The sequence below is a fragment of the Streptomyces sp. Ru62 genome, from assembly GCF_002920615.1.
GTDB lineage: Bacteria > Actinomycetota > Actinomycetes > Streptomycetales > Streptomycetaceae > Streptomyces.
Genome location: NZ_PQSU01000024.1, coordinates 111,499 through 167,537, shown reverse-complemented (window position 1 = coordinate 167,537; position 56,039 = coordinate 111,499). Strand labels below are relative to the sequence as shown.

53 protein-coding genes (1 of these 53 running past the window's edge) are annotated in these 56,039 nt (G+C 71.8%); 29 read left to right on the top strand and 24 right to left on the bottom strand.

Annotation, left to right across the window (positions count from 1 at the left end):
• Together C3492_RS29930 and C3492_RS29925 are read left to right on the top strand one after the other, a co-directional pair.
• Window positions 1-274, top strand: partial view of an HAD family phosphatase gene (locus C3492_RS29930; RefSeq protein ID WP_103815750.1) — the 3' portion only. The gene continues 416 nt to the left of window position 1, outside the view; the window shows 274 of its 690 coding nt (coding positions 417-690); its start codon lies off the left edge, out of view; it ends in the stop codon at window positions 272-274.
• A gap of 372 nt (window positions 275-646) precedes the next feature.
• A complete protein-coding gene (locus C3492_RS29925) occupies window positions 647-2,146 on the top strand; it encodes an MFS transporter (protein ID WP_103815749.1) in 1,500 nt (499 codons plus the stop codon).
• A gap of 5 nt (window positions 2,147-2,151) precedes the next feature.
• On the opposite strand, the gene C3492_RS29920 is transcribed toward C3492_RS29925, so the two are convergent.
• Window positions 2,152-2,967 (bottom strand): LysR family substrate-binding domain-containing protein, encoded by an 816-nt coding sequence (locus tag C3492_RS29920; protein ID WP_103815748.1) that lies wholly within the window; start codon window positions 2,965-2,967, stop codon window positions 2,152-2,154.
• 279 nt (window positions 2,968-3,246) lie between these two features.
• Here C3492_RS29920 and C3492_RS29910 point away from each other — a divergent pair, with 279 nt between their 5' ends.
• Both C3492_RS29910 and C3492_RS29905 read left to right on the top strand, forming a co-directional pair.
• Window positions 3,247-3,657 carry a DUF5997 family protein gene (locus C3492_RS29910; RefSeq protein WP_103815765.1) on the top strand — a complete coding sequence of 137 codons (411 nt, stop codon included), beginning with the start codon at window positions 3,247-3,249 and terminating at the stop codon, window positions 3,655-3,657.
• A gap of 272 nt (window positions 3,658-3,929) precedes the next feature.
• The gene (locus tag C3492_RS29905; RefSeq protein WP_103815747.1) at window positions 3,930-4,745 is read left to right on the top strand and encodes a LuxR C-terminal-related transcriptional regulator; all 816 of its coding nucleotides are present in this window, start codon (window positions 3,930-3,932) and stop codon (window positions 4,743-4,745) included.
• Between the two features lie 48 nt (window positions 4,746-4,793).
• Here C3492_RS29905 and C3492_RS29900 read toward each other — a convergent pair whose 3' ends face one another.
• The gene (locus tag C3492_RS29900) at window positions 4,794-5,216 is read right to left on the bottom strand and encodes a secondary thiamine-phosphate synthase enzyme YjbQ (protein WP_103815746.1); all 423 of its coding nucleotides are present in this window, start codon (window positions 5,214-5,216) and stop codon (window positions 4,794-4,796) included.
• A gap of 122 nt (window positions 5,217-5,338) precedes the next feature.
• Between C3492_RS29900 and C3492_RS46985 the strand changes: the two genes are divergently transcribed.
• The 5 genes from C3492_RS46985 (at window position 5,339) to C3492_RS29880 (ending at window position 9,385) form a co-directional block, all read left to right on the top strand.
• Entirely contained in the window at window positions 5,339-5,422 is an 84-nt protein-coding gene (locus C3492_RS46985; RefSeq protein ID WP_313884353.1) for a putative leader peptide, read from the top strand.
• A 165-nt stretch (window positions 5,423-5,587) separates the two neighbouring features.
• Entirely contained in the window at window positions 5,588-6,511 is a 924-nt protein-coding gene (locus C3492_RS29895; protein WP_103815745.1) for an ABC transporter permease, read from the top strand.
• On the top strand, window positions 6,484-7,221 hold the full coding sequence (locus tag C3492_RS29890) for an ABC transporter ATP-binding protein (protein WP_103815744.1): 738 nt from the start codon (window positions 6,484-6,486) through the stop codon (window positions 7,219-7,221). The genes C3492_RS29895 and C3492_RS29890 overlap by 28 nt, the downstream gene beginning before the upstream one ends.
• Window positions 7,222-7,252: 31 nt before the next feature.
• The gene (locus tag C3492_RS29885; protein WP_181140618.1) at window positions 7,253-8,266 is read left to right on the top strand and encodes an ABC transporter substrate-binding protein; all 1,014 of its coding nucleotides are present in this window, start codon (window positions 7,253-7,255) and stop codon (window positions 8,264-8,266) included.
• A 42-nt stretch (window positions 8,267-8,308) separates the two neighbouring features.
• Complete coding sequence (locus C3492_RS29880; protein ID WP_103815742.1) at window positions 8,309-9,385, top strand: NAD(P)-binding domain-containing protein; 1,077 nt, start codon at window positions 8,309-8,311, stop codon at window positions 9,383-9,385.
• A gap of 12 nt (window positions 9,386-9,397) precedes the next feature.
• Here C3492_RS29880 and mltG read toward each other — a convergent pair whose 3' ends face one another.
• A complete protein-coding gene (mltG, locus tag C3492_RS29875) occupies window positions 9,398-10,303 on the bottom strand; it encodes an endolytic transglycosylase MltG (RefSeq protein ID WP_181140617.1) in 906 nt (301 codons plus the stop codon).
• A gap of 62 nt (window positions 10,304-10,365) precedes the next feature.
• A complete protein-coding gene (locus C3492_RS29870; RefSeq protein WP_103815740.1) occupies window positions 10,366-12,171 on the bottom strand; it encodes an ABC transporter ATP-binding protein in 1,806 nt (601 codons plus the stop codon).
• Between the two features lie 114 nt (window positions 12,172-12,285).
• On the opposite strand from C3492_RS29870, the gene C3492_RS29865 reads away from it, so the two are divergent.
• Entirely contained in the window at window positions 12,286-12,735 is a 450-nt protein-coding gene (locus C3492_RS29865; protein WP_103815739.1) for a MarR family winged helix-turn-helix transcriptional regulator, read from the top strand.
• A gap of 91 nt (window positions 12,736-12,826) precedes the next feature.
• Here the strand turns inward: C3492_RS29865 and C3492_RS29860 are convergent, their stop codons facing one another.
• Window positions 12,827-14,437 (bottom strand): peptide-N4-asparagine amidase, encoded by a 1,611-nt coding sequence (locus C3492_RS29860; protein ID WP_181140616.1) that lies wholly within the window; start codon window positions 14,435-14,437, stop codon window positions 12,827-12,829.
• 148 nt (window positions 14,438-14,585) lie between these two features.
• Between C3492_RS29860 and C3492_RS29855 the strand changes: the two genes are divergently transcribed.
• The 6 genes from C3492_RS29855 to C3492_RS29830 all read left to right on the top strand — a co-directional run bounded on the left by C3492_RS29855 (window position 14,586) and on the right by C3492_RS29830 (window position 23,707).
• Entirely contained in the window at window positions 14,586-16,163 is a 1,578-nt protein-coding gene (locus C3492_RS29855) for a M1 family metallopeptidase (RefSeq protein ID WP_258055964.1), read from the top strand.
• Between the two features lie 260 nt (window positions 16,164-16,423).
• Window positions 16,424-18,388 carry an N-acetylmuramoyl-L-alanine amidase gene (locus tag C3492_RS29850; protein ID WP_103815737.1) on the top strand — a complete coding sequence of 655 codons (1,965 nt, stop codon included), beginning with the start codon at window positions 16,424-16,426 and terminating at the stop codon, window positions 18,386-18,388.
• Between the two features lie 465 nt (window positions 18,389-18,853).
• Entirely contained in the window at window positions 18,854-20,659 is a 1,806-nt protein-coding gene (locus C3492_RS29845; RefSeq protein ID WP_103815736.1) for an ABC transporter ATP-binding protein, read from the top strand.
• Window positions 20,656-22,437 (top strand): ABC transporter ATP-binding protein, encoded by a 1,782-nt coding sequence (locus C3492_RS29840; protein ID WP_103815735.1) that lies wholly within the window; start codon window positions 20,656-20,658, stop codon window positions 22,435-22,437. Before C3492_RS29845 ends, C3492_RS29840 begins: the two co-directional genes overlap by 4 nt.
• 493 nt (window positions 22,438-22,930) lie before the next feature.
• Entirely contained in the window at window positions 22,931-23,398 is a 468-nt protein-coding gene (locus C3492_RS29835; protein ID WP_103815734.1) for a DUF5709 domain-containing protein, read from the top strand.
• Between the two features lie 45 nt (window positions 23,399-23,443).
• Window positions 23,444-23,707 carry a type B 50S ribosomal protein L31 gene (locus tag C3492_RS29830; protein ID WP_014671210.1) on the top strand — a complete coding sequence of 88 codons (264 nt, stop codon included), beginning with the start codon at window positions 23,444-23,446 and terminating at the stop codon, window positions 23,705-23,707.
• 32 nt (window positions 23,708-23,739) lie between these two features.
• Here C3492_RS29830 and C3492_RS29825 read toward each other — a convergent pair whose 3' ends face one another.
• Window positions 23,740-24,534 (bottom strand): metal-dependent hydrolase, encoded by a 795-nt coding sequence (locus C3492_RS29825; protein ID WP_103815733.1) that lies wholly within the window; start codon window positions 24,532-24,534, stop codon window positions 23,740-23,742.
• A 145-nt stretch (window positions 24,535-24,679) separates the two neighbouring features.
• Here C3492_RS29825 and C3492_RS29820 point away from each other — a divergent pair, with 145 nt between their 5' ends.
• Both C3492_RS29820 and C3492_RS29815 read left to right on the top strand, forming a co-directional pair.
• A complete protein-coding gene (locus C3492_RS29820) occupies window positions 24,680-27,193 on the top strand; it encodes an RNA helicase (protein ID WP_181140615.1) in 2,514 nt (837 codons plus the stop codon).
• Window positions 27,194-27,233: 40 nt separating this feature from the next.
• Complete coding sequence (locus C3492_RS29815) at window positions 27,234-28,103, top strand: acyl-CoA thioesterase II (RefSeq protein ID WP_103815732.1); 870 nt, start codon at window positions 27,234-27,236, stop codon at window positions 28,101-28,103.
• 82 nt (window positions 28,104-28,185) lie between these two features.
• Here the strand turns inward: C3492_RS29815 and C3492_RS29810 are convergent, their stop codons facing one another.
• The 3 genes from C3492_RS29810 to C3492_RS44815 all read right to left on the bottom strand — a co-directional run bounded on the left by C3492_RS29810 (window position 28,186) and on the right by C3492_RS44815 (window position 30,505).
• Window positions 28,186-28,965, bottom strand: coding sequence for an alpha/beta fold hydrolase (locus tag C3492_RS29810; protein ID WP_374938388.1), 780 nt, complete (start codon window positions 28,963-28,965; stop codon window positions 28,186-28,188).
• Window positions 28,966-29,480: 515 nt separating this feature from the next.
• Window positions 29,481-30,230 carry an SAVMC3_10250 family protein gene (locus C3492_RS29805; protein ID WP_103815730.1) on the bottom strand — a complete coding sequence of 250 codons (750 nt, stop codon included), beginning with the start codon at window positions 30,228-30,230 and terminating at the stop codon, window positions 29,481-29,483.
• Window positions 30,231-30,361: 131 nt separating this feature from the next.
• Window positions 30,362-30,505 carry a hypothetical protein gene (locus C3492_RS44815; RefSeq protein WP_181140614.1) on the bottom strand — a complete coding sequence of 48 codons (144 nt, stop codon included), beginning with the start codon at window positions 30,503-30,505 and terminating at the stop codon, window positions 30,362-30,364.
• Between the two features lie 352 nt (window positions 30,506-30,857).
• On the opposite strand from C3492_RS44815, the gene C3492_RS29795 reads away from it, so the two are divergent.
• From C3492_RS29795 to C3492_RS29775, 5 genes are read left to right on the top strand one after another with little or no spacing between them, the layout of a single operon-like run.
• Window positions 30,858-32,225, top strand: a complete 1,368-nt coding sequence (locus C3492_RS29795) for a TrpB-like pyridoxal phosphate-dependent enzyme (protein WP_103815729.1) — start codon at window positions 30,858-30,860, stop codon at window positions 32,223-32,225.
• A 9-nt stretch (window positions 32,226-32,234) separates the two neighbouring features.
• Entirely contained in the window at window positions 32,235-34,037 is a 1,803-nt protein-coding gene (locus tag C3492_RS29790; RefSeq protein ID WP_103815728.1) for a gamma-glutamyltransferase family protein, read from the top strand.
• Window positions 34,038-34,061: 24 nt separating this feature from the next.
• Entirely contained in the window at window positions 34,062-34,562 is a 501-nt protein-coding gene (locus C3492_RS29785) for a VOC family protein (RefSeq protein WP_258055962.1), read from the top strand.
• Complete coding sequence (locus C3492_RS29780) at window positions 34,559-35,572, top strand: L-tyrosine 3-hydroxylase (RefSeq protein ID WP_103815726.1); 1,014 nt, start codon at window positions 34,559-34,561, stop codon at window positions 35,570-35,572. Before C3492_RS29785 ends, C3492_RS29780 begins: the two co-directional genes overlap by 4 nt.
• Window positions 35,562-36,749, top strand: coding sequence for an FAD-binding oxidoreductase (locus C3492_RS29775; protein WP_103815725.1), 1,188 nt, complete (start codon window positions 35,562-35,564; stop codon window positions 36,747-36,749). The genes C3492_RS29780 and C3492_RS29775 overlap by 11 nt, the downstream gene beginning before the upstream one ends.
• 122 nt (window positions 36,750-36,871) lie before the next feature.
• Here the strand turns inward: C3492_RS29775 and C3492_RS29770 are convergent, their stop codons facing one another.
• The 4 genes from C3492_RS29770 to C3492_RS29755 are packed head-to-tail and all read right to left on the bottom strand — an operon-like array spanning window position 36,872 to window position 40,751.
• Entirely contained in the window at window positions 36,872-37,357 is a 486-nt protein-coding gene (locus C3492_RS29770; RefSeq protein WP_103815724.1) for an aminoacyl-tRNA deacylase, read from the bottom strand.
• A 1-nt stretch (window position 37,358) separates the two neighbouring features.
• Window positions 37,359-37,928, bottom strand: a complete 570-nt coding sequence (locus C3492_RS29765; RefSeq protein ID WP_258055961.1) for a flavin reductase family protein — start codon at window positions 37,926-37,928, stop codon at window positions 37,359-37,361.
• Window position 37,929: 1 nt separating this feature from the next.
• Window positions 37,930-39,204, bottom strand: a complete 1,275-nt coding sequence (locus tag C3492_RS29760) for a cation:proton antiporter (RefSeq protein WP_258055960.1) — start codon at window positions 39,202-39,204, stop codon at window positions 37,930-37,932.
• The gene (locus C3492_RS29755) at window positions 39,204-40,751 is read right to left on the bottom strand and encodes a tryptophan halogenase family protein (RefSeq protein WP_103815723.1); all 1,548 of its coding nucleotides are present in this window, start codon (window positions 40,749-40,751) and stop codon (window positions 39,204-39,206) included. The genes C3492_RS29760 and C3492_RS29755 overlap by 1 nt, the downstream gene beginning before the upstream one ends.
• Before the next feature lie 225 nt (window positions 40,752-40,976).
• Here C3492_RS29755 and C3492_RS46140 point away from each other — a divergent pair, with 225 nt between their 5' ends.
• Window positions 40,977-41,699 carry a response regulator transcription factor gene (locus C3492_RS46140; RefSeq protein ID WP_258055959.1) on the top strand — a complete coding sequence of 241 codons (723 nt, stop codon included), beginning with the start codon at window positions 40,977-40,979 and terminating at the stop codon, window positions 41,697-41,699.
• Between the two features lie 159 nt (window positions 41,700-41,858).
• Here C3492_RS46140 and C3492_RS29745 read toward each other — a convergent pair whose 3' ends face one another.
• From C3492_RS29745 to C3492_RS29730, 3 genes are all read right to left on the bottom strand, one after another.
• Window positions 41,859-42,494 carry a LysE family translocator gene (locus C3492_RS29745; RefSeq protein ID WP_374938386.1) on the bottom strand — a complete coding sequence of 212 codons (636 nt, stop codon included), beginning with the start codon at window positions 42,492-42,494 and terminating at the stop codon, window positions 41,859-41,861.
• A 1,020-nt stretch (window positions 42,495-43,514) separates the two neighbouring features.
• Window positions 43,515-44,846 (bottom strand): DUF6397 family protein, encoded by a 1,332-nt coding sequence (locus C3492_RS46980; protein ID WP_219822102.1) that lies wholly within the window; start codon window positions 44,844-44,846, stop codon window positions 43,515-43,517.
• A 125-nt stretch (window positions 44,847-44,971) separates the two neighbouring features.
• Entirely contained in the window at window positions 44,972-45,385 is a 414-nt protein-coding gene (locus tag C3492_RS29730) for a roadblock/LC7 domain-containing protein (RefSeq protein ID WP_103815719.1), read from the bottom strand.
• Window positions 45,386-45,476: 91 nt separating this feature from the next.
• On the opposite strand from C3492_RS29730, the gene C3492_RS29725 reads away from it, so the two are divergent.
• Window positions 45,477-45,905, top strand: a complete 429-nt coding sequence (locus C3492_RS29725; protein WP_103815718.1) for a PPOX class F420-dependent oxidoreductase — start codon at window positions 45,477-45,479, stop codon at window positions 45,903-45,905.
• 9 nt (window positions 45,906-45,914) lie between these two features.
• Here C3492_RS29725 and C3492_RS29720 read toward each other — a convergent pair whose 3' ends face one another.
• The 5 genes from C3492_RS29720 to C3492_RS29700 all read right to left on the bottom strand — a co-directional run bounded on the left by C3492_RS29720 (window position 45,915) and on the right by C3492_RS29700 (window position 51,054).
• Entirely contained in the window at window positions 45,915-46,517 is a 603-nt protein-coding gene (locus C3492_RS29720; protein ID WP_103815717.1) for an ATP/GTP-binding protein, read from the bottom strand.
• A 230-nt stretch (window positions 46,518-46,747) separates the two neighbouring features.
• Window positions 46,748-47,161 carry a DUF742 domain-containing protein gene (locus C3492_RS29715; protein WP_103815716.1) on the bottom strand — a complete coding sequence of 138 codons (414 nt, stop codon included), beginning with the start codon at window positions 47,159-47,161 and terminating at the stop codon, window positions 46,748-46,750.
• 19 nt (window positions 47,162-47,180) lie between these two features.
• On the bottom strand, window positions 47,181-47,618 hold the full coding sequence (locus tag C3492_RS29710; RefSeq protein ID WP_103815715.1) for a roadblock/LC7 domain-containing protein: 438 nt from the start codon (window positions 47,616-47,618) through the stop codon (window positions 47,181-47,183).
• Entirely contained in the window at window positions 47,615-50,233 is a 2,619-nt protein-coding gene (locus tag C3492_RS29705; RefSeq protein ID WP_181140612.1) for a nitrate- and nitrite sensing domain-containing protein, read from the bottom strand. The genes C3492_RS29710 and C3492_RS29705 overlap by 4 nt, the downstream gene beginning before the upstream one ends.
• A gap of 47 nt (window positions 50,234-50,280) precedes the next feature.
• Window positions 50,281-51,054, bottom strand: a complete 774-nt coding sequence (locus C3492_RS29700) for an MHYT domain-containing protein (protein WP_103815713.1) — start codon at window positions 51,052-51,054, stop codon at window positions 50,281-50,283.
• A 152-nt stretch (window positions 51,055-51,206) separates the two neighbouring features.
• Between C3492_RS29700 and C3492_RS29695 the strand changes: the two genes are divergently transcribed.
• Window positions 51,207-51,806 carry a class I SAM-dependent methyltransferase gene (locus C3492_RS29695; RefSeq protein ID WP_103815760.1) on the top strand — a complete coding sequence of 200 codons (600 nt, stop codon included), beginning with the start codon at window positions 51,207-51,209 and terminating at the stop codon, window positions 51,804-51,806.
• A gap of 61 nt (window positions 51,807-51,867) precedes the next feature.
• On the opposite strand, the gene C3492_RS29690 is transcribed toward C3492_RS29695, so the two are convergent.
• Complete coding sequence (locus C3492_RS29690; RefSeq protein ID WP_103815712.1) at window positions 51,868-52,623, bottom strand: alpha/beta fold hydrolase; 756 nt, start codon at window positions 52,621-52,623, stop codon at window positions 51,868-51,870.
• Window positions 52,624-52,727: 104 nt separating this feature from the next.
• Here C3492_RS29690 and C3492_RS29685 point away from each other — a divergent pair, with 104 nt between their 5' ends.
• Entirely contained in the window at window positions 52,728-53,261 is a 534-nt protein-coding gene (locus C3492_RS29685) for a PadR family transcriptional regulator (RefSeq protein ID WP_103815711.1), read from the top strand.
• On the opposite strand, the gene C3492_RS29680 is transcribed toward C3492_RS29685, so the two are convergent.
• Window positions 53,238-54,143, bottom strand: a complete 906-nt coding sequence (locus tag C3492_RS29680; protein ID WP_103815710.1) for an oxygenase MpaB family protein — start codon at window positions 54,141-54,143, stop codon at window positions 53,238-53,240. The two genes, C3492_RS29685 and C3492_RS29680, sit on opposite strands and share 24 nt — an antisense overlap.
• Before the next feature lie 96 nt (window positions 54,144-54,239).
• Here C3492_RS29680 and C3492_RS29675 point away from each other — a divergent pair, with 96 nt between their 5' ends.
• The gene (locus tag C3492_RS29675; protein WP_103815759.1) at window positions 54,240-54,536 is read left to right on the top strand and encodes a hypothetical protein; all 297 of its coding nucleotides are present in this window, start codon (window positions 54,240-54,242) and stop codon (window positions 54,534-54,536) included.
• Between the two features lie 143 nt (window positions 54,537-54,679).
• Window positions 54,680-55,519, top strand: a complete 840-nt coding sequence (locus C3492_RS29670) for a hypothetical protein (RefSeq protein WP_103815709.1) — start codon at window positions 54,680-54,682, stop codon at window positions 55,517-55,519.
• Window positions 55,520-55,653: 134 nt separating this feature from the next.
• Here the strand turns inward: C3492_RS29670 and C3492_RS29665 are convergent, their stop codons facing one another.
• Complete coding sequence (locus C3492_RS29665) at window positions 55,654-55,836, bottom strand: hypothetical protein (protein WP_014671229.1); 183 nt, start codon at window positions 55,834-55,836, stop codon at window positions 55,654-55,656.
• Between the last annotated feature and the right edge of the window lie 203 nt (window positions 55,837-56,039).

Below are 56,039 nucleotides of genomic sequence, written 5' to 3'. Positions count from 1 at the left end.
CGACGAGGTCCCGCACGGCAAGCCGGCCCCCGACGTCTTCCTGGAGGCGGCCCGCCGGCTCGGCGCGGACCCGGCCGACTGCGTGGTCCTGGAGGACGCGGCCCCGGGGGCCGCCGCCGCCCACGCGGCCGGCATGCGCTGCCTGGCCGTCCCGTACGTCCCCGCCCAGGCCGACGCCCCCGAGTTCGGCACCGCGACCCTGCTCCTGCCGGGCGGCCAGGCCGAGTTCACGGCGCGGTCGGCGTACGCGTGGCTGCGGGACACGATCCGCTGAACCCGCTGATCACCGCCCCGTCGGCCTGGTCGGTCGCGGCGCCGCCGCCCAGTCCCCCGACCGCACCCGGGGTCCGCGGCGGGTGGACGCGGGGTGGGCGTCGGGTCCTCGGTCTCTTCCGGGGAGGGCGCGAATCCTCCCGGGAGGCGCGGACGCGGTCACCATCCCGTTCGAGCCGTGTGGGCGGGGGTGCCCGTTCGGAGCAAGGGCTCGCTGCTCGTCCCCTGGAAGACCGTGCGCGCCCGGGTTGCCCGGGGACGGCTGGGCGGCGAGGCGCGGAGAGGGAGCCGGCGGCCCGGAAGACACTGTTCGACGGGTGCCCGCGGCCGGTCCCGGCGTGCGCGAGCGGCCATGACTGCATAGCGTGACCCCATGAGCACAGAACAGGCCCGGACCGCCCCCGACGAACGGCGGTGGAAGGCGCTCGGGGTCTGTCTTGCAGCGGGCTTCATCTCGCTCCTCGACACCTCGATCGTGAACGTGGCGCTGCCCTCGCTGGAGCGCGGACTGGGGGCCTCGGAGGCGACCCAGGCATGGGTGGTCTCGGGGTACGCCCTCACCTTCGGACTGGCGCTGGTCCCGGCCGGCCGGCTGGGCGACATGCGTGGCCGGCGCCAGGCCTTCCTCTTCGGGCTCGCCCTGTTCACGGTGGCCTCGGCGGCGTGCGGGTTCGCGCCCAGTACCGGGTGGCTGGTGGTGTTCCGGCTGATCCAGGGCACGGCGGCGGGCATCGTCGCGCCGCAGACCTCGGGGCTGATCCAGCAGATGTTCCAGAGCTCCGAGCGGGCCAAGGCCTTCGGTGTGCTCGGCACCGTCATCGGGGTGTCCACGGCGGCGGGCCCGCTGGCGGGCGGCCTGCTGATCGATGCCGCCGGCACCGGCGACGGCTGGCGCTGGGTGTTCTTCGTCAACCTGCCGATCGGGGTGGCCGCTTTTGCCGCGGGCCTCCGGCTGCTGCCGCGTCTCCCGGCGACGGGGAAGCACGAGGAGTTCGACCTGTTCGGAGTGTTCCTCCTCGGTGCGGGCGTGCTCGCGCTCATGCTGCCCCTGGTCCAGGAGCAGCAGTGGACCGGCCGGGAGAAGTGGGCGCTGATGCCGCTGGCCGTGGCGCTGCTGGGCGCGTTCTGGGTGTGGGAGAGACGGCAGGGGCGGCTCGGCCGGGCCCCGCTGGTCGACCTGGCGCTGTTCTCCCTGCGCTCCTTCACCCTCGGCGCCCTGATCAGCCTGAGCTACTTCGCGGGCTTCACCACCGTCTTCTTCCTCTACGCCCTGTACCTCCAGAACGGCGTGGGATACAGCGCGCTGGCGTCCGGGCTCACGGTCCTGCCCTTCGCGGCGGCCTCGGCGGTCGGCGCGGCCATCGGCGGCCGGCTGGTGGTGCGCTTCGGCCGCAAGCTGGTCGTCCTGGGGCTGGCCGGGGTGGCCGTCGGCGTGCTCGGGGTCGTGGCGGCGGTGGAGCTGGTGCCGGGACGGAACGTGGGATGGGCGTCGGCGCTGCCCCTGCTCGTCGGCGGCATCGGGTCCGGCCTGACGGTCTCCCCGAACACCACCCTGACCCTCACCCGCGTCCCCGTGCACCGAGCGGGCGCGGCCGGCGGCGTCCTCCAGACGGGCCAGCGCGTCGGTTCGGCCGCCGGGATCGCGGTGGTGGGCGCGGTGTACTTCGCCCACCTCGCCAATCACGGCCGCGCGGACACGGCACTCCAGCTCGGGCTGCTCGCCGTCGCCGGGATCATCCTGGTCGCACTCGTGCTGGCGATCGCCGACCTGCGCGAACGCCAGGTGCGCCCGGAACCGGAGAGGGCCGGGGAGCCCGTCGGGCGGGGCTGGGAAGAGGGAGGTGCCGTGGAGGGGGTGCGGCCCGGTCCGTAAGGGCCTCACGACCTCCGGCGCGGCTTCCCCCGCTTGGCCGGCTTGCCCCCGCCGCCCGTGCGGGCGCGTGCCGTACGGCCGGCAGGCTTGCCCGAGGACTTCACCGACGGCTTCCCGGACGACTTGGCCTGCGACTTCGCGGCCGGTGCCTGGCGGGTCCCGCCCTGGTCGGAACGCTTGCGCTGCTCGTCGGCCGACGACTTCACCGCCGTACGCCCCCTGGTGCTGTTGACCGTGCGTCCGCGCACGATGCCGATGAACTCCTCCACCAGGTCGGTGGTGGCCTCCTCCGGCCAGGACAGGGCGACGCTCGACTGCGGGGCGTCGACGACCGGCCGGTACGTGAGGTCCCGGCGGTGGTACAGGCGGGCAAGGGACTGCGGGACGACCAGGAGGCCGACGTTCGCCGCCACCAGCTCGATGGCGTCCGGGGTGGTGGCGGGACGCTCGAAGGCCGGTTCACCGGGCGGGGCGTCCCAGTCGAAGACGTCGTCCAGGGGGTGGAAGAGCACCTCGTCGGCGAGGTCGGCCAGGGTCACCTCGTCCGCCGCCGTGATCAGGTGGTCCTTGGGGACGACGACCACCGTGGTCTCGGTGTAGAGCGGGATCGCGCTGAAGAACGTACGGTCGACCGGCAGCCGGACCAGGCCGGCGTCGGCCTCGCCCGAGCGCAGCACCTCGGGCGCTTCGGTGGCCGGGACCTGGACCAGGGTGAGGGGGATGCCGGGCAGGCGCTCGTTCCAGACCCTGACCCACTTGGCGGGCGTCACTCCGGGAACGTACGCGAGCCGGAACGACGGTGAATCCTCCGAGCCTGTCATCAGGCCAGGTTACCGGCCCGGCCGGAACCCTCGGCCACGGGCCGCCGGCACGGCTCTCCGCCACCGGACCCCCGGGCCGTGCCGGCACCCCCACGACACCGGGCCTCCCCGGCAGGCACCCCCCTCCCCCGCGGCACAGGGCCGCGCCGTAGGCACCCCCTCCCCCACCGCACCGGGCCTCCCCGGCAGGCGCCGCCCGCGCTTCGGCACAGCCCCCGTCCACGTGCTCGTCACCGGCCGTGGTCGGCCCTCCCGCACGTGGCCGATACCCTGGACGGCATGAAGTCGCAGCAGAGCACCCAGACGATGAAGCCCGCGACCGCGGCGAAGAAGCTGGGTGTGTACCTCCCCGCCACCCCCGCCTCCTTCCAGGAGGGTGTGGTCACGCGCGCCGAGCTGAACGAGTTGCAGGCCAACCCGCCGGAGTGGCTGCGCGAGCTGCGGAGCAACGGTCCCCACCCGCGCCCGGTGGTGGCCGCCAGGCTGGGCGTGTCCATCGCGGGTCTCGCCCGGGGCGGCGTCACCGAGCCGCTGACCACCGAGCAGATCGAGGCGCTCAGGCAGGAGCGGCCCGAGTGGCTGGAGAAGGAGCGCGCCACCCAGGCGGAGGTCCGCAAGGAGGCCGCGCGGCTCAAGAACCTGAAGAAGGAGAAGGCGGAGAAGGCGGAGAGCGGCGCCGAGCGCGACTGATCCGTCCGCCCGTCCCGACGCCCTCCGGATCCGCCCGGGGGGCGTCTCCCGTTGCCGGTGGAACGGCCGGCCGGGCGAGGAACAGGTACGCGGGGGGGCGACACCGGACGGGCCGCCGTTCCCCCGTGCCGGCGGCCCCTCGGACACGCTGTGTCCGACCAGGCCGGTGTCGCCGGGTTGAAGTCTGCGACAGCCGGGGACCGCAGGGGTATGCGTACAAGTACGTACGCCGACGGGGAGGACGGGCACGCGAGGCAACCGGAGAGGAACCCGTGCGGCTGGAGAAGGCCTACGAGCGCATGACGGCCGTCGCCGTGGCGGCCCTGCACGAACGGGAGCCCGAGCGGCTGTGGCCGATGCTGGCCGGCACGCTGGCGGACGTGTGCGGTGGCGAGGCGGTCATCCACAAGCTGGACGAGTGGAGCGAGAGCGAGGGCACGATCGGCACGGTGCCGGATGCCGCCGCCGCTGAGCTCGCCCGGCTCGGGGACGCCGACCTGGGCCTGCTGCGGGCGGGCTACCCCTTCGCCGGTCACTACGCGGCCGGAGCCGACCGTACGCCGGTCAGCGCGCACCGGGCGGCGGGCCGTACCTGGCCCTCCAGCGCGACGGCCCGCATGCTCCACGAGGTGCTGGACGTCGACCATGTGCTGGGCGTGCCCCTCCCGGACAGCGCCGCCCCGATCACCGGGTGCCTGGTGTACCGCTCCGGTACGGATTTCACCGACGACCACCTGGCCGTCGCCGAGCGCGCCCAGCCGCTGCTGGCGGCGGTCGAGCGGCAGCGGCAACTCCTGGAGGAGTGGCGGCGGGCGCTCGGCCCGGCCGGCGCGCCGGACCAGCGGGCGGCGGACTGCGCGCTGACGCCGCGCGAGACCGCCGTCCTGCTGCTGCTCACGGACGCGCTCACCGCCGACGCGATCGGCCGCCGTCTCGGCATCTCGGTCCGCACGGTGCACAAGCACGTGGAGAACATCTACCGCAAGCTGGGCACCCGCGACCGCGTCGGCACGGTGCTGCGTGCGCAGCGGCTCGGCCTGGTACCGGCGCCCGGTCGGGCAGAGGCCACCCGGGGCCGCCCTTCGTGACCCGGCACCAGGCCCTACGGTGAGCCTGAGAGCGTCAGCCGAGGAAGCTCAGCCGAGGAAGCTCAGCCGCACCTTGCGGTGGGGATTGTCCTTGTTGGTGTCCACCAGACACACCGACTGCCAGGTGCCCAGCTCCAGGCGTCCGTCGATCACCGGGAGGGTCGCGTGCGGCGGCACGATGGCGGGCAGGACGTGGTCACGGCCGTGGCCGGGGCTGCCGTGCCGGTGCTGCCAGCGGTCGTCGGCGGGGAGCAGGGTGTGCAGGGCGGCGAGGAGGTCGTCGTCACTGCCGGCGCCCGTCTCGATGACGGCGATTCCGGCGGTGGCGTGCGGAACGAAGATGTTGAGCAGACCGTCGCGGCCGGCCGCCGCCTCCCGCAGGAATTCCTCGCAGTCGGCGGTGAGGTCGACGACGCGTTCCCGGCTACCGGTGGAGACGTTCAGCACGCGTGTGGTGAAGGCATCGGACATGCCCTCATCCTGACCCATACGCCGGTTTCCACACCCCGCGGCACCCGCGTTCCCTGATACACGTGGTCCACAGGACGAGACGCCGTTGACCTGTCCGCTGCCATCTGGCTACGTTCGGCGGCATGTTGCGTTCAGCCCTGCTCACCACGCGCGGTCACATCGACCTGCTGCGGGTGGCCTCCGCCGCGTGTCGCCGCGGCCGCTGACGCCCTTTCCCCTTCTTCCTCCTTCCCTTCGCGGCATTCCCTGCTGCGGGGCATCTCGCAGCGCGTCCGTACGGCACCCCCGACCCGTTCATTGTTGAGCGGGACATGACGTACCGGCGCCGAGCCGCGCCTCCCCCAACCCCGCTCTCTGCCCGTGGAGCATTCATGAGCATCAGCCATGCCCCACCCGACTCCTCCGAGCCCGGCATTTCGGGTGTATCCAAGTCCGAGGCCCCCGCCACGGACGCCGCCGGTCCCGCCACGGACGCTGCCGGTCCCGCCTCTCCCACCCTCCAACCCGTCGTCCCCGCCTCCACCCGTCGCGCCCGGGTCCCCCGCTGGCTGCGCCGGACCACCGGCCCGCTCCTGCTGCTGGCCCTGTGGCAGGTCCTCAGCGCCACCGGCGTGCTGGCAGCCGATGTGCTCGCCTCACCCGGCCGCATCGCGCAGGTCGGCTGGGATCTGATCGCCGACGGTTCACTGCCGTCGGCCATGGCGACCTCGCTCCGGCGCGTCGCGTTCGGGTTGCTGTTCGGCACGGTGACCGGCATCGGACTCGCCCTGCTCTCGGGGCTGTTCCGGATCGGTGAGGACCTGGTGGACGCGCCGGTGCAGATGCTGCGCACGGTGCCGTTCGTCGGGCTCATCCCGCTGTTCATCATCTGGTTCGGCATCGGCGAGACCCCGAAGACCGCGATCATCACGCTCGGCGTGACCTTCCCGCTCTACCTCAACGTCTACGCCGGCATCCGCGGGGTGGACGCCCAACTCATCGAGGCCGGTGAGTCGTTGGGGCTGTCCCGCTGGGGGCTGGTACGGCACGTGGTGCTGCCGGGCGCGCTCCCCGGGGCGCTGACCGGACTGCGCTACTCGCTCGGCATCGCCTGGCTCGCGCTCGTCTTCGCCGAGCAGGTCAACGCCGACGCCGGCATCGGATTCCTGATGGTGCAGGCGCGGGACTTCCTGCGGACCGACGTGATCGTGGTCTGCCTGATCGTCTACGCCTTCCTCGGCCTGCTCGCCGACTTCATCGTCCGCTCCCTCGAAAGGCTGCTGCTGCAATGGCGACCGACCTTCACCGGACGGTGACCGGACCCGCGGTCCATGTCGAGGGGCTGACCCGCTCCTTCGACGGCCGTGCGGTCATCGACGACCTCAAGCTCGACATCGCCCCCGGCGAGTTCGTCGCCCTGCTCGGGCGCAGCGGCTGCGGCAAGTCCACCCTGCTGCGCATCCTCGCGGGCCTCGACCGGGACATCAAGGGCACGGCCCTGGTCCCGCGCCGCCGGGCCGTCGCCTTCCAGGCACCCCGGCTCATGCCGTGGAAGAAGGTGTGGCGCAACGTCCTGCTGGGGCTGCCGGGCCGCCCCGAACGGCCCGTCGCCGAACGGGCGTTGGACGAGGTCGGTCTCGGTCATCGCGTCGACGCCTGGCCGAAGACCCTGTCCGGAGGTGAGGCCCAGCGCGCCTCGCTCGCCCGCGCACTGGTGCGCGAGCCCGATCTGCTGCTGCTCGACGAGCCGTTCGGCGCCCTCGACGCGCTCACCCGGATCAGGGCGCAGCGCCTGGTCGGGGAGGTGTGGCAACGCCGGGGCTGCGCGGTGCTGCTGGTCACGCACGACGTCGAGGAGGCGGTGCTGCTCGCCGACCGCGTCCTGGTCATGGACGGCGGCCGGATCGCCCATGAGCAGCACATCGACCTGGACCGGCCGCGTGAGATCACCGACCCCCGGTTCGCCGCCCTGCGCGCCCGCCTGCTGGAACGGCTCGGCGTCGACACCGCCGCCGCTGCCGCCTGAACGCCCGCCCACGGACATGAACGGAACCGTCATGCGACGACGCCTCATCCCCGCCGCGCTGCTCCTGCCCTTCGCGCTCCTGCTCACCGCCTGCGGCGGGAACTCCTCGGCCCGGACCGGCGCCGACATCGACGGAAAGGGTTCCGTCACCCTGGACGTCGGTGACCAGAAGGGCGGTTCGGAAGCCATCCTGCGCGCCGCCGGAGAGCTGGAGAACCTGGACTACAGGATCAAGTGGTCGACCTTCACCTCCGGACCGCCCCTGTTGGAGGCGGTGAACGCGAAGGCCGTCGACATCGGCGGCGTCGGCAACACCCCGCCCGTCTTCGCGGCCGGCGCCGGTTCGAAGATCACCGTCGTCGCCGCCTGGCACGGCACCTCCAAGGGCGACACCATCCTCGTGCCGAACGGCTCCGAGCTGACCCGTACGCGACAGCTCAAGGGCAGGTCCGTCGCCGTCGCGCAGGGTTCCTCCGCGCACTACCAGCTGGTCGCCTCCCTCAAGGCGGCCGGGCTGAGTCTCGCCGATGTCCGGGTCAAGTACCTCCAGCCGGCCGACGCGCTCGCCGCGTTCACCTCCGGCAAGGTCGACGCGTGGGCGGTCTGGGACCCGTACACCTCGCAGATCCTCCAGGCCGGGCGGGGCCGCGTGCTCACCACGGGTGACGGCATCACCAACGGACTCACCTTCCAGGTCGCCGCGCCGGCCGCGCTGAAGGACTCGAAGAAGGCCGCCGCGATCAAGGACTACCTGGCGCGGCTGCGACGGGCCACGGCCTGGGTGCACGACCACCAGGAGGAGTGGGCCAAGGTGTGGGCGAAGGACACCGGGCTGCCGTACGAGGTGGCCCTGGCCTCGGTGAAGCGCACGAACTCCACCCGCGTCGCGGTCGCCGTCGACAAGCCGCTGATCGCCTCCGAGCAGCGGATCGCGGACACCTTCACCGAGTTGAAGCTGATTCCGGGGAAGGTCGACTTCGCCGCCTTCACGGACCCGCGGTACAACGGCGGGCTGCCGCCGTCGACGACTCCGGCCGAGGACTGAGCGGCGGGGAAGATCCGTGCACGGCTCGCTGTTGGCCCAGGCGTGAACGCAGTGCGTGAGGTCGAGGTCGTCGTCATCGGTGCCGGTCAGGCGGGTCTGGCCGGCGCCTACCACCTGCGGCGCACCGGCTTCGAGCCGGACCGCGACTTCGTCGTCCTCGACCACTCCCCCGGCCCGGGCGGCGCCTGGCAGTTCCGGTGGCCCTCGCTGACCTTCGGCAAGGTGCACGGGATGCACGCGCTGCCCGGCATGGAGCTGACCGACGCCGACCCGGCGCGGCCTTCGGCGGAGGTCGTCCGGGAGTACTTCGACCGGTACGAGCGCGCCTTCGACCTGCGGGTGCGGCGGCCCGTGGATGTGCGTACGGTGCGCGAGGGCCCCGGTGGGCGGCTGCTCGTGGAGACGTCCGACGGCACCTGGTCGACCCGGGCGCTGATCAACGCCACCGGCACCTGGGACCGCCCGTTCTGGCCGCGTTACCCCGGGCAGGAGACCTTCCGGGGCCGGCAGTTGCACACCGCGCAGTACGCCGGTCCCGAGGAGTTCGCCGGGCAGCGGGTCGTGGTCGTGGGCGGGGGTGCCTCGGGCACCCAGCACCTGCTGGAGCTGGCCCCGTACGCCGCCGCGACCACCTGGGTCACCCGGCGGCCCCCCGTCTTCCGCGAGGGTCCGTTCGACGAGGAGGCGGGTCGCGCGGCCGTCGCGCTGGTGGAGGAGCGGGTGCGTCAGGGGCTGCCACCGCGCAGTGTGGTCTCGGTCACCGGGCTCCCGCTGAACGACGCCGTCCGGCAGGGCCTCGCCGACGGGGTCCTGGACCGGCAGCCGATGTTCGACCGGATCACCCCGGACGGGGTGGCGTGGCGGGACGGCCGGCAGGTGTCCGCCGATGTGATTCTGTGGGCGACCGGGTTCCGGGCCGCGCTCGACCATCTCGCTCCGCTGAAGCTGCGCGAGCCGGGCGGCGGTATCCAGGTGGAGGGCACGCGGGCGGTCGCCGATCCGCGGATCCACCTCGTCGGCTACGGCCCCTCGGCCAGCACCATCGGGGCCAACCGGGCCGGGCGCTCGGCCGTCCGGGACATAAGGCGGCTGCTCGCCGGGGAACCTGTCGCCGCGTGACGTCCCCCCGCCTCAGCGGAGCGCGGACTGTGAGCCGGAGGGCGCGGACGGGGGCGCCGGCGGGCCGTCACCGCTCGGCTGGGCCGTCCCCGCGTTCTGGTGGAGGGCGTTGAACTCGGCCACGTTGCGCAGGTGGGTGTTGTAGTCCGCGGTGAAGCGGGTGTCCCCGGGAGCGATCGTGACGAAGTACAGCCAGTCGCCCGGCGTCGGGTTGAGCGCGGCGCGCATCGCGTCCTCGCCGGGGTTGTCGATCGGCGTGGGCGGCAGGCCCGTGCGCTGGTGGGAGTTGTACGGGCTCTCCTCCTGGGTGTCGTTCTGGCTGGTGCCGACGGTGCTGCGGTTCAGCGCGTAGTGGAGGGTCGAATCCATCTGGAGCGGCATTCCGCTGTTCAGCCGGTTGAAGATGACCCGGGCGACCTTCCCCATGTCCGCCTTCGTCGAGGCCTCCGCCTGGACGATGCTGGCGATGGTGACCGCCTGGTAGACGTTCATCGAGTTGCGCTGGGCCCCGGCCGCGACGGGGGCGCCGTTGAACTTCTGGTCCGCCGTGTCGATCATGAGTTGCAGCATGGACTCGGGCGTCGCTCCCTTCCGGACGGGATACGTCGCCGGGAAGAGATAGCCCTCCGGATTGCCCCCGGCCTCCTTCGGCAGCTTCAGGGCGGCCTTGCCGAGGGCGGCGCGGGTGCTGCCCGGGGAGAGCTTGAGGGCCTTGTCGATCGCGTCGTAGATCTGGTTCGCGCGCCAGCCCTCCGGGATGACCAGCGCGGCGGGCTTCGCCTGCTCACCGCCGGTCGCCAGCGTCAGCAGCGGCACCGCCACGGCGGTGCCGGCCATGACGGCGCCGGTCACGAGGACGGCGAGTCTGCCGCGGCGTGTCAGTCGGGTCCTGCTCCGTGACGGAGTGTTCATCTGCATGCGGGCACGGTAATACGCATATCCTCGCAAACCCGGCATATATTCAGCTTGTCGGTCACGGTTCAGTTCGTCGTGGGTTGCAGTTGCGCGTCCCGGCGTACCAGGGCCGCGTACCGGCCGTCCCGCTCCAGCAGTTCCTCGTGCGTGCCCCGTTCGGCGACCCGGCCGGAGTCCAGCACCACGATCTGGTCCGCGTCGCGGATCGTGGACAGGCGGTGCGCGATGGTGATCGTCGTGCGGTCGGCCGACAGTGCGTCGATGGCGGCCTGGACGGCGGCTTCCGTGCGGGTGTCGAGCGCGCTCGTCGCCTCGTCCAGGATGAGGACCGGTGGGTCACGCAGGATGGTGCGGGCTATCGCGAGGCGCTGCTTCTCGCCGCCGGAGAAGCGGTGGCCGCGTTCGCCGACGACGGTGTCGTAGCCGTCGGGCAGCGCCGCTATGTGGTCGTGGATCTGCGCCGCCTTGGCCGCCGCGTGCAGCTCCTCGTCACTGGCGTCGGGCTTGGCGAAGCGCAGGTTGTCGGCGACCGAGGCGTGGAAGAGGTACGTCTCCTGCGAGACGACGCCGACCGCTCGGGCGAGGGTGTCGAAGTCGAGGTCGCGGACGTCGATGCCGTCCAGGGTCACGCGGCCACCGGTGACGTCGTACAGGCGGGGCACCAGATAGCCGAGCGTGGACTTGCCGGCGCCGGTCGGGCCCACGACGGCGAGGCTGGTGCCGGCCGGCACGGTGACGTCGACGCCGTCGAGGACGGGGCCGCCCTTGTCGTCGTAGCGGAACTCGACGTCCTCGAAGCGGACTTCGCCCTTGATCTGGTCGAGGTGGACCGGCCGCTCGCGCTCGGTGATGTCGACGGGCAGGTCCAGATACTCGAAGATGCGCTGGAACAGCGCGAGCGAGGTCTGGATCTGCACGCCGGTCGCGAGCAGGCTCACGGCCGGGCGGAACAGGCCCTGCTGGAGCGAGACGAAGGCGACGATGGTGCCGAGGGAGACCTCGGGGCCCCCGAACCGGAGGGCGAGGCCGGCGGTCCAGTAGATGACGGCGGGCATCGCGGCCATGACGATCGAGATGACGGCCATCCGCCAGCGCCCGGCCATGTTCGACCGCACTTCCAGGTCGACCAGGCCCTCGGACTCCTCCGCGAAGGACGCCGTCAGCGAGTCGGAGCGGCCCATCGTGCGGCCGAGCAGGATGCCGCTGACCGAGAGCGACTCGGTGACCGTGGCCGCCATCGCGGCCATCTGTTTCTGCCGCTGAGTGGTGATCTTCTTGCGTTCGTTGCCGACGCGGCGGCTGATCCACACGAACAGCGGGAGCAGGAGCAGGGAGACGATCGTCAGCCGCCAGTCCAGGGCGACCATCGCGACGATCGTGGCGACCACGCTGGTGGCGTTGGACACCAGGGAGGTGGCGGTGGAGGTGACGGTGGCCTGCATGCCGCCGATGTCGTTGGCGATGCGGGACTGCACCTCGCCGGTGCGGGTGCGGGTGAAGAAGGCCAGCGACATGCGCTGCAGACGGCCGTAGACCGCGGTGCGCAGGTCGTGCATGACCCGCTGGCCGACGGTGGTGGAGATCAGGGTCTGCAGCACGCCGAAGACGCCGCCCAGGACGGCGCTGAGGATCATGCCGAGCGCGAGCAGGCTCAGCAGGCCGGTGCGGCCCTGCGGGATCGCGACGTCGAGCGTCTCCTTCAGCAGGAACGGTGTGGCCACCGAGACCAGCGACGAGGCGCCGACGAGCAGACCGACGACGGCGAGGCGCCCGCGATAGGGACGGAAGAGCCGCAGGATGCGGCGCACCTGCCGGGGCTGTTCGCCGGCGTCGGCAGGTGGGGTCCAGGAGGGTTCACGGTCGGGGTGCATGGGCTCCTACGGGTGAGCGGGGCGCCGGTCGGAGGCCGACCGGCGGCGACGGAACGGATCGTAGCTCATTGTTACCTATACTCACAATGAACGGCATCCTGATATTGTTCCCGCATGACCACCCCCGATCCCGACGGCCTGCTCGCCGAGCAGTTGCTGCGGCTCACCCGCCGGGTGCACCGCATCCAGAAGCGCCATCTGGAACAGCGCGACCTGGGCGTCACCCCGGCGCAGTCCCGGCTGCTGCGCACGCTCGCGCACTACGGCTCGCCTCCGCGCATGGCCGACCTCGCCGAGCGCCTGGAGGTCGTGCCCCGCGCGGTCACGACGCTGGTGGACGGGCTGGAGTCGAGCGGCAAGGTGCGACGGGTGCCGGATCCGGCGAACCGCCGCGTGACCCGGATCGAGCTGACGGACGAGGGACGCGCGACCCTGCGCGAACTGCGCGGCGCCCGCCGCTCGGCGGCCGAGGAGATACTGGCACCGCTGACGGAGAAGGAGCGCCAGGTGCTCGGCGTCCTGCTGGACAGCCTGATCGACGGGGACGCCGCCCAGCGCTGCTGAACGGCGACGCCCTTCGCCTGCCTCCGGCGGGACGGCGGTCCCCCGTCCGCCCGGCCCCGCGGCTCGGCCCACCGGGGACGCGCCACGCGTCTCAGCAGCGGCTGCGGTCCTCCGTCAGCACCCCCTGCACCGTGGTCAGCGAACGGTCGTAGCAGCCGTCCGAGCCCAGGAGCCGGTAGCGCTCGGCCGATGTACCGACCGCGTGCCGCTGGTCGCGCGGGACGTCGACCGTGTACGTGGCGTCGCCGCTGTAGGTGTCGTCCAGCCGTGACCACGCGGTGCGCCGGCCGCCTTCGCGCGTCACCGCGGACGCCCGGTCGCCGAGGGTCAGCACGGTGCGCAGCCGGTCGTCCGCACCCAGCGTCGTGGCGCCGTCCATGGTGTACGTCCGGTGCGTGCGGCTCGTCCGCGCCGGGCCGTGGCCGACGACCGCGACCGCCTCGTCGTCGGTCCAGGTCGCGTCGAGCCCGTCCACCGCCTCGCCGTCGGTCCAGCGGTGGACGGAGGTGTGGGCGAGCGTCCGGGTGACGGTGGTGGTCACGCGGCCGTGCGAGGTGTCCAGATACCCCGAGACGGCGAGCCGGTGCCCCGCCTCGGTGCGTACGCGGTTCTCCGCACCGGGGGTGAAGGTGGAGGAGTCGGCGAGGTCGGTCGCCCTGTCCTCGGTGAGCGCGCCCGGCACCTGGGCGCGGTGCGGGTCCCGCCAGACGAGGACGTTCACCGGCGCGCTCCAGCCCGGCCGGTCCGCGGGCACGCCGGCGACGGACACCTCGACGCGGTGCGGGCGGCCGTCGTTGAGGAGCCCGGCGAAGGGCGTGAGGTCGTACTCGATCGGCCGCACGTCGAAGGCGCGCGGGGCCGGGACGACGTACCAGAGGAAGGGGTTGGACCAGCCGCCCGTCCAGACGTTCGGGAACGGCGCCGCGATGCCGGCGATCCGGCCGTCGACGCTGATCTGCACCTCGCGGTACGGGCCGCGGTCGGCCTTGCACGAGTACGGCGCCGGGTCGGCGACGGTCAGGTACCAGAACTCCTCGCAGCCACCGCCCGAGCCCGTCGCGTACACCTCCGCGACGACGCGTTCGCTGTTGCGCGGAGTGGTGAGGGTCGTACCGGCGGGCGTGCCGGCGAGGGTGAGGACGCGGTCGGGGACGGGAGCCGAGGGGCGTCCCGCGTAGAAGGTCAGCGTGACGTGGACGTCGATGACACCGGTGTACGTGTCGTCCACGACGTTGCCGATCAGCATCTCGACGTCCTGGGCGGTCCGGAAGGTGTCGCTGTAGCGGGTGACGTCCTTCTCGACGTGCCACGCGATGCCGTCGGGCGAGGGCTCCGGCGTGGAGGTGCGCAGGATCTCGACGCCGCCGACGTGCAGATGGCCGAGCCGGTCGTACTGACGGCCCTTCACCTCGCCGTCGAGGCGCAGGACCACCTTGCTCCAGCGGTCGCCACAGCCCTCGGGGGGTGTGTACGCGCCCCGGTAGGGCGTGAAGTCACGAAACCGGGCGTCGGCGAGGGTGACCCGGCAGGACTTGGTGTGCGGCCGGTCGACGGGCGGTGCCGCGGTCACGGGGTCGTGCCAGTCGGTGCCGAACTCGGCCGGTACATCGGCCGCTTGGGCCGTCGCTGCTCCCGTGCCGAAGAGCGCGCCCACCACGAGGGTCGCCACGGCGACCATGGACATGACGATCCGTCTTCTCATGGCCGGTGTTCTACGGGCGGGCGGGCCGCCCCGCAATGACGCCTCGGACAGATCGGCGCGATGAGACCGGTCACCGCACAGCCTCGGGCAAGCGCCCAGCGAGGGAACATTTGGTGATATGAACGGATCTTACTGGCATAGTGCGGTCATGGAGATCACCAAGGGGTCCCGCGAGGAATCCGCACATCAGGAATCCCGGAGCAGACGGCCCCGCCATGTCCTCCGCACCCGTCGCGCGACCCTGGCCCTCACCCTCGCCGGAGCGGGTGCGTTGACCGGTACGGCCGTCTTCACCGGCATGCTCCCGCACGGATCCGACGGCCCACCGGCCCCCGGTCCGGCGGCCTCTTCGGGCCCGCCCCCGACCCCCGGCGCACCGGGTATCGGCGACCCGCTCATGCCCCTCGCCGGCAACGGCGGCTACACCGTCCGCCGTTACACCCTCGACTTCGACTGGCGGGCACCCCGCACGCCCTTCGAGGCCGCCACCACCGTCAGCGCCACCGCCACACAGGCCCTGTCCCGCTTCGACCTGGACTTCGCCGGCAACGCGCTGCACCGCGTCACCGTCGACGGCATGCCCGCCACCGCGAAACGCGACGGCGACGAACTCGTCGTCACCCCCGCACGACCGATCCCGCGCGGCAGCGCCTTCACCGTCCGCGTCGCCTACACCGCCGACCCGACGCAGGGACGGCACCGCGACGACGCGATCCAGGACTACGGCTGGGTGCCCACCTCCGACGGCACCGTGGTCTGCGCGCAGCCGGACGGCGCCCGCATGATCTTCCCGGCGAACGACCACCCGAGCCTGCGGGCACCGGTCACGTTCCACATCACCACCCCGCCGGGGCTCAGCGCGGTGGCCAACGGCCGGCTCGTCGGCACCGTCCGGCGGCCCGACGGCCGGACCCGGTGGACGTACGACTCCGAGCATCCGCTCGCGGCACAGCTGGTCCAGCTCGCGATCGGGAGGTTCACCTTCGTCGACAGCAGCGGCCCACGCGGGCTGCCCGTCCGGGACGTGGTCCCGGACGGGCTGGTCACCGACACCGAGGCGTACCGCTCGCTCACCCCGGACCATCTGGCCTGGCTGGAACGGCGGCTCGGCCCCTACCCGTTCCGCCGCTACGGCGTGCTCGTCGGGGACACCGACCTGCCGGTGGCGCTGGAGACCCAGTCGCTCTCCGTCCTGCCGCGTGACGACCTGCTGGGCGACCGGGTCGACGCCGAGCGCAACCTCGTCCACGAGCTGACCCACCATTGGACGGGCGACAGCGTCGCCATCCGGCGCTGGTCCGACCTGTGGCTGAGCGAGGGTCACGCCCGTTTCTACGAACGCCTGTACTCCGACGAGCACGGCGGCGTGAGCCTGGAGTCGGCGATGCGGTCGGCGTACGAGCAGCACGACCAGTGGCGGCACGACGAGGGGGCACCCGCCGAACCCGCCGAGGCGACGCTGTTCAAGGTGATGCGGTACGACGGCTCGGCGCTGGTGCTGTTCGCGCTGCGGGAGAAGGTCGGCGCGCAGACCTTCGAGAGGATCGAGCGTGCCTGGGTGACCGAGTACCGGGGCCGTGCGGCCGGCACCCGGGACTTCGTCGCGCTCGCCTCCCGGGTCGCCGGCGAGGACCTGACACCGTTTCTGAATCCGTGGCTCCACGGCGCGCACACCCCGCCCATGCCGGGCCACCCCGACTGGCAGGTGGACCCGGTCGAGGACTGAGCCGCATCCGGTCGCCCGTGGTTGCCCCAGGCAGCCGAGTCGCTGCCGCCGACCGGGTGGCCTCGGCCGGACCGCTGGTCCACCCCGGTGACCTTCGCCACGACACGGCGCCCGGGGCACGGAAACGTACAAGGGGTGGCGCTACGGGCAACTCCTTTGTCCTGGTGCGATCGAGCGTGGTTGGGAGAGCCTCTGCGATGAGAAGAATTGTTTCTGCACATGTCCCTGGTGCCATCCGGAGGTGCCGCCGTACGGCTTGTGTGATCGCGGGGGCGGCTCTGCTGCCGCCGCTGCTGATCCTGCCGATGTCCGGCGCCGACGACGCGGACGACCGGCTTCTGCAGGACGCCTTCACGAACGCCGCGCGCGAGTTCCACGTGCCGCGCAGTGTGCTCATGAGCGTGTCCTACATGCAGTCCCGCTGGGACTCCCACCCGGGCGCGCCCAGCGTCGCCGGCGGCTTCGGGCCCATGCACCTGGTGGACACCGACAGCCTCCATGCCTCGGCCGCGCCGTCCGAACCACAGGCACCGCTCGACGGTCAGACCCAGCCCCTCACGGGCGCGGCGGGAACGCCCGCCAGGGGCGCCACGCCGGACACGGGTGCCACGGCGGGCCACGCCGTGCAGCCGGCGGACCTGCGGAACGCGGCCCGCCTGATCCAGGTCCCGGCCGAACGACTGCGCACGGACGCCGTCGCCAACGTCCGCGGCGGAGCGGCACTTCTCGCGGCCACCCAGCGACAGCTCGGCAAGCCCCTGAGCACCGACCCGGCGGACTGGTGGGAGACGGTCGCGCGCTTCCCCGGCACCCGTGACGTCGCGTCAGCCGCGGCCTACGCCGACGACGTCTTCGCCCTGATCCGGCGGGGAGCGCACCGCACCACCGCCGAAGGACAGGACGTCGCGCTCCCCGCCACCCCCAGCCTGCAGCCGCACCCCCACACCCCCCGGGCGCAGGGCCCACAGCGGCCGAAGCAGGTCGAGTGCCCCGCCGAACTGGCCTGTGACTGGCTCGGCGCGCCGTACGAGGAGATCGACGACGGCGACTACGGCAACCACGACCTGGCCGACCGGCCCCGGGACCAGCCGATCGAGTACATCGTCATCCACGACACCGAGGCCGAGCTGCCGAGCATGCTCCAGACGGTGCAGGACCCGACGGAGTCGTCGTGGCACTACTCGATCCGCTCCAGCGACGGCCATGTCACCCAGCACGTCAGGACCAAGGACGAGGCCTGGCACTCCGGCAGCCAGTTCGTGAACGCCCGCTCGATCGGCATCGAGCACGAGGGGTTCCTCACGCAGCCCGGAACCTGGTACACGGAGCGGATGTACCAGGCCTCGGCGCGCCTGGTGCGGTACCTGGCGCAGAAGTACAGCATCCCGCTCGACCGGCAGCACATCTTCGGCCACGACAACGTGCCCGCCCCGACCGCCGACACCATCCCCGACATGCACGACGACCCCGGTCCCTTCTGGGACTGGCGGCACTACTTCGACCTCCTCGGAGCGCCGCTGAAGGCCACGGCGGGCCCGGACAGCGACATGGTGACGATCCTGCCGGACTTCGCCCGGCACAAGCCCGACTACACGGGATGCGGCGGCAGCGGCAAACCGTGCCCGCCGCACGGCTCCAGCGCCGTCCGCCTGCACACCGAACCGGACGCGAAGGCCCCGCTGATCCAGGATCCGGGCCGCAAGCCCGACGGCGAGGACTCCACGAAGGACGTCAACGACCTGGGGTCACGCGTCTCCACCGGCCAGACGTTCGCCGTCGCCGACCGCAGCGGCGACTGGACGGCCATCTGGTTCCAGGGCCGCAAAGCGTGGTTCGAGAACCCCAAGAAGCACCCGACCGCCGTCGGTGCGAGCGGGCGCATGATCACACCGAAGGAAGGTCTGGACGAGATCCCGGCGTACGGCCGCGCCCTCCCCGAGGAGGACGCCTACCCGGAGGACGTCGACGGGCCGGCCGAGTCACCGCTCCCGTACCCGATCCTGGCGGGCCAGCGGTACGTGACCCAGGCCGGCGTGGGCAGTTCCTACACCTCCAAGTCCTTCAGCGACACGCCCAACCCGGTGGTGTGGGGCCGGGAGCGGTACTACGAGATCCAGCTCGGCCACCGGCTCGCGTACGTCCGGGCCAGCGACGTGGACGTGGTGGACTCGTCCGGCGCGGCGGGACCGCAGGGGCAGGAGGCGCCCCGTCCGGGCGGGCGCTGACGCCACGGAAGCCGGGATCGGTCCGCCCTCCACACGATCCATGTGCAACCGGATGCCGCCGTCCTTGTCCTGCCCCCTGGGCGGTCGGGGACGCGCGGCAGGGTGCTTCCGGGGCGGTTGCGGCCGATGGCGACGACGTGGTCGAAGCCGCGCCGGTACGCCGGGACGGAGGAGACGGCGCGTGTCCGTGCGGCCGGGCCATGGGCACCCCGCGCGCCGTGCGTGGTGGCGGTCGTGCCGCAGGCGGACGGCTGCACGGCGCTCGACAGGCGGGGCGACGGGTCCTGGACGGCACAGCGATGCCGGCCCGAACGGCGGACCTGGCCGGAAAGAGGTGAATTGCGAGCACCCCGGAGAAAACCGTTTGAAATTCACCACTGTGCGGCGCGAACCTTTCACGGCTTGTCGCCGCTCCCCGCGGCGTTCCGCTCCTTCCCTGCCCTTGCCACGAGCCACTGGGACGTCATGCAGATTCAAGACCTTCCGTATCCCGATCCGGGCGTGCCCGACGCGCGTTCGGGTCCCCGATTCCTGTGGTGGCTCTGGCGCAACCAGCTGGGCGGGCAGCTGAAGTCGCTCGCCTGGGGCCTGCTGCACTTCGTCTCCGTCTCCGCCCTCCCCTTCTGCGTCGGCCTCGCCGTGCAGGCGGCCGTCGACCGCTCCGGCACCCGGCTCGCCCTGACGGGTGCTCTGATGCTGCTGTGCGGAACGGGCATCGCCGTCGGCGACACCTTCCTGCACCGGACCGCCGTCACCAACTGGATCACCGCGGCCGCCCGCGTCCAGCAACTGCTGGCGCGCAAGGCCGCCCAGCTGGGCTCGGCCCTGACCCGGCGGGTGGCCGCCGGTGAGGTGGTGGCCGTCTCCACCGGCGACGTGGAGAAGATCGGCTGGTTCGTCGAGGCCGTCTCCCGGTTCACCGCCGCCGCGCTCACGGTCCTGGTCGTCTGCGTCAGCCTGCTCGCGTACCAGCCCGCGCTCGGCGTGGTCGTCGCCGTGGGCCTGCCGGTCGTGGCGCTCGCGGTGCTGCCACTGCTGCCCCGCGCCACGCGCCGCGCCGACGTGCAGCGGGAGAAGGCGGGGCGGGCCACCGAACTGGCCTCCGACACCGTCGCCGGCCTGCGGGTCCTGCGCGGCATCGGCGGCGAGGAACTGTTCCTCGACCGCTACCGCCGGGCCTCGCAGGAGGTCCGGCACGCCGCCGTGCGCAGCGCCCGGATGTGGTCGCTGATCTCCGCCGTGCAGGTGCTGCTGCCCGGCCTGCTGCTGATCGCCGTCGTCTGGCACGGCATCGGGCTGGCCCGCCAGGGCAGGATCACGGTCGGCGAACTCGTCACGGTCTACAGCGCCGTCATGATCCTGAACTACCCGCTGCGGCACTTCGAGGAGATCGCCATGGCGTACTCCTTCTCCCGCCCCTCGGCCAAACGCGCCGCGCGCGTGCTCTCGCTGGAGCGGTCCACGGCCACCGACGGCACCCGCGCGGCCGAGGTGCCCGGCGGCGACCTGTACGACCCCGCGACCGGTCTGCTCGCTCCCAGCGGCCGGTTCACCGCCGTCGTCTGCGGTGACCCGGACGCGGCGGGCAGGCTCGCCGAACGGCTGGGCGGCCACCCCACGGAGCCGGGCCGGTCGGTGCTGCTCGGCGGGGTCCCCCTGGACGAACTCCCCCTCGACAGTGCCCGCACCGCCGTCCTCGTCCAGGACAAGGACCCGGTGCTGCTCTCCGGCACGTTGCGCGAACTGCTCGACGTGCCCGCCTCCGGTGCCGTACGGGCCGAGGACGCGCTGGCGGCAGCACAGTGCGAGGACGTGCTGGACGCGCTCGTGCAGGGTTCGCTGGACGCGGCCGATCCGATGGACGCCCGGATCACCGAGCGCGGGCGCTCCCTGTCCGGCGGCCAGCGCCAGCGGCTCGCCCTCGCCCGGTCGCTCATCACCGACCCCGAGGTGCTGGTGCTGGACGAACCGACCTCCGCGGTCGACTCGCACACCGAGGCCCGGATCGCGGACGGGCTGCGCCGGCTGCGGTCAGGACGGACGACGGTGGTCTTCACCTCCTCCCCGCTGCTGCTCGACCGCGCGGACCGGGTCGCCCTGGTGCACGACGGGGAAGTCGTGGCGGTCGGCGTGCACCGGGAACTCATCGACGGCGAGCCGCGGTACCGGGCCGTGGTGACCCGCGAGACCGACGAGGAACTGACCGCGACCGACGAGGGCATGCTGCTGGACACGCTCCAGGAGCTGGAAGAGATCGAGGAGAGCGCATGATCGGCGTTGCGCCACCGGCGTACGACCCGGCGGCCCCGACGACCGCCACCACCCTGCCCGTCGGCGCCGCCGCGACCGTACGCGCCTACGTCACCGAGCTGTTCCGCCGGCACCGCCGGGCCTTCCTGCTGCTCATCGCCGTCAACACGGTGGCCGTGATCGCCTCCATGGTGGGCCCGTACCTGCTCGGCGGTCTGGTCGAGCGGGTGACGGACAAGGCCGCGGAGCTGCACCTGGGCCTGACCGCCGGGCTGTTCGTGCTCGCGCTGGCCGTGCAGGCCGGGTTCGTCCGGCAGGTGCGGCTGCGGGGCGCGATGCTGGGCGAGCGGATGCTGGCCGACCTGCGCGAGGACTTCCTCGTACGGTCCGTCGGACTGCCGCCGGGCGTGCTGGAGCGGGCGGGCACCGGCGACCTGCTCTCCCGCATCACGACCGACATCGACCGCCTGGCCAACGCCATGCGCGAGGCCGTGCCCCAGCTGGCCATCGGTGTCGTGTGGGCCCTGCTGCTGCTCGGCGGCCTGGTCGTGACGGCCCCGCCGCTGGCCGCCGCCGTGCTGCTCGCCGTCCCGGTCCTGGTGGCCGGCTGCCGCTGGTACTTCAAGCGGGCTCCGTCCGGCTACCGCTCGGAAGCCGCCGGGTACGCCGCCGTCGCCGCCGCCCTCGCCGAGACCGTGGACGCGGGCCACACCATCGAGGCCCACCGCCTCGGCGCACGTCGCGTGGCCCTGTCGGAGCGGAGGATCACGCAGTGGGTCGCATGGGAGCGCTACACGCTCTGGCTCCGCTCCGTGCTCTTCCCGGTCATCAACACCGTCCACCTCCTCGTGCTCGGTTCGGTCCTGATGGTCGGCGGTGTCTTCGTCCTGCACGGCTGGATCGGAGTGGGCCAGCTGACCACTGGCGCGCTCATCGCGCAGATGCTGGTCGACCCGGTGAACCTGATCCTGCGCTGGTACGACGAGGTGCAGGTTGCCCAGGTGTCGCTGGCCCGGCTGGTCGGCGTGCGGGACATCGAGCCGGAGGCCGGGGAGGCCGCGCTGGCCCCCGACGGCCGGGCCGTGCACGCCGACCGCGTGCACTTCGGCTACCGCGAGGGCGTCGACGTGCTGCGGAAGGTCTCCCTGCGGGTCGCGCCGGGCACCCGCCTCGCCCTCGTCGGGCCGTCCGGCGCGGGCAAGTCCACGCTGGGCCGACTGCTCGCCGGGATCTACGCGCCCCGGGACGGCCGGGTCACCCTGGGCGGGGCGGAGCTGTCCCGGATGCCCGCGGAACGCGTCCGCTCCCACGTGGCCCTCGTCAACCAGGAGCACCACGTCTTCGTGGGATCCCTGCGCGACAATCTCCTGCTGGCCCGCACCGGCGCAACGGACGCCGAGCTGTGGGCCGCCCTCGGAGCGGTCGACGCGGACGGGTGGGCGCGGGCGCTGGACGACGGCCTGGACACCGAGGTGGGCTCCGGCGGCCTGGCCCTGACCCCGGCACAGGCCCAGCAGATCGCGCTTGCCCGGCTGGTGCTGGCCGATCCGCACACGCTGGTCCTGGACGAGGCGACCTCGCTGCTCGATCCGCGCGCTGCCCGTCACCTGGAACGCTCGCTGGCGCGTGTCCTCGACGGCCGCACCGTCGTCGCCATCGCCCACCGTCTGCACACCGCCCACGACGCCGACGTGATCGCCGTCGTCGAGAACGGCCGCATCAGCGAGCTGGGCAGCCACGAGGAGCTGGTGGCGGCGGAGGGAGCGTACGCGGCGCTGTGGCGGTCCTGGCACGGGTGAGACCTGGACGGCGGGGCCACAGCGAGGGAGGCGGCTTGGCCGACGGAGGTGGTGGCGGTGGTAGCTGGGGCTGCTAGGTCGGTGCGGGTGGCTGGGTAGGCGGCGGGGTGGAGGGGGTGGACGGGGAGGAGGGGGAGGAGGGGGTGGACGGGGAGGGCAGGGCCGTTGGGTTCGGCCGCCGGCGAAGCCCGTCCTCGCCGGCGTGGAAGCCGTCGCCACGGTCGCGGCCCCGGGGCACCGGGTCGTCCGGCCACCGGGTTGCCGGGGCCGGGCGCCGGCGAGTCCGGCCAGGCCCTGGGGGCATGGGCGCGCGGCCCCGCCGGGACCCGTGCCGTTGCGCGGTGCCGAGCAGGGGTGGAAGGCTGGAAAGCGGCACCGGGTCGGGGTGTGTCCGGGAACCTGCTGGTTCATGGTCTGTGCCCGAGCCCTGCGTGCCGACGGTCCGCCGCCCACTGGGACGGCACCGGGCCGTGCTCACCACCTGGAGGTAGTCGTGGACACGGACGGCTGGGGGGACGACGTCTACCAGCCCGATCCCTCGGAGATCCCGGAGGACTCGGGGGTGCTCGACGTCGAGGACACCCTGGATTTCGACGGCGTCGCCGAACCCCTCGACCGCGGCTGGTCCCCTCCAGAGCGCCCGTGGGCGGTCGAGCACACCGGCGTGACGGCGGCCGAACGCCAGGCGGGCGAGACCCTCGACCAGCGGCTCGCCGAGGAGCAGCCGGACCTCGCCGCTCCCGACGGCGACGGCATCGGCGACGTCGACGGCACGGACGGCGAGCCTCTGGACAACGAGGTCGGCAACTTCCGCTCCGGCCGGCTGGTGGCCCCCGACGAGGGTGCGCACGAGGACGAGGAGGCCGCCCTCGTCGCGACCGACGTCGGCATCGACGGTGCCGCCGCCTCCGCGGAGGAAGCCGCGATGCACATCGTCGACGAGGACTCCCTCCCCGGCTGAGCACGGCCCTTCGGCCGTCCCGAGCGCCCCGCGCAAGGAGCCGCCATGCAGCAGGACAAGCACCCCGACTACCACCCCGTGGTCTTCCGTGACCGCGCCGCCGGCTACGCCTTCCTGACCCGGTCCACCGCGCGGAGCGAGCAGACCATCGAGTGGGACGACGGCCAGACCTACCCGGTGATCGACGTGGAGATCTCCTCGGAGAGCCATCCCTTCTACACGGGCAAGGCCCGCACGGTCGACACCGAGGGCCGCATCGCCCGCTTCGAGCGCCGGTACGGTGCGGCGGACGCGGGCGAGGCGACCTGACCGGGAGGGCGTCCTCAACCCCCCGGACTCCCTCAGATCACGTTGAGGGCAGCGGCGCAGCCCGCTCCCCCGAGCAGCATGAACACCGGCATCAGCACCTTCAGCTCGACCCAGCTGCCCGCCCGGAACCGCATCGCCTTCGGCGGCCCCAGCGGGTACCAGCGCTTGCGGCCGATCGGGATCGGCCACAGGATCGGGCAGCCGGACACGGTCAGCGCGTCCCCGATGTCGTGCACCAGCGCGCCCAGCACGACCGGCAGTCCCAGCCAGAGGTACTCCTGCCCGGGCGCGGTGAACAGCCAGTCGGAGCCGTTGCCCGGTTTGTCCAGCACTCCCGCCAGGATCCACGCGCTGGTCGCCGCCAGCAGCCAGACCAGGACATCGCTGCTGGAGCCCCGCGCCGCCCGCCACAGCAGACCTTCGATGGCGAGCACCATGTGCGCGAACAGGATCGCCAGTACCGCCCAGCGGCCCCCCGTGATCGCAGCGGCCGAGCAGCCGGCGCCGATCAGAACGGCCCACAGCCAGGTGTGCGTCAGCGTGCGGTGCCCACCGGAGCGCCGCGGGTCGCCCTGTTTCCTGGTCGCCTTGTAGACCGCGTAGGACAGCTTGTCCACGATCTCGCAGAGCCAGCGGGAGAGCGGGCCGAAGGCCCGGGAGATGGTGGCGGCCTTGTGATCGAGGTCCGGGGCGAGTGCGGCGCCGGCGCAGATCAGGGCGCCGGAGAGGAGGACCGGCCAGGGCATCGGGTGTCCGGCCGCCGCGGTGGCGGCTCCGACGCCGAGCCAGGCCGCGGCCCCCGACAGTGAGTGTGCTGGTCCCATCATGGCCGCTTCCCGCCCCATTCCTCGTGTGCCGCTGACCAGTTGACCTGGTGCGCTGACGCCGCGTCGGCGACACAGCGTAGCGGTCGTGATCTTCGCATCCCCAGCCGATTCCCCGCTCGGGCGGAAGGCCAGGCAAGATGGGGGCGTGACCCTCATCGATCAGCTGCCGCCGACCGCCGACCCCGACGCCCTGTACGAAGCCTTCGAGTCGTGGGCGCAGGAGCGCGGCCTCACCCTCTACCCCCACCAGGAAGAGGCGCTGATCGAGGTGGTCTCCGGGGCGAACGTGATCGTCTCGACGCCCACCGGCTCCGGCAAGAGCATGATCGCCGCGGGCGCGCACTTCGCCGCGCTGGCCCGGGACGAGGTCACCTTCTACACGGCGCCGATCAAGGCCCTGGTGTCGGAGAAGTTCTTCGAGCTGTGCAAGCTCTTCGGCACCGAGAACGTCGGCATGCTCACCGGCGACGCCTCCGTGAACGCCGACGCGCCCGTCATCTGCTGCACCGCCGAGGTGCTGGCATCGATCGCGCTGCGCGACGGCAAGGACGCGGATGTCGGCCAGGTCGTCATGGACGAGTTCCACTTCTACGCCGAGGGTGACCGCGGCTGGGCCTGGCAGATCCCGCTGCTGGAACTGCCACAGGCGCAGTTCATCCTGATGTCGGCCACTCTGGGCGATGTGTCCTTCTTCGAGAAGGACCTCACCCGCCGCACCGGCCGCCCCACGTCGGTGGTCCGTTCGGCGACCCGCCCGGTGCCCCTCTCCTACGAGTACAAGCTGACCCCGCTCACCGAGACGCTCACCGACCTGCTGGAGAGCAAGCAGGCGCCGGTGTACATCGTGCACTTCACGCAGGCGCAGGCCGTGGAGCGGGCGCAGGCGCTCATGAGCATCAACATGTGCTCGCGCGAGGAGAAGGACCAGATCGCCGAGTTGATCGGCAACTTCCGCTTCACGACCAAGTTCGGTCGTAACCTCTCGCGCTACGTCCGGCACGGCATCGGCGTGCACCACGCCGGCATGCTGCCCAAGTACCGGCGCCTGGTGGAGAAGCTCGCCCAGGCCGGTCTGCTCAAGGTCATCTGCGGCACGGACACGCTCGGCGTGGGCGTCAACGTACCGATCCGCACGGTGCTGTTCACCGCGCTGACCAAGTACGACGGCAGCCGGGTGCGCACGCTGCGGGCCCGTGAGTTCCACCAGATCGCGGGCCGGGCCGGCCGGGCCGGCTTCGACACGGCGGGGCTCGTGGTCGCACAGGCGCCTGAGCACGTCATCGAGAACGAGAAGGCGCTGGCGAAGGCGGGCGACGACCCGAAGAAGCGGCGCAAGGTGGTGCGCAAGAAGGCGCCGGAGGGCTTCGTCGGCTGGACGGAGAACACCTTCCAGAAGCTGATCGAGTCGGAGCCGGAGCCGCTGACCTCGCGATTCCGCGTGACGCACACGATGCTGCTGTCGGTGATCGCCCGGCCGGGCAACGCGTTCGAGGCGATGCGCCATCTTCTGGAGGACAACCACGAGCCGCGCCGGCAGCAGCTGCGGCACATCCGCCGGGCGATCGCGATCTACCGCTCGCTGCTGGACGGCGGGATCGTGGAGAAGCTGGACAAGCCGGACGCCGAGGGCCGCATCGTCCGGCTCACCGTCGACCTCCAGCAGGACTTCGCGCTGAACCAGCCACTGTCCACGTTCGCCCTGGCCGCGTTCGAACTCCTCGACCCCGAGTCGCCGTCCTACGCGCTCGACATGGTCTCCGTCGTCGAATCCACCCTGGACGACCCCCGGCAGATCCTCGTCGCCCAGCAGAACAAGGCGCGCGGCGAGGCCGTGGCCGCGATGAAGGCGGACGGCGTCGAGTACGAGGAGCGCATGGAGCGCCTCCAGGACGTCACGTACCCGAAGCCGCTGGAAGAGCTGCTCTTCCACGCGTACAACACCTACCGCAAGAGCCACCCGTGGGTCGGCGACCACCCGCTGTCGCCGAAGTCGGTGGTCCGGGACATGTACGAGCGGGCCCTGTCCTTCACCGAGCTGGTGTCCTTCTACGAGCTGGCCCGCACCGAGGGCATCGTCCTGCGCTACCTCGCCGGCGCCTACAAGACCCTGGACCACACCATCCCGGACGACCTGAAGTCCGAGGATCTGCAGGATCTGATCGAGTGGCTGGGCGAGATGGTGCGCCAGGTCGACTCCAGCCTGCTGGACGAGTGGGAGCAGCTCGCCAACCCGGAGGAGATGACCGCCGAGGAGGCCCAGGAGAAGGCGGACGAGGTCAAGCCGGTCACCACCAACGCCCGCGCCTTCCGCGTCCTGGTCCGCAACGCCATGTTCCGCCGCGTGGAGCTGGCCGCCCTGGACCAGGTCGAGGAACTGGGCGAGCTGGACGCCGAGTCCGGATGGGACGCCGAGGCGTGGGGCGAGGCGATGGACAAGTACTGGGACGAGTACGACGACCTCGGCACCGGCCCCGACGCCCGCGGCCCGAAGCTGCTCGTCATCCACGAGGAGCCGGAGAACGGCCTCTGGCGCGTCCGCCAGATCTTCGACGACCCGAACGGCGACCACGACTGGGGCATCAGCGCGGAGATCGACCTCGCGGCTTCCGACGCCGAGGGGCGCGCGATCGTCCGCGTCACCGACGTAGGCCAGCTGTGAACCGTCCCCGGCCAGTGGCAAGCCAAGGAGAACCCCACCGATGACGAATCCGGCCGAGAGACTGGTCGACCTCCTCGACCTGGAGCAGATAGAGGTCGACATCTTCCGTGGCCGCAGCCCGCAGGAGTCCCTGCAACGGGTCTTCGGCGGCCAGGTGGCTGGCCAGGCGCTGGTCGCCGCCGGCCGCACCACGGACGGCGAGCGCCCGGTGCACTCGCTGCACGCGTACTTCCTGCGTCCGGGCCGGCCGGGCGTGCCGATCGTGTACCAGGTGGAGCGGGTCCGCGACGGACGCTCCTTCACGACCCGCCGGGTCACGGCCGTGCAGCAGGGCCGCACGATCTTCAATCTGACCGCCTCCTTTCACAAGCCTGAGGAAGGACCGTTCGAGCACCAGCTGCCACCGGCCCGCGAGGTGCCGGACCCCGAGTCGCTGCCGACGGTCTCCGAGGAGATCCGCAAGCATCTGGGAGCCCTGCCCGAGCAGTTGGAGCGGATGGCGCGCCGCCAGCCGTTCGACATCCGGTACGTCGACCGGCTGCGCTGGAACGCCGAGGAGATCGACGGCGCCGAGCCGCGCAGCGCCGTGTGGATGCGCGCCGTCGGCCCGCTCGGTGACGACCCGCTGATCCACACGTGCGCGCTCACCTACGCGAGCGACATGACCCTCCTGGACGCGGTGCGCCTCCCGGTGGAGCCCCTGTGGGGGCCGCGGAACTTCGACATGGCCTCGCTGGACCACGCCATGTGGTTCCACCGGCCGTTCCGTGCGGACGAGTGGTTCCTGTACGACCAGGAGTCACCGATCGCGGTGGGTGGCCGCGGCCTCGCCAGGGGCCGCATCTACAACCTGCAGGGGCAACTGATCGTGTCCGTGGTACAGGAGGGGCTGTTCCGAAAACTGGGCTGACCGGCGGTTTCGCGTTGTGTTGCCCTGCGAGGTGGGGAACGCGGCTGGTTGGCCTTCAGTGCCCTGTGGCCGCGCAGGAGCTTCAGGCGAGGCCCTCAAGGAAGCCCGCGAGCGCGTTGTGCAGGATCTCGGGCTGTTCAAGGTGCAGGTCGTGGCCGGTGCCGGGGATGCTCATGGCCATGGTGGCGGGTCGCTGCCGGAGCATCTCGTCGGCTTCCTGCGCGGGGATGAAGCTGGATCGGGCCAGGACGACCAGGGTGGGGCAGGCGACCTGCCCCCACTCGTGCCGGAAGGAGCGCTGGGCGTTCTCCGCCAGCGACCGGACCATCACGTCCCGGTCGAAGCGGGGCCACCAGCCGCCCTCGCGTTCCTCCAGCCCGGCCGCCCAGCCGGCGCCGACCGGTCCGCCGCCGAGGAACGCGGCTGCCGCTTCGCGTGAGGGGAACGGTGTCGGCCATGAGTCGAGCCATCCGCCGATGTCCGCAGGGCCGTCCGGGTTCGGGCCGCCGGGGCCCGCCTCGACGAGCACCAGCGCGCGGACGGCTTCGGGATGTGCGGCGGCAGTGAGCATGGCGGTGTGTCCGCCCAGCGACTGGCCGACCAGGACGGGCCGCTGCAGCGCAAGCTGATCGACAACGGCCCTGACATCGGCGACGTAGGCGGCGCGGGAGACGTCCCGCGGGTGGCGCTCGCTGGCGCCGTGCCCGCGCTGGTCGACCGCGACGACCCGATACCGGGAACTCAACCTCCGTGCCAGCACGTCCCATTCACCCGCGTGACCGGCCAGGCCGTGCAGCAGCACGACGGGCTGTCCCGGCCCGCCCCAGTCCCGGCAGGCAAGCCGGACACCTTCTCGCACCACCACGCGTTCAGACCATGTCACGTCGGCCCCCAGAGAATCGGCTGGCCTCGATCATGCCGCAACCGCCTCGGGGCGCTCGACGAGCCGGCCGCGTTCGAAGCGGGCCCCGGCCCGGACGAGAGCGACGAGCGCGACCAGTCCCTTGGAGCCGTCGATGCGCACCCCGACCAGGACCAGGGCAACCGGTCGGCGAGCAGGAGCACTGCCGCTCCGGTGGCACGGCCAGGCCCGCCACGCCCGAGGGCCACGGTGAATCGGCCATAGGGCGTCCTGTCAGCCCGGCGGGCGCCCGGCACAGTCCGGTCGCGAGCAGCTGTCAAGTACCGGCACGGCAGTGGCTGGCACCTTGAAGCCCAGGCCTGGGGCAAGCATGCCGGCCACAAGGGTGCCACTGCCTACTGGCCTTGATGAAACAACGGGATACGCGTCGGTCCGGCCCGGGAGTCGGCGTCGGCGTCGGCGGCTGCCAGGTCGCCCACTCGTTCTCCCGGCCGCGGAGACCCGACTGCCATGCCTCACTCAGGTAGGTCGTGCGCATACTCGACGTACAGCGGTGTTGCCGCGAGCACCGATGGCAGTCCGGCACGGTGCTCGGGTAGGTCCGCTCGCATCGTCACCCGTGCGTAACCGCGCATCCAAGCCGCGGTTTCACGGCTCATACTGCTCGCCTGGATGAATCTTGCCAAGAACCTGTTTCGCTCGGCGCCCGGCAGTTCAACGGGCTCGATTTCTGTCTCAAGCAGGCGTTCCGCTGCTGGAAGCGCAGGAGTTGTCTCAAGACGGCGCATGGCCATGTGGAGCCCACTTCCGACGATGCCGTACAGTGACATTCGGGAGATGGTGGGGGATATGTCGACTCGCAAATGATGGGCACTGCCATGAAGGAGGAGCCCGATCCTGTTGCGCTCCGACTCGATTGCCCCCGTTGCCGTCGAGTCCAGAAACAAGACAGTTCTTGAGCTCTCACCGGTTTCTACGACGACGGTGTTGAAGGCGGCTTCGAAGTACACCCACCGTCCCGCACGAGCCTCTGGGTCCTGGTACCAGAGTGAGCGCTCGTCGAGATGCTTCATCACTGCAGCGAGACGACTTGGGACGCCCTGCTCGTTCTGGGCCTCTGCCAGCTCTACCTCGACGCCGCCCCCTCCTGCAGGCGTTGTGACATCCATGCGTGCCCTGGTCAGGCGTCGGAGCCAGGTCAGGGGCCTCCCTTCGGGGACGAACTGCCGCAACTTGGCGTCCGACAAGTAGACCAATTCCTGCATTGAGCCACCCCCACGTCGAGTGCCCTGATTCTAGGGACCGGGCCGGGACTCTGGCGCGGCCGCCGTGAAAACGCAGGCAGGACCTCTACCGTGCCGTGGAGGTTGTCGGCCGTGCAGGCCGTCCGGCCCCGTCATCCCCCGATCCGCCGACTGCCGTACGAGTACGCCGAGGCCGCGCCCGGTGCAGGCACGCGCCCGAAGTGGCCGGGCTGCGGCGACGTCGGCAGCGGGGTGTGGACGATGGCGCCCTGGTTGACCTCGGGGACCGTCCGCACCGGGTACGGCTCCCCTACCGCTTCGCCGTGGCTCGGTGCGCGAGGAACCTCCATCTGCCATCGACACGGGCCCACACTCCGAGCGCGCGGTTGGTCAATTCCTTTCGCACTCCCCCCGCGGTGATGCCGATATGCATTTCGCTGACTATCACGACGGTGTCGCCGTGCCGCTCGCAGTGAATTCGAGCGGCCAGTCTGCATCCGGGCAGGGTGGGCAGTCGTGCGCATTTGTGACTAGTCAGATCTGCCGAGTGCTCATCCCTGCAAGCAAGCAGAAAGGGCGAAGCTGTCCGGCTTTCCCCTTCCTATGATCCTGCAGCAGGAATGTCGTGGCGTCCGAAGGGAATCACCGGTGTTGAAGCGAGTCCTGCTTTCCGAGACCGACCTGCCCGACCGTTGGTACAACATCCTTCCCGATCTTCCCACGCCTCTCCCCGGCCCTCTCAACCCCATGACGATGGCTCCGCTGCAGCCCGGGGATCTGGTCGACCTGCTTCCGCAGAAGGTCATCGAGCACGAGTTCACGCAGGACCGCTGGGTGGAGATCCCGGAGCGGGTGCGGGACGTCTACAAGATCTGGCGGCCCTCCCCGCTGGTCAGGGCGGAGCGACTGGAGCGCGCGCTCGACACCCCGGCACACATCTACTTCAAGTTCGAGGGCGTGTCCCCCTCGGGCTCCCACAAGCCGAACACCGCGGTCGTCCAGGCGTACTACGCCGCCGAGGAGGGCGTCCGCCGGCTGACCACGGAGACCGGGGCCGGCCAGTGGGGTTCCGCGCTGTCATTCGCCGGTGCGCTGTTCGGGCTGGAAGTGAACGTCTACATGGTCCGCGCGTCCTTCGAGCAGAAGCCCTACCGCAAGTCGCTGATGCAGAGTTGGGGCGCCCAGGTCTACGCCTCGCCCACCCGGCGGACCGAGGCCGGCCGTCAGGTCCTGGCCCAGGACCCGGACTCGCCCGGCAGCATCGGCATCGCCATCAGCGAGGCCGTGGCGGACGCGCTGAGCCGCGACGACACCAAGTTCGCGCTGGGCTCCATCATGAACAACGTGCTGCTGCACCAGACCGTGATCGGTCTGGAGGCCAGGAAGCAGATGGAGATCATGGGCGAGTACCCCGATGTGGTGATCGGCTGTGTCGGCGGCGGCTCCAACTACGCCGGGCTCGCCTACCCGTTCCTGCGGGACCGGCTGAGCGGCGAACGCCCGCGGACCCGGTTCGTCGCCGCCGAGCCCGAGGCATGCCCCACACTCACCCGCGGCAAGCTGGCCTACGACTACCCGGACACCACCGGTCTGACCCCGCCCCTGTACATGCACACCCTGGGACACGGCTTCATCCCCGGCTCCATCCACGCCGGCGGCCTCCGCTACCACGGCGACGCGCCCAGCCTGTGCCTGCTGAAGGAGCACGGTCTGGTGGAGGCCCGGGCCTTTCCCCAGACAGAGATCTTCGATGCGGCGGTGCGCTTCGCGCGGAGCGAGGGCTTCGTCATCGCCCCCGAGTCGTCGCACGGGCTGAAGGCGGCGCTCGTCGAGGCGCTGGCTGCCCGCGAGGCGGGGGAGGAACGGGTCATCCTGTTCAACGTCTCCGGGCACGGCAACTTCGACCTGGCCGCCTTCGACTCCTTCCTGGCCGGGACGATGGAGAATCCGACGGTCACGGACGAGCAGATCGCGGCAAGCCTGAGCGATCTGCCGTCGCCCTCCGCCTCGGTCTGAGGGGCGGTCATGGCGACGCGTCCCGAACTGCGGGGTACGTTCGGCGCGGTGTCCTCGACACACTGGCTGGCCTCCGCGGCGGGCATGGCGACCCTGGAGGCCGGTGGCAACGCTTTCGACGCCGCCGCCGCAACAGGCTTCGTACTCCAGGTGGTGGAACCCCATCTGAACGGGCCCGGCGGCGATGTGCCGATCCTCTTCTTCGACGCCGCATCGGGTCGCGCCCAGGTGATCTGCGGGCAGGGGCCGATGCCGCAGGCGGCGACACCGGAGGCGTTCCAGGCGCTGGGCCTGCTCCGGATCCCCGGCTCCGGTCTGCTCCCGGCCACGGTCCCCGGCGCGTTCGGGGCCTGGCTGCGGCTGCTGGAGGAACACGGCACGATGCGGCTCGCGCAGGTCCTCCAGTACGCCGTCGGTTACGCGGCGGACGGTTACCCGGTCCTTCCGAAGGCGGCCGAGGCCATCGCCGTTCTCGCGGAGCTGTTCCGCGATGAGTGGACGCAGTCCGGCCGCACATATCTGGTGGACGGCGCGCCGCCCCGGCCCCGTTCCCGGCTGCGCAACCCAGCGCTGGCCGAGACCTACCGGCGGATCATCAAGGAGGCCGAGGCCGCCGGACCCGGCCGTGAGCAGCAGATACGCGCCGCCCACCAGGCGTTCTACGGCGGCTTCGTCGCCGAGGCCATCGACGCGCATCTGCGCACCGCCGCCCTGGACGCCACGGGCAGGCGGAACCGGGGCCTGCTCACCGGCGACGACATGGCTCGCTGGGAACCGCGTACGGAAGCCACGGTCCACCGCGCCTACCGGGGTCTGGAGGTGCACAAGCCGGGCCCCTGGTCGCAGGGCCCGGTGTTCCTCCAGCAACTCGCCCTGCTGGAGGGGTTCGACCTCGCGGCGATGGGCCTGGACAGCGCCGACTATCTGCACACCGTGATCGAGTGCGCCAAGCTGGCCTATGCGGACAGGGAGGCCTGGTACGGCGACCCGGACTTCACCGACGTACCGTTGTCCGCGCTGCTGGCCGGGGACTACGCCGACGAACGCCGCCGACTGGTCGGCGACCGCGCCTCCGGCACCCTGCGTCCCGGTGCGCCGGCGGGACGGCCGCCACGGATCCCGCCGCTGGACCGTGCGGAACCGCCCGTTGGACCCTACTGGCAGGGCCAGTTGTACGACGGACTACCCACGGTGTTTCCCCCGGTCGTGGCGGCGACCGAGGCCCGAGGTGACACTTGCTGCCTGACGGTCACCGACCGGCACGGCAACATGGTGGCCGCGACGCCCAGCGGCGGCTGGCTGAAGAGTTCCCCCGTGGTCCCGGGGCTCGGCTTCCCGCTGGGCACTCGGGGCCAGATGGCCTGGTTGGAGGAGGGGCACCCCAACTCCCTGGCACCGGGCAAGCGGCCCCGTACGACCCTGAGCCCGACCCTCGTCCTCCAGGACGGCCAGGCCCGGCTGGCGTTCGGCACGCCGGGCGGGGACCAGCAGGACCAGTGGACGCTGGGGTTCTTCCTGGCCCACGCGGACTTCGGACTGGACCTGCAACGCGCCGTCGAGACACTCGCCTTCCACTCCGAGCACGTCCCCTCCTCGTTCACGCCCCGTACGCACCGGCCGCTCGCAGTACGCATCGAGAGCCGTCGCAGCGACGAGGCCGCAGCCGGCCTCACCCGCCGCGGGCACGCTCTGGTCTCCGTACCGGACTGGTCGCTGGGCAAGGTGTGCGCCGTGGGCGTCGAACCGGGTGACGGCCTGCTGCGCGCCGCAGCGTCACCGCGCGGCGAGCAGGCGTACGCCGTCGCCCGATGAACCATCGGAAAGGATTCCCGAACCGTGCCCCACCCTGTGGACGGACCCCCTGCGACCGGTCGCGCCCTGCGGGCCGGACTGCACCACCTGGCGGTCGAAACGGCCGACCTCGACAACTGTGTCGCGTGGTACACCGACTTCTTCCGTGGCACCGCCACCTGGACTCTCGACACCTTCTCCGACCTGACCCGCGACCGTCTGCCCGGCATCACCCGGCTGACCGAGGTGGCCGCCGCCGGCATGCGGTTCCATCTGTTCACCCGCTCGGCCGCCTACTCCCTCCCGCATCCGGACACGTTCCAGTTCCAGCACGTGTGCATGGCCGCCGCGACGGCCGAAGGGTTACGAGCCTGGCGGGACCGCTGGCAGCGGTTGTTCGCCTCCGGACGCTACGTCTTCGCCCGTCCCGAGCCAGCGACGGAGATCGTCGTGGACTCGGACGGGGTGAGCAGCTTCTACGCCTACGACGTCAACGGGCTGGAGTACGAGTTCACCCACATACCGGTGGAGGCAGAGGGACGGTGAGCGAGCTGGACGGCAACTCGACCACCGGTCTGCTGGAAGCCGGCGTCGCCGAGTACGGCGGCCGCGCCTACGGGCTCGAACCTCTGGTGCTGCCGCCCGCCCCAGTGCCGAGCAACGGCGACGGTCACCTGACCCGACGGTACGCGGAACTCCTCGGCACCACCCGCACCCGCACCCGCACCGAGCCGGGAGCGGTGCACCCGGGTGCCCTGACGCCGCTGGGTGCCGCGGGCTCCGAGGAGCAGCTGTTCTGGTTCCGGTGGATCACCGGTCACCAACTCACCTTCATGCTCTGGCAGGAGCTGGGACGGCGGGCCGCCGAGGCCGTCGTCCCAGCGCCACCGGAGGAGGTGGCTGCCGCGGCCCGACTGGTGCGCGGCTACTCGGCCATGCTGCTGTACACGGCGTCGTGCACACGGGATGTCTACCACCGGATCATCCGGCCGAGCATGGCACTGCACCATCCCGCGTTCAGCGGTGCCTGGGCCCGTGACTACGGCCCCGTGCGGGCCTTGCTGCGGGGCCGGCTCCCCGAAGCCTGGGTCGGCTGGGCAGACGTCCTGCTCGACGAGTGCGCGCTCAATGACGCCGTGCACGAAGGCATCGCCGGGAAGCTGGTGCCCGACGCCCCCTCGTTGCTCCAGTCGGCGGCGGGCGACGGCCGGGCCCTGCCACGCGACGTCCGGGCGGTTCTCTTCGACACGTACTTCCTCACCCTCCGCGCGCCCTGTTCCCCCGCGGAGGTCGCCGCCCAGCTCCTGCGCCGGATACGGGTGGTGCGGGACGACCTGGCGGCCAACGGCCTGTACCCGGCCGCCGCCTCCAGCCGGGCAGAGAAGCCGGACGCGCTGCGGACGGCACGGGTCGAGGAGATCGAGCGCACCGTTCCCCAGCTCCTCGGCAGGATCGCCCGCGACTGCGTGCGGCTTGCCTCTCCCGAGGCACGCGCTCCTTCCCCCACCCGCGTATACGAGCACCCGTTGGAAGGGACCGGATCCCATGGCACATGACGTGATCGTGGTCGGCGGCGGTATAGCGGGCTGTACGGTCGCCGAGCGGCTGGCCGGGCAGGGGCTGAGCGTGCTTCTGCTGGAGCGCGGCGCCCTGGCCGGCGGTGCGACCGGCCGCAACCAGGGCGGTCTGCTCCCCAGTCCGCTGCCCGCGTGCGGCGGGCTGTTCGCCGAGGCGGTCGCCTACTACGAACAGGCCGAGCTGGAGAGCGAGGTGCCGTTCAGGTTCCGTCCGCACGGCTATCTGCTGGTCGCGGCGGGCGCGGAGGACATGGACCGGGCCCACGCCCACGGCCACGCACTGTCCGCGGCCGGGTTCCCGGCCCGCGCGGTCAGCACTGATGAACTGCGGCATCTGGAACCCGGCCTCGCGCCTGACCTGGCGGGGGCGGTGATCGTCGAGGGGGCGTACGCCCTCCACCCGGTACTGGCCGCCGCGGCCCTGGCCGGGCGGGCCGCCCGCGCGGGCGCCGAGATCCGGACGCACGCCCCGGTGCGGGGTCTGACCACGGCCGGCGACCGGGTCACCGGTGTGGTCACGGACGACGGACCGCTGGTGGCGGGAAACGTGGTGCTCGCGGCGGGGCCGTGGTCACGGAGCCTGGCTCAGCAGGCCGGCAGCGATGTGCCGGTGTTCGGGGCACGTGGCTGGCTGCTGCGCACCGCGCCGGTCACGGGCGCGGTGTTCCGCCACACCCTGATGCAGTCCACCTGGCACGGCCCGGTCGGCTTGAGGCGCAACGGCCCCCCGTTGTTGGCCGACATCGCCGCTCCCGCTGCCACGGCCACTCAGGTGGTCTTCTCGTTGCAGCCGTTGCCCGGTGGAGAGGTGGTGCTCGGTTCCAGCAGTGGTCCGGCGCTCCAGCTCGATGACGTACGGGACGGCGACGTCGCGGTCCCGCTGATCGCGGCGGCGGCAGCCCGGCACGCCCCGGTGCTGGCCAAGACACCGGTGCGTGCGGCGTGGTCGGGAGTGCGCCCCATGTCCCCCGACGGTCTGCCCATTGTCGGCCCGGCGTCCGGGGCCGCGGGGCTGTGGCTCCTGACCGGGTTCGGCATCGACGGCATGCCGTTGGCCCCGGGCACGGCCCGGCTCCTGACGGAGTACCTCGTGTCCGGCCGGCGGCCGGCGGGTGCCGAGCCGTTCGCCCCGGCCCGGTTCGACGACCGGGAGTAGGACGGGTGTCCCCCTCATGAGGGAGGCGGTGCGGTCCGAACGTCCGGCTCGCACCGCCTTTCCGGTTCACCCGGGCGGGCGTCCGGCCGAGGTCGGGCCACCGGGTGACAGGGCCTGCCTCGTCACTGGGACAATTCCTCGATCTTCGGCCCGACCAGCTCGATCAGTTGCGCGGCCTCGATCCGTACGGTCCGGTCGGCGCGACCGCTGCCGCAGTACACGGTGCCCATCCGGGTTACCGCCGTGTCGAAGACGATCACGACGTCCGGCAGGTCGCAGACCGGACTCGCGCCGCCCGGTTCCATGCCCAGCAGGCTCAGCTCCCCCGGTTCGGCCTGCCGGAGCTTGGCTCGGGAGACGCCTGCCGCCCGGGCCAGCCGGCCGTAGTTGACGCGTCCGGTGACGGGCAGGGCGGCGAGCACGAAGCCGCCGTCGGCCGTCCGGAAGACCATGGTCTTCAGTAACTGCTCGGTGGTGAGGCCGAGTGTGGTCTCGGCATCCTCCTGGCCGACGATCGGGACGTGGTCGAAGACCGTGAACGGCACCCCGGACCTGCGGAGCACCTCCTCGGGCGACAGGACACTGGTGGGCTCCGCCGGCTGCGACATCTCACTCCTCGTCGGCTGGGTCCGGCCGGGACCGGCCGGGCTCCGCCACGCTACCGCTCGTCGGCCAGGCGGCGTACCGGCGCAGCCCGTACAGCAGCGGGGGCCGTCCGTGCTCGGTGCGGACACTGACGCGGAACACCCGGCCGAAGACGATGGTGTGGTCCCCTGCCTGCCGCACCCCGTCGACCCGGCAGTCGCCCACGGCGTGCGCGGCGTCCAGCAGGTGTGGGCCGGCCGCCGCGTCGGGCAGGTGCCAGGCCGTCCGCCGGAACCGGTCCGGGTCGCCCGAGGCGAACAGTTCCGCCACGTCCCGGGCAGAGTCGTGCAACAGGTTGACGCTGAACGCTCCGGTGTGCTCCAGCGCGGCCAGCGTGGGACTGCCGGTTCGTACGCAGACCAGGAGCAGGGGCGGGTTCAGGGACACGCTGCACAGGGACGAGCACGTCATGCCCCAAGGCCGGCGAGCGCCGTCCAGGGCCCCGATGACCGCGACGCCGGTGGGAAACAAGGACATCAGGGTCCTGAAGTCGCCCTCACCCACCGTCGTTTCCCGGATGGCCGTGGCAGACATGTCAGGCCTTGTCATGAGACAGCTCCTCGGACGCGGAACGTGGCAGGGCCCCGGTGGCGGGGAAACGGTGGTCCGCGAACGACAGCAGCGGGCCGGTGGCAGCCGTGGTCACGAGCGCCATCAGCAGCATGACGAGGAAGAGCCCGGACGAGAGGATCCCGGCCGACAGTCCGGCCTGGAGTACGGCGATCTCCGTCAGGCCCCGGGTGTTCATCAGCACCCCGAAGCGCAGTGCCGTCCCGATGGGCAGCCGCGCGGCACGCGCGCCGGCGTAGCCGCCGCCCAGCTTGGCCACCGTGGCGAGAAGCAGAACCAGGGCGAGGGTCACCCAGGAGAAGCCGTCCGGCCCGTCAGTGGCCGTCCGGAAGCCAACCGTCACGAAGAACGCCGGGACCAGGAGCAGGCCGCATCGCTCGACGCTCCGTACGGCTTCGGTCCGCGGTCCCTGTTCGCCGTCCCGGGGAACGGCGAGACCGACCAGCACCGCGCCGAAGATCGCTGTGAGTCCCGCCCGCTCGGTGGCCAGGGCCGCCGCGATCGCGACCGCGCCCAGGGTGGCCGCGGCGGCGGCCGGCCACCGGGCGCACAGCCTGCCGACGGCCTTCCGGCCCAGCAGCCGCCGGAGCGCCACGGCCACCGCCGTGCCGACGGCGATCACCGCCGCGGAGCGGACGACCTGCCTGCCGCTGCCCGCGGCGGCGGCCAGGGCGGAGGTGAGGAGCAGCCAGGTCAGGGCGTCGATGGAGACGGCGACGAGGAGGGACAGTCGGCCCTCGGTGGTGTCGGCGATGTCCCGGTCGGTGAGGATCCGCGCCAGCACCGGAACAGCCGTGACGGCGAAGGCGGTGGCCAGCAGCAGCACCAGCGCGGCGGTGGGTGCCGTACCCCGCTCCCCCGCCGCGTCCCGCCACACCACCCACACGGACACCAACGCCCCGGCGATCAGCCCGGGCAGCAGGGAGCCCGCCAGCAGCCAGCCGTAAGAGCACGGTGACACCTCGCCGCGCCGCGGGCGGGCGCTGTGTCCCACGCCCGTCAGGTACAACGCGAGCCCGGCCAGGCCGATGGTGTGCAGATGGCCGGTGACCCCGGACGGCAGCGCCGTCTCCACGAGGCCGGGTCCGGCGGCCGTCGTCAGGACGGGGACGACGACGAGACCGAGGGCGATTTCCCCGATGACGGGTGGCTGGCGTAACAGCGTCGCCGCTCGGCGGGCCGGCCGGGCCGCCAGGAGCACCACGGCCAGCACCACCATGGCGTGGAGGGCTGCGACCATCAGCGCAGCCCCGAGAGGTACTCCACTTGGCTGGGCAGCGTGTCGACCAGCTTCCGCGCCTGTTCCCGGACCCGGGCCAGCTCGGCCCGCGCCGCACGGGTGTCGAACAGGTCCAGCGCGGGCGGGTGGCGCAGCGGGATGCCTCCGAGGCCGAGGGCCATGCAGACGTAGCTGTAGGGCTCGAAGGCGTGGTAGTAGGGGTAGGTGGTGTCGTTGTCGGGCAGTTTGCTCTGCCATTGCTCCATGCGTACGGCCATGTCCTCGGGCACCGCGCGCTTCTTCGCGTCGCGCCAGTAGTCGTTGTCCACGCGCGCGGCGCCGCGGTAGTGCAGGATCAGGAACTCCCGGACACCCTCGATGGCCCGGGCCGTGCTGAGGTTGTAGGTGTCGCGCAGCACCGGGTCCCTGTCCGTGCCGGGGAAGTACCTGACGAGTTGTTCGATCGCGTGCTGGATGAGGAAGATGCCGGTCGACTGCAACGGTTCGACGAAGCCGGCGGAGAGTCCGATGCCCACGCAGTTGTTGACCCAGGCCCGGTGGGAACGGCCGATCCGCATCCGGATGTGGTTGGCCTCCAGGTCCGCGGCGGCGGGCCCGACGAAGTCGCGCAGGACGCGTTCGGCCTCCTCGGGCTCGCAGTAGTCGGCGGCGTAGACGTATCCGGTGCCGACCCTGTCGTAGAGCGGGATCGTCCAGATCCATCCGGCGTCCTGAGCGGTGGCCGTGGTGCACGGCCTGATGCCCCGGACCGCGGTGTCCACGGGGACCCGCAGCGCCACCGCGCGGTCATTGGGGAGTGAGTCCTGGAAGGAGATGAAGGGCTCACCGAGTGCGTCGCCGAGCAGCCGGCTGCGGAAGCCGGAGCAGTCGACGTAGAGGTCCGCGGTCAGGTCCCCGTGCTCGCGGGTGACGAGACGGTCGATCCAGCCCCGCTCGTCGAGGCGCACGTCCACGACGTCGTCGATGATCCGGTGGACACCGCGTCCGACGGCGTGGCGGCACAGGTAGTCGGCGAGGAGCGAGGCGTCGAAGTGGTAGGCGTAGGGGAACTGCGTGTTCTGTTCGGCGAGCGTGGTCCGGTAGAGCGGACGGTCGGGGTCCTCGTCGAAGTCCTGCTCGAAGAGCCGGTGGTCCAGATACCTGGGGGACGCCTTCGCGTCGCAGAGCCACGGTATGAGGAAGCAGTCCCGGTCGAAGCGGCCCGTCCCGCCGACTTTCTGCCACCAGTCGGTGAGTGGCACCCCGTCGACGACCCGCATCCGTTCGAACGGATGGTAGAAGTACGTGCCGGGCGCCCGCCAGTTCTCCAAGCGCACCGCCAGCTTGTACGTGCCGTTGCACTCCGGCATCCAGTCGGCCTCGCTGAGACCGAGGTAGTCGAAGAAGTGGCGGACCGTGCTGAAGGTGGCCTCGCCCACCCCGATGGTGCCGATACGCCGGGACTCCACCACAGTGATGTCGACTCTGTCCGCGAAGGCCGCCCGCAGGTAGGAAGCGGTCATCCACCCAGCCGTTCCACCACCCAGGATCACCACGCTCTGTGTCATGGCTCGTGACTCTAGGCGTGATCTCCGGGTGGCGTCTTCGGTAGATCGGACGGATCACGGCAGGCCGGGAGCCGAACGGACTAGGCCGAAGTGACCGGCTCTCCCCCTTTCCGCATTTGCCAGCTGAATGTGGCAAGAAATCGTGTGCTCCGGGTCGCGGCCGTGGGATTAGATGAGGCGTGTTCGACTCTGTCCGTAGCCGCTACTCGCGGTGCAGGGGGGCTCGTGGACGAAGTTCGATCCGACCGGAATCCAGCGTCGAGCGGCTTGGCCGGCGGTGAGAAGCCGGAACCATTACGGATCTTCCTGATCGATGATTCGAGCCTGGTGCACGCCGGGCTCGCGCATGTTCTGCGCCAGTACCCCGACCTCACCCTCGTCGGCAGCGCCCGGGACAGCCCGACGGCACTCGAAGCCACCCTCGACTCCGCGTTGGACGTGCTCATCATCAACACCGCGTGCCGGTCCATCGACGTGGTGGACCTGATGCACCGGGCTGTCCACTACTCCGGTTCTGGTGTCTCGCGCATGCTGCTGGTGACCAATGATGCGAACGATCCCATCCGCGCGGATGCCGACAAACTAGGCGCCGGGGGTGTGGTGCTGGCCTGGGAAGAACCGGAATTCCTGGTGTCCGCCATCAGGCTCGTCTCCGGAGGATACCGGATCGGCATACCTGACCAAGAGGAGCCCGACAACAGGCCGCCCCCCAGGAAGTCCGTCCGCCATACGGCACTCGACCTGCTCACGCTCCGCGAGCGACAAGTGCTCAAGCTCCTGGCGCGCGGCATGAAGAACGCCGAGATCGCCGGAGAACTGGTGGTCAGCGAGAGTACGGTCAAGACACACGTGCAGAATCTGCTGATCAAGCTTGGCCTGCGGAATCGGGCCAGCGCGGTCGCGGTCGCATACGAACTGGGCATCACCCAAGGTGAATGGCCGCGGTGATGTGGTCGAACGTGTCAGCTGAGGCGACCGCTCCGGCACCCCGGATCCCGGCAGCCGGATCGCCGACCGTATGCCATCGACTATCCGGTCGGCTGAATCCCTGCGCGCCTTACACGAGGCCGGCGGGCCGGTCCCCTGACTCCCTCATTCGCGCCTCCCTCATTCGCGTCCGCTGAACGCCAGCCGGATTCCCAGTCCGACCATCACCACTCCCGACGCTCCACCGATCCACGACAGCCGACGCGGTGACCTCGCGAGCCAATTGCGGGCCGTTCCCGCGAGAAGGCCCCATGTCGCATCGGAAACCAACGCGATCAGGACGCAGATCAGGCCCAGCAGCAACAACTGCACCCGGACATTCCCCGCCGAGGAGTCGACGAACTGCGGCAGGACCGCACCAAAGATCAGCAGGCCCTTGGGATTGCTCACCCCGACGATGAAACCTTCCCGGAAGACCCGTCCCGGACGGCCGGCCGACGCCGCGGCCCGCTCCTCCACCACCAGCAGCTTGCGGTGACGCCAGGCCTGGACACCGAGATAGACGAGGTAGAGAGCGCCGGCGAACTTAAGGATCGAGAAGACCAGGAGGGATCGCGCAAGTACCTCCCCCAACCCGAACGCCACCAGTACGACCTGAACAAGGAGTCCCGCCTCATTCCCCACCGCAGTGGATACGGCGGCCCGTCGCCCCAGCGCCACCCCCCGGCTCACCACGAACAAGACGCTCGGCCCCGGCACAGAGATCAGCACGGTCACCACGGTCAGGAAGACAGCCAGACGATCTAATCCGATCACCACCACAGGATACGCGCCCCGCCCTCGTCGCCCTGCGGTTCGAGGAAATCAGCGGCTCTCTCATCCTGGTCTTGTCCACCGTGCTCGACAACAAGCAGCCTTCTCCGACAAAGCATCTGCGGTATTTGGGAGAGGCTGCTCCAGGGCAACAGGACAACACCGGGGCGCGCACGCACTCTTTCGTGATCACGCTACTCGTGCACCCCATGAGATCGCGTCGGCCGCGGCGCGAGTGCCTCGATCCGGCCACGGTCGCCCACCTCGGGCCAAAGGCGGCTACAGGGTCGAATCCGGTGGAGTGGGAGAGGGCCGGGCGTGCGCTCGAAGGCGAGACCGCCTGCCGGAGCGGGGGCGCTCCAGCAGGAGACGCCGAGGACATGCGGGTGTGTCCTGGGCCGGCGCGGCCACGGGCCGCCGGGCCGCTGCCCCAGCCGCGGCGGGCGGTGTCCGGCACCGACTTGTCCCTTGATGCTGTGGTGGACGGCCGCGATCTCGACGCCGCCGAAGCCGGCCTGCGCGATCTGGTCGATCTCGCGGGCGACCTTGTCGGGGCCGACGAGGCCGTCCGACCACCACCAGCCGATGCCACGGTCTCCGAGCCCGCCGACAGTCACCGCCCCGCACTGGTCACTGGGGGCGCGAGCAGGGCGTCGGCGCGGGTAGTTGAGCAGCCACCTGCTCGGCTCGGAGCAGTCGCCGTTCCGCGTGGTACCGGCGGAGCGTGCCACCGCGCCCGGGAAGACCCCTGCCGGAGAGTTGATCCACGCGGCGTACGGGCGGTCGCATGGGTGGCGCCCCGTCGTAGGCGGTGTGACGGGAACGCCACGAACACGGCCGACAGGCCACCGCAGCCGCCCGGAGCCGGAATTCCAGAAGTAGCGGACCGGCAAGGGGGTTGGGTAACGCCTCTCGCGCACAGCCCGCAGGGCGCGCTTGGGTGGGTCAGCGGCGGGGTGACGGTGTAGCCGGCGCCTGTTCAGGGGCCTGGAGCAGCTGGCGACGAAAGCGGGCACCGGCTGTTCAGACCCCGGCGGGCCGTGCCGGCCGTGCGCTTCTCCGCCGTAGCCAGGCCCGAAGACCGCGGGGCGAGGGCGTCGGAGCGGGCTGCGCCGGCTCGTGGTCGCGAGGGACCGGTGGCACCGCCGGCCGGACGGCCTGCTCCCGAGGAACGACGTACAGGTCCCTGGGCCGCACCCGCGACTCGGGATGCCGCACAGCTGAACCCGTGGGCGCTGTCGCCGCCTCCATGAGCTGTGTCGCCACCGACTCGGGAAGCCGCGTCCGCATCCGCAGCACCCGGGGTCCCAGCTCCGGGGGCCGTGTCGCCTCCTGCGGATGCCGTGTCACCGAATCGGGGAGCGGTGTCGCCGTCTCCGGGGACGGTGTCGCCCCGCGCACCGGCTCCGGGGACCGTACTGTCGGCTTGGCAGGCGGCGCCGCCGACTCCAGGGACCGTGCGGCCGGCTCCCACGGCCTCGTCGCCTCTTCCGTGGGCCGGGTGACCGTCCGTGCCATCGGTGGGATGGGTCGTGCGACCGCTCGCATCGCCGGCGGAACCCGGTGAGTGGCCGGGCGCGGGGCCGGCGAGTCGTCGCGGGCCTCCTCGACCGAGCGCGCCAACTCGCTGCGCAGCCAGCCGACCTCGTCCGCGTCCTGCGCCGTCATGATCCGCTCGGCAAGATGCGCCGAAGGGGATCCGGAAGCCCCGTCCCCTGGTGACGCGGGCCGGAACCGGTGCAGATGAGCGCGCTCGTACGGGTCCTTGACGATGTCGGCGACCTCGACCGGCGCGAGGAAGGCGGCCATGGCTCCGGCACGGGCCCACGGGTCCTCGGCCTGCCGCAGCAGGAATCCGACCTGGCGTGCGCGCCAGTTGCGGGCCCGCAGATCCACTCCCGCCGCCAGCTGGCCCCTCAGGGTCTCGGGCGTACGCCCCTTGAGCAGGTGCGCGTGCTCCGGGCTCGCCGTGAACTGGCGCAGTTCCTCAGCGAGGTAGAGCCAGACCACGGCACGATAGCGGTTCAAGTAGAACTTCACGGGCACGAGCAGGCCCAGTCGGGCGAGACGGCTGAACCGGCCGGCCGGGATCTCCATGAGGGCGGCACCCTCCGCCGTACCCACGACTTGCACCCGTTCGCGCAGGGATTCGGGGAAGCCGTCCTGCGCGCGGAGGCGCTCGATCTCCGCGTGCTCCACGCGCCGACCTCCTCCGCCGCCCTCGTCGGGCACGGTCCGGATGCGACCGAGTTGGACAGCGAGGTCGAACTCGGCTCGCTTGAGCCCCAGTTCGCGAGCGGCACGGCTCGGCGTGCAGACGCTGGGACGGGTCGGGCCGAAGGTGCTTGCCGGCATGGTCGTACTCCCCCGTGGAGTCGGTGGCTCACGCCTCGTGCGTTCGCCGTGTACTCACCGTAGCCGGTTCGCCGCATCTCGTGGCGAGCCTGTGGATAACTCCACGGGGGCAGGAAAGTCGCAGGTCAGAGGTCTGTGGTGGGAGAGCTCTCGGGTTTTCTGGCGTCGACGCCGAGGTGTTCGCCTACCCGGTTGACGAGCAGGGTCATCTCGTAGGCGATCTGGCCGATGTCGACCTGGGCCCCGCTGAACACGCACAGACAACTGCCGGTGCCGGCCGCGGTCACGAACAGCACGGCCTCGTCGTACTCGATCATCGTCTGGCGCACCCTGCCCGCGCCGAAGTGGCGTCCCGAGCCCTTGGCCAGGCTGTGCAGCCCTGATGCCACGGCGGCAAGATGTTCCGCGTCCTCGCGACGTAACCCCGTGCTCGCCGCGGTGACCAACCCGTCGTTCGACAGGACCAGCGCGTGGCGTACGTGGTCCACCCGCTCGGTCAGATCGTCCAGGAGCCAGCCGAGACCCTGGTTCTGCGCCATGTCCGTCTCCCCGTGTGTCGTCTCCCCCTGGCTGGAGGAACTCCCCGCAAGCCTTCCCCACGACCGGCATGCGAGCAAGGAGGATGGGCCCATGGCAGAGAAGATGACCGATGAGGAATGGCGGGCGTTCGTCCTGGACGGCACTCGCACCGGCAAGCTCTCCACCGTCCGCGCCGACGGAAGCCCGCATGTGGCTCCGGTCTGGTTCCTGATGGACGGCGACGAGTTGGTGTTCAACACCGGTAAGAACACCGCGAAGGGACGCAATCTGGCCCGCGACGGCAGGGTGGCCCTGTGCGTGGACGACGACCGTCCGCCGTTCCACTTCGTGGTGCTGAACGGCCGTGCCCGGCTGTCGGAGGACCTTGCGGAGGTACGCCTGTGGGCGACCCGGATCGCCGCCCGGTACATGGGCGAGGACCGCGCCGAGGAGTACGGCGCCCGCAACGGCGTTCCGGGTGAACTGCTCGTCCGCGTGTCCATCGACAAGGTGCTGGCCATGCGGGACGTCGCGGCCTGAGCGGCGGGCTCAGCCGACGGAGTCCAGGAGCCGGGCGGTGTGCATCCGTCCGGCGTACTCGACGAGCCTGATCAGGACTTCCTTGCCGGAGTCCCGGTCGCGTGCGTCGCACAGCACCACGGGTGTGCCGCGGTCGAGATCGAGCGCGCGGGAGACGTCCTGGGCGCCGTAGGAGCGGGCTCCCGTGAAGCAGTTGACGGCCACCACGAAGGGGATGCGCCGGTGCTCGAAGTAGTCGACGGCCGGGAAGCAGTCCTCCAGTCGCCGGGTGTCCGCGAGGACCACGGCGCCGAGGGCGCCTTGGGCCAGTTCGTCCCACAGGAACCAGAAGCGGTCCTGTCCCGGTGTGCCGAAGAGGTAGAGCGAGAGGCCGGAGCGGATGGTGATGCGGCCGAAGTCCATGGCCACGGTGGTGGTGACCTTCTGGTCCACACCGTCGGTGTCGTCCACCAGTTGGCCCGCTTCGCTGAGCAGTTCCTCCGTGCGCAGCGGCCGGATCTCGCTGACGGCCCCCACCAGGGTCGTCTTGCCGACGCCGAAACCACCGGCGACCAGTATCTTCAGCGCCAGGGCGGAGGCGTCGCCGACGGTGTCGGAGTGCTCGGAGACCATGATCACTTCTCTCGGGAGGGCCGGTCGCGGCCGGCGTCCGCGTGCTCCGGGAGTGGAGGCAGCATCATGACAACGGAGATGCGGGTCGGGGCGAGGGGACCGAAGTACACCTGATATGAGCGGCTCGGGCCCGATCCTTGGCGCAACGCGCCCGGATCGGACGGACCGGGACCCGGTCGGGCGTACAGATGCCGACACGGCGAGGCGTACGGCGGTGTCCGGACGTTCATCTACAGTGCTCGCAATCCCGCGATGACCTCGCGCAGAATCCGTTCGTCGGGCAGGTGCGCCGGTGGCACGGGGCGGCTGATGGTCACACAGCCGAGTTCCAGGAGGTCCCCGAGAAGCACCCGGACCACGCCGACCGGAAGGTCCGCGTCCGCGGCGAGTTCGGCGACGGACTGCGTCTCGGGGCGGCACAGGTCGATCAGGGTCCGGTGTTCGGGGCCGAGCGCGGTGTCGTCGTCGAGCGCCGGTGCGGCGGGGTCGAGGGTGACGAGTGCGATCAAGTCGAAGCGCACTCCGGTCGGCCCGGGCTGGGTCCGGCCACCCGTCATGGCATACGGGCGGACCAGGGGTCCGGCCTCGCCGTCGTACCACTGGCTGCCCGGCTCCCGGGGCTCGCCGGTCGGGTTCTCGGTCATCGGGTGCCGCCTTCCCGGCTCATCCTGCGGCGGGCGGTTGTGCCGCGGCGCGCGGCGCCGTGTAGAGGTGCTCGCCCACCTGTTTGACCAGGCGGGCCATCTCGTAGGCGACCAGCCCGATGTCGGCGGTGACCGCGGTGAGCAGGGCGAGGCAGGAGCCGTCACCGGCCGCGGCCACGAAGAGGAACGCGTCGTCCATCTCGACCATGGTCTGGCGCACTCCGCCCGCTCCGAAGTGCCGTCCCGCGCCCTTGGCGAGGCTGTTGAAGCCGGAGGCCACGGCGGCGAGGTGCTCGGCGTCCTCCCGCGCGAGGTCGGTGGAGGCACCGACCGCCAGGCCGTCGTTGGAGAGTACGACGGCGTGCCGTACCTCGCGCACGCGTGTCACCAGGTCGTCGAGCAGCCAGTCCAGTTCGCCGGACCGCTGGCCGGTCCTCGGTGTCGGTTCCTGGATCATGCCGGGTCTCCTTCGCTGCTGTGACTGCCCGTTTCCGGTTCCGGTGCGGTGCCGCGGCCGGGCCTCCTGCCACCGCCGCGCGCCCAGCCGTCGCGGTATGCCGCCATGCGGTCCCGTACGAGTTCGGGGGTGCGCCGGTCGTCACCGTGGCGGGCGGGCTGCTGTACCGGCTCTTCGGGGCGCTGGTGGCGCAGTTGCGGGGCGAGGCTCGCCTGGCGCACACGGCGCGGGAGATCGTCGGAGGGCTCGGAGGCGTCCGGCGAGCGGTGCAGTCTCAGGGTGGTGACGCCGGGGGGCGGGGGTTCATGGACGGCGTCGTGGGAGCGGGCCGCCGTGCCGGTGCCGTCCGGGTCTGGGGCCGGCCTGGTGGTGTGAGCGTCGGGCGCCTTCCCGGTGCTCTGGGGCCCAGGTGTCCGCGCGGTGCCGTGCGGGCCGGGTGCGGTGGCTGCCAGGGCGGGACGGTCCGGCCACGGGGTGACAGCGGCTTCCTGGGGCGGGGTCGCGCCGGGTACGCGCGCGTAGGCGCGTTCCTCGTCGGGTCGGGCCTGTTCGCCCCGGCGGGTGGACGATTCGGCCGAGCCGCTGTGCAGCAGGGCCTTCGGCAGCAGGACCACGGCGGTGGTGCCTCCGTACGGTGAGGTCCGCAGATGCACCTTGATGTCGTGCCGGGAGGCGAGCCTGCTGACCACGAAGAGTCCGAGGCGGTCGCTGTCGAAGAGGTCCAGCGCCTCTGACTGTTCGATGCGGCGGTTGGCCTCGGCCAGGGTCTCGGCGCCCATGCCGAGCCCCCGGTCCTCGATCTCCAGGGCGTAGCCGTTGCCGACGGGTTCGCCGGTGACCCGCACGCGCGTGTGCGGTGGTGAGAACTGGGCCGCGTTCTCGACGACTTCGGCGAGCAGATGGGTGAGGTCGGCCACCGCCGCGCCGATGACGTACGCCTCGGGGAACTGGCGTACCTCCACGCGCGCGTAGTCCTCGATCTCCGAGACGGCGGCGCGTACGACGTTGGTCAGGGACACCGGCATCCGCCAGGCCCGGCCGGGCGCGGCGCCGGACAGGATGATCAGGCTCTCCGCGTGGCGCCGCATCCGGGTCGTGAGGTGGTCCAGGCGGAAGAGGTCACTGAGTTCGTCCGGGTCGTCGGAGCGCCGCTCCATGCTGTCCAGGAGGCTGAGCTGGCGGTGGACCAGGACCTGGCTGCGGCGGGCGAGGTTGACGAAGACCCCGGAGATGCCGCTGGCGAGTTCGGCGCGCTCCACGGCGGCGCGCAGCGCGGCGCGGTGCACGGTGGTCAGGGCCTCCGCGACCTGGCCGGTCTCGTCCTCGGCCGGCGGTCCGGAGGGTGCCTCGGCCCGGATATCGATCTCCTCGCCCGCGCGCAGCTTCCGCATCGCTTCCGGGAGTTTGCGGCGGGCGATCTCCAGCGCGTCGTTGCGCAGGCTCACGAGTTCCACCACGAGAGCCCGTCCGATGCGGACGGAGATGACGAGGGAGGCGGCGACGGCGGCGAGTCCCAGGAGTACGGCGGCTCCGGCCGGGCTGAGCAGGCCGCGGGTGACCGGGTCTGCGCGGCCGGCGACGGCGCGGCCCGCACCGGCCGCGATGGTCCGCATGCCGTCCTGTACGCGCGTATGTGCGGCGCTCCAGGCGGCTTGCGGTTCCTTGTCGATGTGGACGCCCGGTCCAGCGGCGAGCAGGTTGTTCTCGGCGGTGCCCAGAGTGGTGTAGGAACCGCCGGCGGTCAGATCGCGCCAGTCGGCGCGCTGGGCGGCGGGCAGATCGGTGACCGCGGTCTCGGTGAGGGCACGGCGCGTGGCGACGGCGGCGCCGAAGAGCCGCAGTCGCTCCCCCTGCAGGGTGCCGGCGGCCCGTGCGCTGCTCAGCAGGGCGTCCTCCTGGGCCAGTGCTTCGGCGGCGCGGGAGAATTCGAGCAGCACGCGCGCGTCGGAGGCGACGTCGGCCTGCTGGATGCCGGTGAGTGCGCCGTCGACCGCGAAGGCGGCACCGATGGTCTTCGTGTACTGCGCGTACACCTCGTCCCAGCCTGTCTTGTGCCCCTTGACGGCCGTTCTCAGTGTGCGGAGGTGCTCGGCCCCGGTGACGAAGACGCCGAGGCGCCTGGAGACGCCGGCGGGGAGTTCCTGGCTGTCGGCGACCGTGCTGTCCCGGCCGAGCCGCAACCTGCCCACGGCGCGGTCGGTGCGGGCCGCGAGGTCGTCGAGGTCGCCGCCGTCGCCGGCGCGGGGGTCCGTGGCGTAGCGGACGGCCGCGGTGCGCTCGGCCTGCAGGGCGGTGACGGCCGCGGCCACCGGGCTGCGCAGTTCGGCGTCCACCCGTTGCGACTGGCGCAGCCGGGCGACGTCCTGAGCGGTGCTGACGGTGGCGTACGCCCAGAGGGCGAGCAGGGAGACGACGGGCACCATCAGAAGGCTGACCACCTTGGCGCGAACGGTGCTTGGCCGCAGGTGCCGGCGGCCTCCACGCGCGCGTGCGGAGTCCGGCGGCGGGCCGGGCGTGCGGCGGCCCTCGTCGGCGGGCGGTCCGGCGTGCGCGCGGCGTCCGCGCGGACGGTGTGCCGGGGCGGCGGCGTTCTGGGGTGTTCGGGGTGGGCGCATGGCCTCCTCGCTCGGGACGTGGTCGGTGCGCTCGGGCGGGGGTCCCGCTAGCGGGCGACGCTTTCGAGGGGCCGCTGGGCGGAGGCGGACGCCTCGCGCTCGTCGGCCGTGGGCGAGAGGGCGACGAAGGCCGATGTGATGAACAGGTAGGACCCGAGGCCGACGGCGAGGGGGAAGATGAACTGCATCGCCGTGGCCCCGGGCAGCGCGTCGCCGGAAGGGTCCACGCGCACGCTCACCGCGAACATCCCGGTGTAGTGCATGCTGCTGACGGCCGCTCCCATGACGAGGGAGGCGACGGTGACCGCGAGGGGTGACTTGATGTTGAGTCCGGCCCACAGTGCCGCGGTGGCAGCGACCACGGCGATCAGTACCGACAGTCCGACGAGGACCGGGTCGTACGTGACGTCGCCGTGCAGCCGGACGGCCGCCATGCCCAGGTAGTGCATGCTGGCGACGCCCAGCCCGGTGGTGAGACCGCCGAGGAGGAGCGCGCGGTTGCGGTCGCGGCTGTAGCCGACGGCGAAGACGCCGGCCCAGACGACGACCATGGCGACGAGAAGGCTGAGGATGGTCAGCGGCACGTCGTAGCGGATGTCGCTGCCGCTGACGCGGAAGCCGAGCATGGCCACGAAGTGCATGGTCCAGATGCCCGTCCCGATCGAAGAGGCGGCGGTGACGAGCCAGTTCCGGCGCGCCCGGCCGGTGGCGGCGAGCGCGCGGACGGTGCAGCGTAGTCCGAGTGCGGCGCCTATGCAGGCCATCACGTACGACAGTGCGGGGGTCAGCCAGCCGAAGGCGGCGTGGTCCAGGTGTCCCATGGCCCCGGGACGCTAGCGGGCGCAAGGGCGCACAAAGGGGGCGCATTTCGAAAGGTGCCGGAATATGACGCACAGTTGTGCCGGAACGATCGCGTCCCGCTCGAACATGCGCACAAGGACTTCCCTCGTGACGGTGAGGAATCATGCGGAACATGAACGACGACCACACACATGTCCAGGATTTCTTCACCGCCCGCGCCGCCGACTGGGACAGCCGGTTCCCGGACGACGGCCCGGCCTACGCGGCGGCCGTGGCCGACCTCGGGCTGCGGGAGGGGGACCGCGTACTGGACGCGGGCTGCGGCACAGGGCGGGCCCTGCCGCCCCTGCGGGCCGCCGTGGGCCCCTCCGGGGTGGTGGTGGGCGCGGATCTGACCCCGGCGATGCTCCAGGCCGCCGTACGCGCGGGCAGGCACCGCGACGGACGGCTGATGCTCGCCGACGTCGCCGCGCTGCCGCTGCGCTCGGGCTGTCTGGACGCCGTGTTCGCCGCGGGCCTGATCGCCCACCTGCCCCGTCCGGTGGACAACCTGCGAGAACTGGCCCGTGGGGTCCGGCCGGGCGGCACGCTCGCGCTCTTCCATCCCATCGGTCGCGCGGCCCTGGCGGCACGTCAGGGGCGCCGGATCAGCCCCGACGACCTGCGGGCCGAGACCAACCTCCGGCCGCTCCTCGCACGTTCGGGCTGGCGGATGACGTCGTACACCGACGAGGACGCCCGCTTCCTGGCGCTCGCGGTGCGGGCGGACTGAGCCCCGGGCGAGTCGGCCCTCCGGCCCGCCAGGGTGCGCGAAGGCCGAGGGCCGAGGTCGGTCAGCCCGTACCGGTGACGGCTGCCACGAAGGCGTCGGGGTTGTCGAACATGACGTTGTGCCCGGCGTCCGGCACCGTCACCACGCGCACCCCGGCGGCCTCCAGGCGCTCCCGGCCCGCGAGTTCACCGCTGTGCTCACCCTGGAGGAAGACGCGGTCGACGGGCAGCCCTTCGAGGAGCGTCCGCATCACGGGGTCGGAGCCGTTGCACAGGCCGACGGCACTGCGGTGCAGCGCGCGCGGGTCGGCCAGCCGCATGGTCGCCGCCCACAGCGGGCCGACCGCCTCCAGCACGCGCGCGTACCCCCCTTCGACGAACTCGTCCTCCCTGTAGGCGGCGATTCCGCTGCTGCCGGCGGTCGGCGGTGGAAAGGCGTCCAGGTTGGCCTCCGTCAGCACCAGCCGGGAGACCAGGTCGGGCCGCCGGTGGGCGAGGACGACGGCTACGGCACCGCCCATGCTGTGCGCGATCAGTTCGGCGCCTGCGGCCCCGGCCGCGTCCAGGGCGGCGGCCACCGCGTCGGCGTGGTCCTCCAGCGTGTACCCGAAGTCCTGGGGGCGGTCGCTCGTGCCGTGGCCCGGCAGGTCGACGAACAGGCTGCGGCGCCCCGCGAGTTCGGGGCGCGCCGCGATGTGCGCGTGGTACACGGCGGACATCGCTCCGAGTCCGTGCAGATACACCCGGGCGGGCTCCGCCCCGGGCACCTCGGTCCACCGGATCCGGCTTCCCCTGCTGTCGAACGTGGCCTGCTGCACCGTGCCCCTCCCCGTGTTCGCCGCACCCGACAATACATCGGTGTCGATGTATCTCGTCAAGGCGGTATCGGCTCAGCGATGTATCCCTGCGGGAGAATGCGGCCATGCTCGAACTCGCCATCCTCGGATTCCTGTACGGCGCCCCCCTGCACGGGTACGTCCTGCGCCGCCACATCGCGGCGCTCACCGGCCATGTGCGGCCCGTCGCCGAGAGCACGCTGTACCCGGCGATCAAACGCCTGGAGAAGGCCGGTCTGCTGGTGCGGGCCACCGAGCCCGGCGCCGTGGCCGCGCCGCGCCATGTGCTCAGACTGACCGAGGAGGGCGCGCGGGAGTTGAAGCGCCGGCTCGCCGAGCCGGCCCAGCGTGAGATCACCGACGAGAACCACTGGTTCACGCTGCTCGCGTTCCTGCGGCACCTGGAGGACCCCGCCGCGCAGGCGGCCGTGCTGCGGCGCCGGCTGGCCTTCCTGGAGGAGCCGGCGAGCTTCTTCTACGACGGCGACCGGCCGCTGCGCGCCGAGGAGCTGGACGACCCGTTCCGGCGCGGGGTTCTCACCATCGCGCGCGCCACGAGCCGGGCCGAACTGGCCTGGCTGCGTGACACTCTGGCGTCACTCGACGGGCCCGGCCGCTGAGCTGTCCTGGTGCCGTACCGGGCAACCGCGCAGACCGGGGACCGGTCGCGTGCCCAGGTCGGCGACGCGATAGCCGTTCGGGTAGCCCTTGACCTCCCAGTTCTGGCGCGCGAAGTGCGGGCTGCGGCGCGGCGGCAGCAGCCGGACCAACCGGCCGCGGGTCCGTACGGCACGGCGCACCAGCGCGGAGGTGGCGGCGCCGGGTCGCGGGTAGCGGAACGCGCGCAGCAGGGGCTCGTCGAGCAGCGCGAGCGTGGCCGTGCGCAGCAGCGGTGCCAGGGGACGCGGATACCAGGACGTCATCAGGTCGAGCGTGGCGTCGGAGACCCGGCGGGCCTCCTCGTCCCAGCCGAAGTGGGCCTCTTCGTAGGAGTCGAGAAGGACCTCGAACTCCTCGTAGGTCCGGGGAATGTCCGGGATGCCCATGTGCCGCCCGAGGGTGCGGTAGTACTCGGTGGTGGCGACGATCTCGTGCCGGGACAGCCGCCGCCAGCCGTAGGCGTCGATCCAGCGCCGGGGCATCACCACGAAGGTGCTCAGCACGTACCGCATGTCGTCGTCGCTGATGTCGTAGCTGCGGTGCATCTGGTTGATGCGGCGGATCGCGGTGCGTCCCTCCTGGGCCGCGAAGCCGTGTTCCACGATGGTGTCCAGGAGCAGCACGGTGTCGTCGTACCGCTTCTGCGTGCGCTCGGTCAGCTCCGCCGTCCGCGCGAGCAGCCGCCCGATGCCGGGCACCGCGTAGGTGCGGTACAGAGCGAGTTCGAGAGCGCGGGCGTAGTCCCAGGGGAACTCGTACGCGACGCTGATGCGGTAGATCTCCAGCGCGTCCGCCACCGGGTCCAGCCGGCGGATCTCCGCGAGCCGCTCGAACCGCTTCACCCCGTCGACCCCCTTCTGCCGCCGAATCTCCAACTCTACGTTGTGAAGCAGCAGATGGGCGATCGTACTGACCCCGTTCAGGGAAGGGTGGTCCGTGTGTTCGACAGGATCCGCAGATACGCCGGCCGGCTCGGCACCACCACGCAGGGGCGGCCGGAAGGCGGCCGGGAGAGGCGCGCACACAACTTGTTCGAAGCAGCGGCCGTCTATGTCGCGGCCCGCGCGGAGGACGACCAGGACCGGATCGAGGAAGCGGCGGCGTGGGTGTCCCCGGAGGCCCTGTCCTTCGGGGTGAGCGAGCTGGCCTGCCGGGCGGTCGTCGCGCTGGCCCGGGAACGCGACGAGACCCCCGCCGCGGTGGCCCGCGACCTCCTCGGGCTGCCCGCGGCCTGAACGGAACTTCCTTCTCCACATGTGGCCGTTTCGCCCCTGTCCAGGCGGAAACCTGCAGCTCCGCGTGGTGCGCGGAGTCGTGACAAGCGGCTTCCGCTCGCACTAGGGTGCGCGCCGATGGACGAACCACTGGGGAGGCAGGGATGGCCGGGACGGACGATGAGCCCGTCGCCGCCGCGGACGATGCGCTGTACGTGCTGACGGCGGTACTGCTCACGCCGGCACAGTTCCCGAGCGTGCTGGGCGACGACTACCCGGAGGCGTGTGCGGCGCTGGACCTCGCGCCGCGCGCCGACGGGTACGGCCTGGTGCTGGGCCAGGACGGGCACGGCGCTCGCTGGACGGTCGTGATCGACGACGTCTCGCTGGTCGCCGTGGCGATCGCCTCCTGGGACTGCGGCATGGAGTACGAGCTGTCGCCGGACGAGCGCGCGGTCGTGACCGCCCTGCCGGGATGGCCCCTGGCCGTCGCCGTCGCGGCACCCGGCGTGCCCGCTCCCCACGACCCGCCCGCCGAGGAGGCCGGGCGGCCGGCGCTGTGCCCGCCGGACACCGGCTCCTGGGGGCCCGCGCAGCGCCGGCTGGGTGCCGACGAGATAGCGCTGCAGTGGGCCGCCTGGCGGGAGCAGATCAACGACGCCGACTTCCCCGTGCCCGGTGAGCAGGCGCAGGCCGTGGAGTCCCCGCAGGACGGCGAGGGCGCCAGGGCCGGCGGCCACACCGGTGTCCGCCGGGTGCTCGCGGAAGCGCGCGCCTACGTCGACTCCCCGCCGCCGCTCGGCCGCGTGCGCTCGTCGTTCGCACCCGGCGAGGCCCGTACGCTGCGTGCCGACGGCCCCGGCTGGTCGATCGTTGCCCGCACCGACGACATCGCGTTCGTCCTGCTCGACGAGGAGCCCGGCGAAGTACTGCCGGTGGGGCGGGGACCCGAGCTGCCCGGTCTGCTGGAGGCGCTCGACAAGATGGCCGTACGACCCCTGTGAGCCGGGGCGGCCGGACGAGACGTCCCGGTCGCACCCCGGGCAGCCCGCGCCGCGTCTGGGTGACGCGGCTCCCCATGGCCCGGCCGGCCCGTCCGGGCAGCTCGGCGAGTGGCGCCTTGCCGTGCGCCGGTGCCTCAGCGGCCGAGCTCCTTGCGGGCGACCCTGCGCAGCCTGCGCCGCTGTGAGGGGTCCAGGGCGAGATAGGCGGCCGCTGGAACACCCACGACGATCAGGAACGCCACCCACCAAGGCAGCCATATGAGCAGGATCAGCCCGACCGCCACGCCCCCTGCGGCGATCTTCGCGTTCATGGACATGAGCGTCGCCTCCTTCGCGGCCACTGCCGCTCTCTGATCTGAGAACGGCCCCCCGCTCCCCGCGGTTCCACACCCCGCCCCTGAGACATCCCTGAGCCGCACCCCCTAGTGGTCCCGGACGCGGGCCGGAGGGCTGTTGGCGGTGTGCGGGATGCGGCGGGGCACTGGTGGTTGGCGGGCCGCGGTGAGGCTGCTGCGCGGGC

Coding starts and splice junctions, on each gene's coding strand:
- C3492_RS29755 (WP_103815723.1), bottom strand. CDS start 40,751: ATGACACAGAGCGTGGTGATCCTGGGTGGTGGAACGGCTGGGTGGATG.
- C3492_RS29720 (WP_103815717.1), bottom strand. CDS start 46,517: ATGGTCTCCGAGCACTCCGACACCGTCGGCGACGCCTCCGCCCTGGCG.
- C3492_RS29805 (WP_103815730.1), bottom strand. CDS start 30,230: ATGCAGGAATTGGTCTACTTGTCGGACGCCAAGTTGCGGCAGTTCGTC.
- C3492_RS29685 (WP_103815711.1), top strand. CDS start 52,728: ATGCTCGAACTCGCCATCCTCGGATTCCTGTACGGCGCCCCCCTGCAC.
- C3492_RS29705 (WP_181140612.1), bottom strand. CDS start 50,233: ATGCGCCCACCCCGAACACCCCAGAACGCCGCCGCCCCGGCACACCGT.
- C3492_RS29870 (WP_103815740.1), bottom strand. CDS start 12,171: ATGCACCCCGACCGTGAACCCTCCTGGACCCCACCTGCCGACGCCGGC.
- C3492_RS29815 (WP_103815732.1), top strand. CDS start 27,234: ATGACGAATCCGGCCGAGAGACTGGTCGACCTCCTCGACCTGGAGCAG.
- C3492_RS29790 (WP_103815728.1), top strand. CDS start 32,235: ATGGCGACGCGTCCCGAACTGCGGGGTACGTTCGGCGCGGTGTCCTCG.
- C3492_RS29670 (WP_103815709.1), top strand. CDS start 54,680: ATGGCCGGGACGGACGATGAGCCCGTCGCCGCCGCGGACGATGCGCTG.
- C3492_RS29855 (WP_258055964.1), top strand. CDS start 14,586: ATGGAGATCACCAAGGGGTCCCGCGAGGAATCCGCACATCAGGAATCC.
- C3492_RS29900 (WP_103815746.1), bottom strand. CDS start 5,216: ATGTCCGATGCCTTCACCACACGCGTGCTGAACGTCTCCACCGGTAGC.
- C3492_RS29710 (WP_103815715.1), bottom strand. CDS start 47,618: ATGATCCAGGAACCGACACCGAGGACCGGCCAGCGGTCCGGCGAACTG.
- C3492_RS29730 (WP_103815719.1), bottom strand. CDS start 45,385: ATGGCGCAGAACCAGGGTCTCGGCTGGCTCCTGGACGATCTGACCGAG.
- C3492_RS29895 (WP_103815745.1), top strand. CDS start 5,588: ATGAGCATCAGCCATGCCCCACCCGACTCCTCCGAGCCCGGCATTTCG.
- C3492_RS29695 (WP_103815760.1), top strand. CDS start 51,207: ATGAACGACGACCACACACATGTCCAGGATTTCTTCACCGCCCGCGCC.
- C3492_RS29865 (WP_103815739.1), top strand. CDS start 12,286: ATGACCACCCCCGATCCCGACGGCCTGCTCGCCGAGCAGTTGCTGCGG.
- C3492_RS29825 (WP_103815733.1), bottom strand. CDS start 24,534: ATGATGGGACCAGCACACTCACTGTCGGGGGCCGCGGCCTGGCTCGGC.
- mltG (WP_181140617.1), bottom strand. CDS start 10,303: ATGCAGATGAACACTCCGTCACGGAGCAGGACCCGACTGACACGCCGC.
- C3492_RS29890 (WP_103815744.1), top strand. CDS start 6,484: ATGGCGACCGACCTTCACCGGACGGTGACCGGACCCGCGGTCCATGTC.
- C3492_RS29920 (WP_103815748.1), bottom strand. CDS start 2,967: ATGACAGGCTCGGAGGATTCACCGTCGTTCCGGCTCGCGTACGTTCCC.
- C3492_RS29775 (WP_103815725.1), top strand. CDS start 35,562: ATGGCACATGACGTGATCGTGGTCGGCGGCGGTATAGCGGGCTGTACG.
- C3492_RS29765 (WP_258055961.1), bottom strand. CDS start 37,928: ATGTCTGCCACGGCCATCCGGGAAACGACGGTGGGTGAGGGCGACTTC.
- C3492_RS29910 (WP_103815765.1), top strand. CDS start 3,247: ATGAAGTCGCAGCAGAGCACCCAGACGATGAAGCCCGCGACCGCGGCG.
- C3492_RS46985 (WP_313884353.1), top strand. CDS start 5,339: ATGTTGCGTTCAGCCCTGCTCACCACGCGCGGTCACATCGACCTGCTG.
- C3492_RS29840 (WP_103815735.1), top strand. CDS start 20,656: ATGATCGGCGTTGCGCCACCGGCGTACGACCCGGCGGCCCCGACGACC.
- C3492_RS29885 (WP_181140618.1), top strand. CDS start 7,253: ATGCGACGACGCCTCATCCCCGCCGCGCTGCTCCTGCCCTTCGCGCTC.
- C3492_RS29925 (WP_103815749.1), top strand. CDS start 647: ATGAGCACAGAACAGGCCCGGACCGCCCCCGACGAACGGCGGTGGAAG.
- C3492_RS29715 (WP_103815716.1), bottom strand. CDS start 47,161: ATGACCGAGAACCCGACCGGCGAGCCCCGGGAGCCGGGCAGCCAGTGG.
- C3492_RS46980 (WP_219822102.1), bottom strand. CDS start 44,846: ATGCCGGCAAGCACCTTCGGCCCGACCCGTCCCAGCGTCTGCACGCCG.
- C3492_RS29845 (WP_103815736.1), top strand. CDS start 18,854: ATGCAGATTCAAGACCTTCCGTATCCCGATCCGGGCGTGCCCGACGCG.
- C3492_RS29665 (WP_014671229.1), bottom strand. CDS start 55,836: ATGTCCATGAACGCGAAGATCGCCGCAGGGGGCGTGGCGGTCGGGCTG.
- C3492_RS29770 (WP_103815724.1), bottom strand. CDS start 37,357: ATGTCGCAGCCGGCGGAGCCCACCAGTGTCCTGTCGCCCGAGGAGGTG.
- C3492_RS29760 (WP_258055960.1), bottom strand. CDS start 39,204: ATGGTCGCAGCCCTCCACGCCATGGTGGTGCTGGCCGTGGTGCTCCTG.
- C3492_RS29700 (WP_103815713.1), bottom strand. CDS start 51,054: ATGGGACACCTGGACCACGCCGCCTTCGGCTGGCTGACCCCCGCACTG.
- C3492_RS29830 (WP_014671210.1), top strand. CDS start 23,444: ATGCAGCAGGACAAGCACCCCGACTACCACCCCGTGGTCTTCCGTGAC.
- C3492_RS29860 (WP_181140616.1), bottom strand. CDS start 14,437: ATGAGAAGACGGATCGTCATGTCCATGGTCGCCGTGGCGACCCTCGTG.
- C3492_RS29725 (WP_103815718.1), top strand. CDS start 45,477: ATGGCAGAGAAGATGACCGATGAGGAATGGCGGGCGTTCGTCCTGGAC.